At 70.7% G+C, this 57,671-nt stretch carries 43 protein-coding genes and 2 pseudogenes (1 of these 45 only partly in view); 11 read left to right on the top strand and 34 right to left on the bottom strand.

The features are described 5' to 3' along the window. Window positions 1–94: 94 nt before the first annotated feature. Window positions 95–1,765, top strand: a complete 1,671-nt coding sequence (locus tag ACLZN2_RS10915; protein WP_416978170.1) for an ATP-binding protein — start codon at window positions 95–97, stop codon at window positions 1,763–1,765. Continuing rightward, window positions 1,762–2,442, top strand: coding sequence for a response regulator (locus tag ACLZN2_RS10910; RefSeq protein WP_416978169.1), 681 nt, complete (start codon window positions 1,762–1,764; stop codon window positions 2,440–2,442). The genes ACLZN2_RS10915 and ACLZN2_RS10910 overlap by 4 nt, the downstream gene beginning before the upstream one ends. Window positions 2,443–2,462: 20 nt before the next feature. On the opposite strand, the pseudogene ACLZN2_RS10905 reads toward ACLZN2_RS10910, so the two are convergent. Beyond that, window positions 2,463–3,070: pseudogene (locus ACLZN2_RS10905) on the bottom strand (ABC transporter substrate-binding protein). Here ACLZN2_RS10905 and ACLZN2_RS10900 point away from each other — a divergent pair. Beyond that, window positions 3,054–3,266: pseudogene (locus tag ACLZN2_RS10900) on the top strand (helix-turn-helix domain-containing protein); the annotation flags it as partial. The pseudogenes ACLZN2_RS10905 and ACLZN2_RS10900 sit on opposite strands and share 17 nt — an antisense overlap. A gap of 124 nt (window positions 3,267–3,390) precedes the next feature. Here ACLZN2_RS10900 and ACLZN2_RS10895 read toward each other — a convergent pair. From ACLZN2_RS10895 to ACLZN2_RS10870, 6 genes are all read right to left on the bottom strand, one after another. Beyond that, a complete protein-coding gene (locus tag ACLZN2_RS10895; protein WP_416978168.1) occupies window positions 3,391–4,983 on the bottom strand; it encodes a cation acetate symporter in 1,593 nt (530 codons plus the stop codon). Continuing rightward, window positions 4,980–5,549, bottom strand: a complete 570-nt coding sequence (locus tag ACLZN2_RS10890; RefSeq protein WP_416978167.1) for a DUF485 domain-containing protein — start codon at window positions 5,547–5,549, stop codon at window positions 4,980–4,982. Before ACLZN2_RS10890 ends, ACLZN2_RS10895 begins: the two co-directional genes overlap by 4 nt. A gap of 80 nt (window positions 5,550–5,629) precedes the next feature. After that, window positions 5,630–6,313, bottom strand: a complete 684-nt coding sequence (locus ACLZN2_RS10885; protein ID WP_416978166.1) for a response regulator transcription factor — start codon at window positions 6,311–6,313, stop codon at window positions 5,630–5,632. Next, window positions 6,310–7,461 (bottom strand): histidine kinase, encoded by a 1,152-nt coding sequence (locus tag ACLZN2_RS10880; RefSeq protein ID WP_416978165.1) that lies wholly within the window; start codon window positions 7,459–7,461, stop codon window positions 6,310–6,312. Before ACLZN2_RS10880 ends, ACLZN2_RS10885 begins: the two co-directional genes overlap by 4 nt. After that, the gene (locus ACLZN2_RS10875) at window positions 7,458–7,982 is read right to left on the bottom strand and encodes a DUF1453 domain-containing protein (protein ID WP_416978164.1); all 525 of its coding nucleotides are present in this window, start codon (window positions 7,980–7,982) and stop codon (window positions 7,458–7,460) included. The genes ACLZN2_RS10880 and ACLZN2_RS10875 overlap by 4 nt, the downstream gene beginning before the upstream one ends. Before the next feature lie 227 nt (window positions 7,983–8,209). Further along, window positions 8,210–10,333 (bottom strand): DNA gyrase/topoisomerase IV subunit B, encoded by a 2,124-nt coding sequence (locus ACLZN2_RS10870; RefSeq protein ID WP_416978163.1) that lies wholly within the window; start codon window positions 10,331–10,333, stop codon window positions 8,210–8,212. A 445-nt stretch (window positions 10,334–10,778) separates the two neighbouring features. On the opposite strand from ACLZN2_RS10870, the gene ACLZN2_RS10865 reads away from it, so the two are divergent. Next, window positions 10,779–11,009 (top strand): DUF7455 domain-containing protein, encoded by a 231-nt coding sequence (locus ACLZN2_RS10865; RefSeq protein WP_067247462.1) that lies wholly within the window; start codon window positions 10,779–10,781, stop codon window positions 11,007–11,009. A 172-nt stretch (window positions 11,010–11,181) separates the two neighbouring features. Here the strand turns inward: ACLZN2_RS10865 and ACLZN2_RS10860 are convergent, their stop codons facing one another. The 7 genes from ACLZN2_RS10860 to ACLZN2_RS10830 form a co-directional block, all read right to left on the bottom strand. After that, window positions 11,182–12,036: a S1 family peptidase gene (locus ACLZN2_RS10860; protein ID WP_416978162.1), complete on the bottom strand. Its 855-nt coding sequence runs from the start codon at window positions 12,034–12,036 to the stop codon at window positions 11,182–11,184. 157 nt (window positions 12,037–12,193) lie between these two features. Further along, the gene (locus ACLZN2_RS10855; protein WP_416978161.1) at window positions 12,194–13,744 is read right to left on the bottom strand and encodes an RNA polymerase sigma factor; all 1,551 of its coding nucleotides are present in this window, start codon (window positions 13,742–13,744) and stop codon (window positions 12,194–12,196) included. 374 nt (window positions 13,745–14,118) lie between these two features. Beyond that, window positions 14,119–15,006 carry a FadR/GntR family transcriptional regulator gene (locus tag ACLZN2_RS10850; RefSeq protein ID WP_416978160.1) on the bottom strand — a complete coding sequence of 296 codons (888 nt, stop codon included), beginning with the start codon at window positions 15,004–15,006 and terminating at the stop codon, window positions 14,119–14,121. 163 nt (window positions 15,007–15,169) lie between these two features. Beyond that, window positions 15,170–17,239, bottom strand: coding sequence for an ATP-binding cassette domain-containing protein (locus ACLZN2_RS10845; protein ID WP_416978159.1), 2,070 nt, complete (start codon window positions 17,237–17,239; stop codon window positions 15,170–15,172). Between the two features lie 144 nt (window positions 17,240–17,383). Further along, window positions 17,384–18,142: an NUDIX hydrolase gene (locus ACLZN2_RS10840; protein WP_416978158.1), complete on the bottom strand. Its 759-nt coding sequence runs from the start codon at window positions 18,140–18,142 to the stop codon at window positions 17,384–17,386. A gap of 130 nt (window positions 18,143–18,272) precedes the next feature. After that, a complete protein-coding gene (locus ACLZN2_RS10835) occupies window positions 18,273–20,198 on the bottom strand; it encodes a glycogen debranching N-terminal domain-containing protein (RefSeq protein ID WP_416978259.1) in 1,926 nt (641 codons plus the stop codon). Window positions 20,199–20,700: 502 nt separating this feature from the next. After that, on the bottom strand, window positions 20,701–22,329 hold the full coding sequence (locus tag ACLZN2_RS10830; protein WP_416978157.1) for a DUF4192 domain-containing protein: 1,629 nt from the start codon (window positions 22,327–22,329) through the stop codon (window positions 20,701–20,703). Between the two features lie 131 nt (window positions 22,330–22,460). On the opposite strand from ACLZN2_RS10830, the gene ACLZN2_RS10825 reads away from it, so the two are divergent. Continuing rightward, window positions 22,461–24,626, top strand: coding sequence for a RecQ family ATP-dependent DNA helicase (locus ACLZN2_RS10825; protein WP_416978156.1), 2,166 nt, complete (start codon window positions 22,461–22,463; stop codon window positions 24,624–24,626). Between the two features lie 256 nt (window positions 24,627–24,882). Beyond that, window positions 24,883–25,503, top strand: coding sequence for a hypothetical protein (locus ACLZN2_RS10820; RefSeq protein WP_416978155.1), 621 nt, complete (start codon window positions 24,883–24,885; stop codon window positions 25,501–25,503). A 451-nt stretch (window positions 25,504–25,954) separates the two neighbouring features. Here the strand turns inward: ACLZN2_RS10820 and ACLZN2_RS10815 are convergent, their stop codons facing one another. The 3 genes from ACLZN2_RS10815 to ACLZN2_RS10805 form a co-directional block, all read right to left on the bottom strand. Beyond that, window positions 25,955–26,584, bottom strand: coding sequence for a hypothetical protein (locus tag ACLZN2_RS10815; RefSeq protein WP_416978154.1), 630 nt, complete (start codon window positions 26,582–26,584; stop codon window positions 25,955–25,957). A gap of 68 nt (window positions 26,585–26,652) precedes the next feature. Beyond that, window positions 26,653–27,354 (bottom strand): ribonuclease HII, encoded by a 702-nt coding sequence (locus ACLZN2_RS10810; RefSeq protein ID WP_416978153.1) that lies wholly within the window; start codon window positions 27,352–27,354, stop codon window positions 26,653–26,655. Window positions 27,355–27,447: 93 nt separating this feature from the next. Then, window positions 27,448–28,071, bottom strand: a complete 624-nt coding sequence (locus ACLZN2_RS10805; protein WP_416978152.1) for a TetR/AcrR family transcriptional regulator — start codon at window positions 28,069–28,071, stop codon at window positions 27,448–27,450. A gap of 188 nt (window positions 28,072–28,259) precedes the next feature. On the opposite strand from ACLZN2_RS10805, the gene ACLZN2_RS10800 reads away from it, so the two are divergent. Then, window positions 28,260–29,807: an MFS transporter gene (locus ACLZN2_RS10800; protein ID WP_416978151.1), complete on the top strand. Its 1,548-nt coding sequence runs from the start codon at window positions 28,260–28,262 to the stop codon at window positions 29,805–29,807. 246 nt (window positions 29,808–30,053) lie between these two features. On the opposite strand, the gene ACLZN2_RS10795 is transcribed toward ACLZN2_RS10800, so the two are convergent. The 3 genes from ACLZN2_RS10795 to ACLZN2_RS10785 form a co-directional block, all read right to left on the bottom strand. Continuing rightward, on the bottom strand, window positions 30,054–30,959 hold the full coding sequence (locus ACLZN2_RS10795) for an ADP-ribosylglycohydrolase family protein (RefSeq protein ID WP_416978150.1): 906 nt from the start codon (window positions 30,957–30,959) through the stop codon (window positions 30,054–30,056). Between the two features lie 12 nt (window positions 30,960–30,971). Continuing rightward, on the bottom strand, window positions 30,972–31,631 hold the full coding sequence (locus ACLZN2_RS10790; RefSeq protein ID WP_416978149.1) for a histidine phosphatase family protein: 660 nt from the start codon (window positions 31,629–31,631) through the stop codon (window positions 30,972–30,974). Window positions 31,632–31,760: 129 nt separating this feature from the next. Then, window positions 31,761–32,366 (bottom strand): YdbC family protein, encoded by a 606-nt coding sequence (locus ACLZN2_RS10785; protein ID WP_416978148.1) that lies wholly within the window; start codon window positions 32,364–32,366, stop codon window positions 31,761–31,763. Window positions 32,367–32,519: 153 nt separating this feature from the next. Here ACLZN2_RS10785 and ACLZN2_RS10780 point away from each other — a divergent pair, with 153 nt between their 5' ends. Beyond that, window positions 32,520–33,050, top strand: a complete 531-nt coding sequence (locus tag ACLZN2_RS10780; RefSeq protein ID WP_416978147.1) for a TerD family protein — start codon at window positions 32,520–32,522, stop codon at window positions 33,048–33,050. Window positions 33,051–33,145: 95 nt separating this feature from the next. Here the strand turns inward: ACLZN2_RS10780 and ACLZN2_RS10775 are convergent, their stop codons facing one another. Both ACLZN2_RS10775 and nrdR read right to left on the bottom strand, forming a co-directional pair. Beyond that, entirely contained in the window at window positions 33,146–36,049 is a 2,904-nt protein-coding gene (locus tag ACLZN2_RS10775) for a vitamin B12-dependent ribonucleotide reductase (RefSeq protein WP_416978146.1), read from the bottom strand. Window positions 36,050–36,213: 164 nt separating this feature from the next. Continuing rightward, a complete protein-coding gene (gene nrdR / locus ACLZN2_RS10770) occupies window positions 36,214–36,783 on the bottom strand; it encodes a transcriptional regulator NrdR (protein ID WP_416978145.1) in 570 nt (189 codons plus the stop codon). A 583-nt stretch (window positions 36,784–37,366) separates the two neighbouring features. On the opposite strand from nrdR, the gene lexA reads away from it, so the two are divergent. Continuing rightward, window positions 37,367–38,146, top strand: a complete 780-nt coding sequence (gene lexA / locus ACLZN2_RS10765) for a transcriptional repressor LexA (protein ID WP_055635752.1) — start codon at window positions 37,367–37,369, stop codon at window positions 38,144–38,146. Between the two features lie 83 nt (window positions 38,147–38,229). Here the strand turns inward: lexA and ACLZN2_RS10760 are convergent, their stop codons facing one another. From ACLZN2_RS10760 to ACLZN2_RS10745, 4 genes are all read right to left on the bottom strand, one after another. After that, entirely contained in the window at window positions 38,230–40,212 is a 1,983-nt protein-coding gene (locus tag ACLZN2_RS10760; RefSeq protein WP_416978144.1) for an ATP-dependent DNA helicase, read from the bottom strand. Window positions 40,213–40,573: 361 nt separating this feature from the next. Further along, on the bottom strand, window positions 40,574–41,188 hold the full coding sequence (locus tag ACLZN2_RS10755; protein ID WP_416978143.1) for a GNAT family N-acetyltransferase: 615 nt from the start codon (window positions 41,186–41,188) through the stop codon (window positions 40,574–40,576). 79 nt (window positions 41,189–41,267) lie between these two features. Further along, the gene (locus tag ACLZN2_RS10750) at window positions 41,268–43,163 is read right to left on the bottom strand and encodes an IucA/IucC family protein (protein ID WP_416978258.1); all 1,896 of its coding nucleotides are present in this window, start codon (window positions 43,161–43,163) and stop codon (window positions 41,268–41,270) included. Between the two features lie 290 nt (window positions 43,164–43,453). Next, on the bottom strand, window positions 43,454–45,121 hold the full coding sequence (locus tag ACLZN2_RS10745; RefSeq protein ID WP_416978257.1) for a diaminobutyrate--2-oxoglutarate transaminase family protein: 1,668 nt from the start codon (window positions 45,119–45,121) through the stop codon (window positions 43,454–43,456). Between the two features lie 408 nt (window positions 45,122–45,529). Here ACLZN2_RS10745 and ACLZN2_RS10740 point away from each other — a divergent pair, with 408 nt between their 5' ends. Further along, complete coding sequence (locus ACLZN2_RS10740; protein WP_416978142.1) at window positions 45,530–46,753, top strand: trypsin-like serine peptidase; 1,224 nt, start codon at window positions 45,530–45,532, stop codon at window positions 46,751–46,753. 65 nt (window positions 46,754–46,818) lie between these two features. On the opposite strand, the gene hflX is transcribed toward ACLZN2_RS10740, so the two are convergent. The 6 genes from hflX to miaA form a co-directional block, all read right to left on the bottom strand. Then, a complete protein-coding gene (gene hflX, locus ACLZN2_RS10735) occupies window positions 46,819–48,312 on the bottom strand; it encodes a GTPase HflX (RefSeq protein WP_416978141.1) in 1,494 nt (497 codons plus the stop codon). Between the two features lie 163 nt (window positions 48,313–48,475). Next, window positions 48,476–50,023, bottom strand: a complete 1,548-nt coding sequence (locus ACLZN2_RS10730; RefSeq protein WP_416978140.1) for a M1 family metallopeptidase — start codon at window positions 50,021–50,023, stop codon at window positions 48,476–48,478. A 111-nt stretch (window positions 50,024–50,134) separates the two neighbouring features. Further along, a complete protein-coding gene (locus ACLZN2_RS10725) occupies window positions 50,135–52,315 on the bottom strand; it encodes a RelA/SpoT family protein (RefSeq protein ID WP_416978139.1) in 2,181 nt (726 codons plus the stop codon). Window positions 52,316–52,613: 298 nt separating this feature from the next. Further along, entirely contained in the window at window positions 52,614–53,483 is an 870-nt protein-coding gene (gene dapF, locus ACLZN2_RS10720; RefSeq protein WP_416978138.1) for a diaminopimelate epimerase, read from the bottom strand. 87 nt (window positions 53,484–53,570) lie between these two features. Then, window positions 53,571–54,092: a hypothetical protein gene (locus ACLZN2_RS10715; RefSeq protein WP_416978256.1), complete on the bottom strand. Its 522-nt coding sequence runs from the start codon at window positions 54,090–54,092 to the stop codon at window positions 53,571–53,573. A 108-nt stretch (window positions 54,093–54,200) separates the two neighbouring features. Beyond that, window positions 54,201–55,139 (bottom strand): tRNA (adenosine(37)-N6)-dimethylallyltransferase MiaA, encoded by a 939-nt coding sequence (gene miaA, locus ACLZN2_RS10710; protein ID WP_416978137.1) that lies wholly within the window; start codon window positions 55,137–55,139, stop codon window positions 54,201–54,203. 147 nt (window positions 55,140–55,286) lie between these two features. On the opposite strand from miaA, the gene ACLZN2_RS10705 reads away from it, so the two are divergent. Next, complete coding sequence (locus ACLZN2_RS10705) at window positions 55,287–55,559, top strand: antitoxin (protein WP_416978136.1); 273 nt, start codon at window positions 55,287–55,289, stop codon at window positions 55,557–55,559. 39 nt (window positions 55,560–55,598) lie between these two features. Here the strand turns inward: ACLZN2_RS10705 and ACLZN2_RS10700 are convergent, their stop codons facing one another. Then, the gene (locus ACLZN2_RS10700) at window positions 55,599–56,315 is read right to left on the bottom strand and encodes a class III extradiol dioxygenase subunit B-like domain-containing protein (RefSeq protein ID WP_416978135.1); all 717 of its coding nucleotides are present in this window, start codon (window positions 56,313–56,315) and stop codon (window positions 55,599–55,601) included. Window positions 56,316–56,372: 57 nt separating this feature from the next. Continuing rightward, window positions 56,373–57,671, bottom strand: partial view of a tRNA (N6-isopentenyl adenosine(37)-C2)-methylthiotransferase MiaB gene (gene miaB / locus ACLZN2_RS10695; RefSeq protein WP_416978134.1) — the 3' portion only. The gene runs 231 nt beyond the window's last position; 1,299 of the gene's 1,530 nt are visible here — the last part of the coding sequence; the start codon falls outside the window, past its right edge — the gene reads right to left on this strand; its stop codon occupies window positions 56,373–56,375.

Below are 57,671 nucleotides of genomic sequence, written 5' to 3'. Positions count from 1 at the left end.
GGGCCCGGCCGAACCGTTTCCTCTTGAGCCGATCAAGAGATCCACGCCACACACCCCTACGGCAGCACCGGCCCGCCCACGTACCTTCTTGGGTATGAGCCCCTCTCCCCCCGCCCGACGCCTGCGCCTCGGCATGCCGCGGCGTGTGTTCTCGCAGGTGCTGCTGATGCAGCTGGCGATCGCCGCGGGAGTCGTGGTGCTCGCGACCGGGCTGTTCCTCGCCCCGCTGAGCAACCAGCTGGACGACCAGGCCATGCGCCGCGCCCTCGCCATCGCGCAGACCACGGCGGCGGTACCCCAGATCGCCGAGGACCTGCAGAGCACACGGCCCACGGTCGACGGCCCGGTGCAGCGCGAGGCGGAACGGATCCGCAAGGCCAGCGGCGCCGAGTACGTCGTCGTCATGGACCTGAACGGCACCCGCTGGTCGCACACCGACCCCGACGAGGTCGGCGGCCATGTCTCCACCGACCCGAGCCAGGCCCTGGCCGGGAAGGACGTCATGGAGATCGACAGCGGCACCCTGGGCCGCTCGGCCCGCGGCAAGGTGCCCCTGCGCGACAGCGACGGCGAGATCATCGGGGCGGTCTCGGTCGGCATCGAGTACGACAGCGTGCGCGCCCGTCTGATCCATGCGATCCCGGGACTGTTCGCGTACGCGGGCGGCGCGCTCGCCGTGGGCGCGCTGGCCGCCTGGCTGATCTCCCGGCGCGTCCTTCGGCAGACCCGTGACCTGGCCTTCTCCGACATCTCAGCCCTTCTCGCGGAGCGCGAGGCGATGCTGCACGGCATCCGGGAGGGCGTCGTCGCGCTGAACCGGGCCGGCCGCGTCCGGCTGCTCAACGACGAGGCACAGCGGCTCCTGGGCATCGGCGACGAGGCGGTGGGCCGCTCGCCGGACGAGGCGCTCGGCGAGGGGCGTACGGCCGACGTGCTGGCCGGCCGGGTGACCGGCACGGATCTGATCGCCGTACGCGGACAGCGCGTCCTGGTCGTCAACCGGATGCCCACCGACGACGGCGGCGCCGTGGCCACCCTGCGCGACCGCACCGAACTGGAGCAGCTCGGCCGCGAGCTCGACTCCACGCGCGGGCTGATCGACGCGCTGCGCGCCCAGGACCACGAGCACGCCAACCGCATGCACACACTGCTCGGCCTGCTCGAACTCGAGATGTACGACGACGCCGTGGAGTTCGTCGGGGAGGTGGTCGGTGACCACCGCGCCACCTCGGAGCAGGTGACCGAGAAGATCGAGGATCCGCTGCTCGCAGCCCTGCTGGTCGGCAAGGCGACCGTCGCGGCCGAGCGCGGCGTCGCCCTGTGGGTGTCCGACGGCACCCGGCTCCCGGACCGGCTGGTCGACCCGCGCGGGCTGGTCACGGTCGTCGGCAACCTCGTGGACAACGCGCTCGACGCCGTCGCCGGCACACCGCACGCACGCGTGGAGGTCGAACTGCGCGCTGAGGGCCGTACCGCCGTCCTGCGGATACGGGACACCGGCCCCGGAATCCCGGCCGAGCAGCGCGAGCTGGTCTTCACCGAGGGCTGGTCCACGAAGAAGCCGCCCGCGCACGGAAAGCGCGGCATCGGACTCTCGCTGGTCCGCAGGCTCGCCGAACGGCAGGGCGGCAGCGCCACCGTGGGCGAGGCCACCGGGGGCGGCGCCGAGTTCGTCGTGGTCCTGCCCGAGGCGCTGTCCGGCCCGGACCTGGAACCCGCACTGACCGCACCGGCGCACAGCGCTGTCGAGGAGGAGTCGCGATGATCGAGGTCCTGGTCGTGGACGACGACACCAGGGTCGCCCGGGTCAACGCCGCCTACGTCGGGAAGGTGCCCGGCTTCCACGTCGCCGGCGAGGCCCACAGCGCCGCCGAGGCGCTGCGCCAGCTGGAGGTGCAGCCGCGCCTCGACCTGGTCCTGCTGGACCACTACCTGCCCGACGAGACGGGCCTGGAGGTCGTCCAGGAGATGCGGCGGCGCGGCCACCAGATCGACGTGATCATGGTGACTGCGGCGCGCGACGTCTCGACCGTGCAGGCGGCTATGCGCCAGGGCGCCCTGCAGTACCTGGTGAAGCCGTTCAACTTCGCGGGTCTGCGCGCCAAGCTGGAGGCGTATGCCGATCTGCGCCGCACGCTCGACGGCGGCGGCGAGGCCGAGCAGGCCGACGTCGACCGCATCTTCGGCGCGCTGTCCGCCCCCTCGGAGCCCGGGCTGCCCAAGGGGCACTCCCCCACCACCGCCGAACTGGTCCGCCGGTGCCTGATGAACGCCGAGGGGCCCCTGTCGGCCCAGGAGATCGCCGACCGGACCGGGGTGAGCCGCCAGACGGCCCAGCGCTATCTGAAGCTCCTGGAGCGCACGGGACGGGCCCGGCTGACCCTGAAATACGGCGACGCGGGCCGCCCGGAACACCGCTACGTGTGGGCGACCCGCACCTGAGTCCGCGGCGGAGCGGGCCATCAGCCGGCCGCCTTCTCGACGAACTCCGTGGTGCAGGTCCTGCTCAGGTCGACGTCGGCCTTCTGGACGTTGGGGTTGAACGCCTTGAGGAACTTCTCCACGATCTCGGGACCGCCCTCGGGCATCACGCCGTCCTTGGTGAACATCGGCAACGTGCCCTTCACGCCGTTCTTGACGGCGAGGTACTTGGTGAGGAAGTCGGTCGAGGAGCCGAGGCCGGTCATACCGAGCTTCTTGCCCTTGAAGCCCTTGGGGCGAGGTGATCTTGCCCTCCGCCTGGAGGTCGAGTGTGTGGTCGTAGAAGCCGACGGAACCCTGGACCTGGCCGGAGACGAGCGCGGTCTCGGCCTGCACACCCGCCGGCTCGCTCAGCAGCTCGACGTCGAGGCCCTCGGCGTCGAAGTAGCCGAGGCGCCGGGTGAGCATCGCGGGGAGGTAGATGACCTTGTCCAGGCCACCGACCATGATCTTGACCTTTGTCCCCTTGCCGTCCCCGCCCGGCGCTGGTGGACGCGGTGCTCGCCGCGTCGTTGGCACATGCGGTGAGGGAGGAGAGGGCGAGGAGGCAGGCGGCGGCCAGGACGGTGTGCCACTCGGAACCGACCACGGACCTGATCCGCGCCGTCCTGCACCGCGCCGACCACCCGCTCTCGGCCCACGAGGTGGCCGCCGAGACCGGCCTGAGCCGCTCCACCGCCCAGCGCTGTCTCCGTCATCTGGAACAGGTCGGCCGCCTGCGCCTCTCCCTCAAATACGGCGACACCGGCCGCCCGGAGCACCGCTACACCTGGGTGGCACCGTAGCGATCCGGAGCCCGCGTCTCTCCTACGACGCCGGATGCGCCCAGGGGTCGCCCAGGGGGACCGCCCAGGGCTGCCGCACATCGTGAGGCCGCCGCACGTCCTACGGCACCGACCGCGCCCCGGGTCAGACGGCCCCCGCCCCCGTCAGCGAGCGCACCTCGGTCTCCGCGTGCTTGGCCTCGTCCGGGATCTCGGCCGAGGTGACCGTGCCGAGCCAGCCCGCGAGGAATCCCAGCGGGATCGAGACCAGCCCGGGGTTCTGCAGCGGGAAGTACTGGAAGTCCACGCCCGGGAAGAGCGATTCGGGACTGCCCGACACGACGGGCGACAGCACCACCAGCACGAGCGCCGGCACCAGCCCGCCGTACACCGCCCACACCGCGCCCCGTGTGGTGAAGCCCCGCCAGAACAGGGAGTACAGCAGCACCGGAAGATTCGCTGAGGCCGCGACTGCGAACGCCAGCCCCACCAGGAACGCGACGTTGAGACCACGGGCCAGCAGCCCCAGGGCGATCGCGATCACACCGATGCCCACGGCGGCGATCCGTGCCACCGCCACCTCACTGCGGGCCTTCGCCGAGCCACGGCGCAACGAGGTGTACAGGTCGTGCGCCACCGACGCCGAGGAGGCGAGGGTGATCCCGGCGACCACGGCGAGGATCGTCGCGAACGCGATGGCCGCCACGAACGCGAACAGAACCGTGCCGCCCGTCGAGTCGGCCCCACCGCCCAGATCGAGCGCCAGGAGCGGAACCGCGGTGTTCCCGGCCGCGTTCGAACCACGCACCGTCTCCGGGCCGACGATCGCCGCCGCGCCGAACCCGAGAACGATCGTCATCAGGTAGAAGCCGCCGATGAGCCCGATCGCCCAGACCGTGGACCGCCGTGCGGCCCGCGCGGTCGGCACCGTGTAGAAGCGCGACAGGATGTGCGGCAGCCCGGCCGTGCCCAGGACCAGCGCCAGCCCGAGGCTGATGAAGTCGAGGCGGGCGGTCCAGTCCCCACCGTACTTCAGCCCGGGCGCGAGAAACGCGACACCGTGTCCGCTGCGCTCGGCCGCTGTCATGAGCAGCCGGTCGACGTCCCCGTGGAACCGCACCAGCACCAGCACCGTGAGCGCGATCGTGCCGCAGAGCAGGAGCACCGCTTTCACGATCTGAATCCATGTGGTGGCCCGCATCCCTCCCAACGACACATAGATCACCATGAGCGCCCCGACCCCGATCACAGCCCATGCCCCGGCCGCCTCACCGGTGTTCCCGAGCAGCAGCGCGACCAGGCTGCCCGCCCCCACCATTTGCGCCACCAGGTAGAGAACGGACACGGTGACCGAGGAGGTTCCCGCCGCGATCCGCACCGGCCGCTCGCTCATTCGTGCCGCGACGACATCGGCGAGCGTGAACCGCCCGCAGTTGCGTACCAGTTCGGCGACGAGGAACAGCACCACCAGCCAGGCCACGAGAAAGCCGACCACGTACAGCAGCCCGTCGTAGCCGAAGAGCGCGATGAGCCCCGTGACACCGAGGAAGGAGGCGGCCGACATGTAGTCCCCCGCGATGGCAAAACCATTCTCCATCGGGGAGAACAGTCGCCCTCCCGCATAGAACTCCTCCTCCGACCCCTGCCGGTTGCGGCTCACCCAGGTCGTGATCCCCAAGGTGACCGCGACGAAGGCGCTGAACAGCGCCAACGCCAGCGCCTGATGGTGTCCGGTCACGACACACCGCCCCTCGCCCCGCGCGTCAGCTCCTGGGTGTCCCACCGCAGTTCGAGGGCCGCACGGTCGCGGCGCAACCGCGCGTGCCGGACATAGGCCCAGGTGAGCAGGAACGTGGTGAGGAACTGCCCGAGCCCCGCGAGCAGTGCCACGTTCACCGCGCCCACCACCGGCCGTGCCATGAACCCCGGTGCGGCCGTCGCGGTCACGACATAGCCCACGTACCAGAGGAGGAACCCCAGGAACGCCGGCCCCACGAACCTCCGGTAGCGGCTGCGCACTTCCTGGAAAGCGGCGCTGCGCTGCACCTCGAGATAGACCTGGGCCGCCGCCAGGGCCCCGTCCTCCCGCTCCCGGCGAGCCGTCGGCATCTCGGCCCCATAGGTGCCCACCGAGGCCGTCGCACCCTGCTCGCCCCAGCCCGACGCGAGCGCGTCGTACCACGGGTCCTCGTAGCGCACCTCACCCGGCGCCTCGACGCACTCCGGGCTCCGGCTCTGATGGTGCTCGCCGGATCTCTCAGGACCGTCCGCGCCGCCGCGGGCACGGCCGTTGCTTGACTGCATGCCCAAGGATGGACAGAACGGGAGGACCCCCACCCCTCCTTTCCTGTCTGCTTCACCCCATCAGGTGACGAAAAGACCATTCATCCCGTCGGCGGCCGAACCAGCCCCTTTCCGTACGCGTAACGCACCGCCTGCGCACGGTCCTTGAGCCCTGTCTTGGTGAACATGTTGTTGATGTGGGTCTTCACCGTCGCCGTGGACACCTGGAGCCTGCGGGCGATCTCCTGGTTGCTGAGGCCCTCGGCGATCAGCTTCAGCACCTCCGTCTCCCGTGTGGTGAGCCCGTCCGGTGGAACGGCGGGCTCGGCCACTTCCGGCTCGGGTGCCGACAGGCGCTCCAGCAGGCGCCGCTGGACACTCGGCGACAGCCCGGCATCCCCGGACAGCACGCTGTGCACGGCCCGCACGATCTCGTCCCCGCCTGCGTCCTTGGTCAGATAGCCCCGCGCCCCCGCCCGCAGCGCCGGAAACAGGGACTCGTCGTCCGCGTACGTGGTGAGCACCACGACCTGCGTCCCTGGATGCTCGGCCCGGATCCGCCGGGTCGCCTCCACGCCGTCGCAGCGGGGCATCCGCAGATCCATCAGCACCACGTCCGGGGCGAGTTCGGCGACGAGCCGCACGGCCTCGTCACCATCCCCGGCCGCCCCCACGACCTCGACTCCGGGCAGCAGCCCGAGCAGCATCACGATGCCCTCCCGGACGACGGTCTGGTCGTCCGCGACCACGACCCTGGCCGACTCCGGCTCCGCCGCCTCCGTCATACCGGCACCCTCAGCGTCACCACGAACCCTTCCTCGTCCGGCCCGGCGTGCAGCGACCCGCCCAGCAGCTCGGCGCGCTCGCGCATCCCCAGCAGACCGTACCCGCCGCCGGCCCCGGCGAGTTCACCCGGCGAACCTCCCGAGTCCCGCACGTCCAGGGTCACTTCATGGGGGTCGTACTCCAGCCGCACCCGGACCTTCGCGCCCGGAGCGTGCTTCCGGGCATTCGTCAGGGCCTCCTGGGCGACCCTGCGCACGGCCTGCGACGCCTCGGCCGGCAGAGCTCTGCGATCACCCACAACAGTGACCTCGGCGCCGTCGGCCGCGCGGACGAGGTCGCTCAGGAAGTCCTCGAGCGGCGTCAGATCGCCGCGCAGCGCGGACAGCGCCTGCCGGGTCTCGTCGAGGCCGTCACGGGCCATGCCCCGGGCCGCCACCACCCGTTCGAGGATCTGCTCCCGGTCCGCGTCTCTCTCGATCAGCAGCCGGGCGGCTTCCAGATGCACCAGCTGCGCCGAGAGGCTGTGGGCCAGCACGTCGTGGATCTCCCGGGCGATACGGGCCCGCTCGGCGAGTGCGGCCGACTCCGTCTCTGCGGCCCGCGCCGCGCGCTCCTGGGTGAGCAGTCTCTGCGCGTTGCCGCGAGCCTCGGCGTCCAGGCGCAGCGCGTAGCCGGCGAGTGCCATTCCCCCGATGGTGGCGGTCGTGGTGAGCCACGCGTCGCCGTTGACAGCCGCGAAGGCGCCGAGCCCTACCGCTGCGACCGGCAGTGCGGCCCCCAGGGGCAGTCGCTCCAGCGCCGTGATGGCGCATCCGCACCACAGGACGACAGCCAGGACATCGAAGCCCGCGGCCTGAGCTCCGGCGGCGAGCCCCAGCAGCGGGACGATCAGCGAGAGGGAGGGCCACAGCCGATGCGCGAGGGTCGTCCGGAGGAAGCCCCAGGCAAACGCCCCTGCCACCAGAGTCCCGGCGATCCCGGCAACCGCCACCCATCCGTGGATGCGGCCGCCCTGGAAGGCGCTCCACAACAACGCGCCGAACACCAGGGCGCGGATGCCCCAGGCCAACAGGCGCCGGGGCAGCGAGGTTTCCTTGCGGTCCAGCGCCTCCCGAGGGGGCCAGCGTGTCCAGGCGTTCTCCGTCACACGCGCTCCTTCCACGTGGTCCGGGCCGTCCGCTCACCGTACGCCGTGCTCTTCACGGGAGTGCGGTCCAGCCGCTGCACGCGCCACATCAGGATCCCGGAGCGGACCAGCAGGGTGCTCGCCAGCGCCAGTATCAGGGCCGAGCTGTCCTGGTGGACGCCGAGCAGCGAGCCGAGGGCGAACAGGCCCACGCGCAGGCCTATGCCGACGATCCAGACGCCCACGCCGGCCTTGGTGCCCTTGCTCCAGACCTGGCCGTCGGCTTCCGTCCAGACGCGGGTGGTCCAGGCCCAGCCGGCTCCCGTGGCCAGGCCGACCAGCAGTTCCGCGCCGAGTATCAGGGCCGATGCGGTGTGGTGGTGGGTGTCGAGCACGTGGGGCTCGCGCAGGGCCATGACGGCCAGGATCCCCGGCAGGACCCACCACCGCCGGCCCGCGTCGACCCGGCTCGCGCGGAACTGGCGCACGATCACCAGTGCGGCCACGGCCACGATCACCAGTGCGTCGATCAGCCCGGACATCACAGCCTCCGTGAGCGAGAAGGAAATGCCGACAGCGAGTGCTGCCGACGCCTTCGACGCTACGGATTCGCGCAGCTCAGCGGATCGGAGCCAGGGTGGATCATGGGTGGATCCCCACAGCCGCGGAACTCCACCTCCGGGTGGAGAGCCCCGCACAGAGCGCGGCCGGTCGCAAGCCGACGGGGGTTCGGATCCACCCGGAACCGAACCCCCGTCGTACCGATCTGCTACGCGTCGATGCGTGAGCGGTCGAGCGTCGCCGCCGAGCTGGAGATGAACTCCTTGCGCGGCGCCACGTCGTTGCCCATGAGCAGGTCGAACACCTGCTCAGCCGCCTCCAGGTCGGAGAGGTTGATGCGGCGCAGGGTGCGGTGACGCGGGTCCATCGTCGTCTCGGCCAGCTGGTCGGCGTCCATCTCGCCGAGACCCTTGTAGCGCTGGATCGAGTCCTTGTACCGGACGTTCTTGCTCTGGAACTCCATGAGCTTGTCGCGCAACTCACGATCCGAATAGGTGTACACGTACTTGTCCTGGCCCCGCTTGGGCTGGACGAGCTCGATGCGGTGCAGCGGCGGCACCGCGGCGAACACCCGGCCGGCCTCCACCATGGGCCTCATGTAGCGGTGGAACAGCGTCAGCAGCAGGGTCCGGATGTGGGAGCCGTCCACATCCGCGTCGGTCATCATGATGATCTTGCCGTAGCGGGCGGCGTCGATGTCGAAGGTGCGCCCGGAGCCGGCTCCTATGACCTGGATGATCGCGCCGCACTCGGCGTTCTTGAGCATGTCGGTCACGGACGACTTCTGGACGTTGAGGATCTTGCCCCGGATCGGCAGCAGCGCCTGGAACTCGGAGTTCCGGGCCAGCTTGGCGGTACCGAGCGCGGAGTCGCCCTCGACGATGAACAGCTCGCTGCGGTCGACGTCGTCGCTGCGGCAGTCGGCGAGCTTGGCGGGCAGCGAGGAGGATTCCAGGGCCGTCTTCCGGCGCTGCGCGTCCTTGTGCTGGCGGGCCGCGATGCGTGTACGGGCGGCGGCGACCGCCTTCTCCATGACGACTCGGGCCTGGGCCGCGGCGTCGCGCTTGGTGGAGGTCAGGAACGCCTTGAGCTCCTTGGAGATCACGGTGTTCACGATGCGCCGGGCCGCCGAGGTGCCGAGGACCTCCTTGGTCTGGCCCTCGAACTGGGGCTCGGCGAGGCGGACGGTGACGACCGCGGTCAGGCCCTCCAGGGCGTCGTCCTTGACGATGTCGTCCTCGGCGACGCGCAGCAGCTTCTTGGCACGCAGGACCTCGTTCATGGTGCTGGTGACGGCCGTCTCGAAGCCCGCGACGTGCGTACCGCCCTTGGGGGTGGCGATGATGTTCACGAAGGACTTCAGGGTCGTGTCGTACCCCGTGCCCCACCGCATCGCGACATCCACTTCGAGCTCGCGGGTGACCTGGGTGGGGGTCATCTGCCCGTGCTCGTCCAGGACCGGGACGGTCTCCCTGAACGTGCCCTGCCCGGTGAAGCGGAGGACATCGCAGACGGCCTTGTCGGTGGCCAGGTACTCGCAGAACTCGCTGATGCCGCCGTCGAAGCGGAAGGACTCCTCGCCCTTGCTGCCGCCCTCGCCGAGGCCGTACTCGTCGCGGACGACGATGGTCAGACCGGGCACCAGGAACGCGGTCTGGCGGGCGCGCTGGTGGAGGTTCTCGAGGGAGAGCTTGGCGTCCTTGAGGAAGATCTGGCGGTCGGCCCAGTACCGCACGCGCGTGCCGGTACGGGTCCTGGCGATCTTCTTGGCCTTGCGCAGGCCGCCCTGGGCCTCGAACTTGGCGTCGGGGCCGACCGCGGCGAAGGCGCCCGGCACACCGCGCCGGAAGCTGATCGCGTGCGTGTGGCCGCCGCGGTCCACCTCCACGTCGAGGCGGGCCGAGAGGGCGTTGACGACGGAGGCGCCGACGCCGTGCAGACCGCCGGAGGCGGCGTAGGAGCCGCCGCCGAACTTGCCGCCGGCGTGCAGCTTGGTCATGACGACCTCGACGCCTGAGAGGCCGGTCTTGGGCTCGACGTCGACGGGGATGCCCCGGCCGTTGTCGCGCACCTCGACCGAGGCGTCGTCGTGGAGGATCACCTCGATGTGGTCGCAGTAGCCCCCGAGGGCCTCGTCGACGGAGTTGTCGATGATCTCCCAAAGGCAGTGCATCAGACCACGGCTGTCGGTCGATCCGATGTACATGCCCGGGCGCTTCCGCACGGCCTCGAGGCCCTCGAGGACGAGCAGGTGCCGCGCGGTGTAGTTGGAACCGTCCCGGTCTGCTCCTGCCAGCAGCGCTGTGGACGGCACGGACGTATCGGCGGTCACGCGGTTCGCTCCTCGCTGAATTTCAGGTGGGGCCCTTCTGGGTAAGGGCGCGGCTTCGTTCGCCGCCAAGAGGGTACCGAGGCCTGGTAGAGCCGTTGTAACGCCACCCTCGTCTGAACTCAGACTAGTCCAGCGTCGCATGCGTGTTCGATCCCTCGTTGGAGTGAAGTACATATCACGTTCCCTTCGAGGCATGAACCATTTAGGCTCCGGGCACGTCCTCATGAACAAACCGGCAATCCAGCCGGGGAGGATCGAGACCATGACCGACAGCGCGAAACCGTAAGCACCACCGAGACGCAATACGGCACATTCGCCGCCAAACCGGCAGCAGACGGCCACCTCGAAGATTTTTTTTCGAGGAAAAGCCACGAGCGGGAACGTTTTGGGGCTGGTTGGATGTTGACCCTGGTACGACAGCTCGTCGAGCTAGAGAAGAGGCGACGTGACTACTGTTCTGACCCCCGCGAGCCCGCTGACGGCCGCTGACCGCTGCGACCGCTGCGGCGCCCAGGCGTACGTACGCGTGGTCCTGCTCAGCGGCGGAGAACTGCTCTTCTGCGCCCACCACGGCCGCAAGTTCGAGCCGGAACTCAAGAAGATCGCCGCTGAGATACAGGACGAGACGGAGCGGCTGACGACCGTTCCCGCATCCGCCTCCGACGAAGAGCGTTGATCCGACGCGTCCACGACGAGCCACAGCCGGCACAGGCCGGTGCGCGGGCGGCGGTCCCTGGAAACAGGGGCCGCCGCCCGTTCTCGTGACTTCGTGATCCGCTGACGCGCCGGGCACGGTCCGGTGCCACGGGAGACCCTCACCGGGCGGGGAGGACCCGGCACAGGCGTCGTCAGGAGGCCTGCCCGGTCCCTTGTGGGGTCTTGTCCCGGCTCAGCGCCCGGACGATCTCGGACACACGTGTGTAGACCCCCGGGTTTCCCGGTCGCCCGCAGCCGCTGCCCCACGACACGAGTCCGATCAGGCGGCCCTGTGCGACCAGCGGCCCTCCGCTGTCCCCCTGGCAGGCGTCACGCCCGCCGCGCTCCTCTCCGGCGCACACCATGCTCGCGGAGAGATACTTGCCGTCCGCGGAGCCCGGATATGCCCTCTCGCAAAGCGCGTCCGCCAGTACATGGACGTGGGCGGCCCGCAGCCGACGGGGATAGGCACCGAACCCCGTGGTGTCGCCCCAGCCGGTGATCACGGCCTCCGTCCCGGGCCGGTACGCCACATCGCCCGGTCCGGCCATGCCGATGGCCGAGGCCTCGGGAAGGGGCTCGGCGAGCGTGAGCACGGCGAAGTCGCCGGCGTTGGTGCCGCTGTCGTAGGCCGGATTCACCCAGATCTCCCGGACGGCGATCTCCCGGCCCTGGTCCGAGTAGAGGTCCGTACGGCCCGTGATGACCTTCAGGTCGCGGGCCCTGTTCGGTGGTGCCCCCAGGACGTCCTCGGCCGTGCAGTGGGCCGCGGTGACCACGGTCGTGGGGCTCACCACGACGCCGCCGCAGAACTGTCCCGACCGCATACGCCCGAACCGGTCACGGCTGGACAGCGCGACCGTCCACGGACTCTGGGCGGCTTCGACGGGGAATCCGCCCAGGACGACGTCGGAGGCCGCGGGGGCGGCGGACAGCAACGGTATGGCCACCGCTGTGGCCGCCAGCGCCAATGGCCGGGCCAGAGCCCGGACGAAGTGACGACGCATGCACACTCCTCACTCCGAAGTGATCGATGAACACCCAGAGTGATTCAGCGCGCGACGCCCCGCACCCGCGCGCCCACGCCGGAGGCCCGGCTCCCCGAGGGGAAACCGGGCCTCCGGCGTCGTACGGCCACGACCTGGGTCGTGCGACCGGTCTGGTCTAGTCGAGGTAGTCGCGCAGCACCTGCGAACGCGAGGGGTGGCGCAGCTTCGACATGGTCTTGGACTCGATTTGGCGGATGCGCTCGCGCGTGACGCCGTACACCTTGCCGATCTCGTCGAGGGTCTTCGGCTGACCGTCGGTGAGACCGAAGCGCATCGAGACAACGCCCGCCTCGCGCTCGGACAGGGTGTCGAGGACAGAGTGCAGCTGCTCCTGCAGGAGCGTGAAGCTGACGGCGTCGGCCGGGACGACGGCCTCGGAGTCCTCGATGAGGTCACCGAACTCGCTGTCACCGTCCTCGCCAAGCGGGGTGTGCAGGGAGATGGGCTCACGACCGTACTTCTGGACCTCGATGACCTTCTCGGGGGTCATGTCGAGTTCCTTGGCCAGCTCCTCCGGGGTGGGCTCGCGGCCCAGGTCCTGGAGCATCTGGCGCTGTACGCGCGCGAGCTTGTTGATGACCTCGACCATGTGCACCGGGATACGGATGGTGCGGGCCTGGTCGGCCATGGCGCGGGTGATCGCCTGGCGGATCCACCAGGTGGCGTACGTGGAGAACTTGTAGCCCTTGGTGTAGTCGAACTTCTCGACCGCGCGGATCAGACCGAGGTTGCCCTCCTGGATGAGGTCCAGGAAGAGCATGCCGCGGCCGGTGTAGCGCTTGGCCAGGGAAACCACCAGACGGAGGTTGGCCTCCAGGAGGTGGTTCTTGGCGCGGCGGCCGTCCTCGGCGATGATCTCCAGCTCGCGCTTGAGCTTCGGCGCGAGCTTGTCGGCGTTGGCCAGCTTGTCCTCGGCGAACAGACCGGCCTCGATGCGCTTGGCGAGCTCGACCTCCTGCTCGGCGTTGAGCAGGGGGACCTTGCCGATCTGCTTGAGGTAGTCCTTGACGGGGTCGGCGGTGGCACCGGCGGCCGCGACCTGCTGGGCGGGCGCGTCGTCCTCGTCCTCGTCGGAGAGCACGAAGCCGGCGCTCTCGGCACCCTCGGGCTCGTCGCCGCCCTTGGGGGCGTCCTCGAGGACCTCGTCCTCGAGCAGCTCGGCGTCGTCCTTCTTGGCGGTGGTCTTCTTGGCGGCAGCCGCCGTCTTCTTGGTGGCCACGGCCTTCTTCGCGACCGCCTTCTTGGCGGTCGTGGTCTTCTTGGCAGCCGCCTTCTTCGCGGGGGCGGCTTCCTCTGCGGGGTCGTCCACAGCGGGTGCGGCCGGGGCAGCCGTGGTGGTGGCGGTGGCCTTCCTCGTGGTCACCGTCTTCGCCGCGACTGTCTTGGTGGCGGTGCGCTTGGCCGGACTCTTCGCTGCGACGCTCTTTCGGGTGCGCTTGGGCTCCGCGGCACTGACCATCAGCGTCACACCCTCTTCCTCGAGGATCTGGTTGAGGCTGCGCAGTACGTTCTTCCACTGAGTGGCCGGAATCTGGTCAGCTTCGAAGGCCCGACGCACATCGTCGCCGGCGATCTGCCCCTCAGCCTTTCCCCGCTCAATGAGCGCCATGACAGAGACGGACTCGGCGATCTCCGGCGGGAGCGTACGGGATGTGCTGGCCGACACGAACAACCTCTCGGAACGTTGGAAAACGGCTTCCGGCCCCGTCCACGGCGGACAGGAGCCGACCACCGGCCTGGGGGTGGACCGACGGTACGGGCGGGGGGCCGGGAAGATGCACAGCGCCTTGAACGGCGTCCGTATTCCCTCCTCGGCTGTCACCTCTTAGGTCATCGCGTTGTTTCCACAAGCGTTACGCCCAATCTTCGTGGCCCGAGTCACACCGCGTAAGCGCTCAAAAGCGGCCAGACACGGGCAGAGGTGGTCACCCGTAGTACGTACCCAGGCTGCCCCGATCCACCCCCGATCCATGTCGCGGCGTCGGCCGAGGTGACATGGAAGGGGGAGGACGTTCCCGGTCGTACCGCCCGCGGGGGCCGTCAGTGCTCGCGCGGCGCCGGCACGACGCGCTCCACCTCGGGGTGCACGGTGAGCAGCTGCCGCATGGCCGCCTCGGCCGCACCGCCGTCGCCCGCGGCCAGGGCGTCGACGATCCTGGCGTGGTGCGCCAGGGACGCCTCGGTTGGCCGGTCGCAACCCGTGACCGGACCTCCGGACACCTGCAGGGCGGCCGAGACGATCCCGGAAAGATGCTCCAGCATGCGGTTGCCGGCAACCTGGATGAGCAACGTGTGGAACTCGGTGTCGGCCCGGGAGTACGTGAGCGCGTCCCCCTGCCCCATGGCATGTCCCATGATCTCGACCATGTCGCCCAGACGCTGCTGGACGTCGGCCCGCCCGTGCCCCGCGGCGAGGCGGGCGGCGAGCGGCTCGATCGTCCAGCGCAGCTCGCTCAGCTCGCGCCGCTGGTCGTCGCGCTGCGGTCCGAAGGCCCGCCACTCGATGATGTCCGGGTCGAGCAGGTTCCAGTCGCTGACGGGACGCACGCGCGTGCCGACGTTCGGCCGGGCACTGACCAGGCCCTTGGCCTCCAGCACGCGCAGCGACTCACGGACGACGGTACGGGAGACCTCGAAGCGCTGGCCGATCTCCTCGGGCACCAGCGGACGGTCGGCGCCGAGGTCACCCGAGACGATCATCTGGCCCAGTTGCTGGACGAGTTGGCCGTGCAGCCCGCGTCCGCGGTTGCCCGCGGCGCGCCGGCCCACGCGGCCCAGCTCGGGTTCCGCGCCCTCCCAGACGGGGGCTCCCACCCGGTCGGCCACGGGGGCCTCGGCGTAGGGGTAGCGGTCGAGTTCGCCCGGGCCGGCCAGACCGGAGTCGGCGGAGCGGGCGGCGGTCATCATGGTGTGCGCAAGGGTACTCACGGATCCTTTGTCGGCGTCGCCTCCAACTCCCTTGAGGTCTTTGGTGAAAAGCACACGAAAGGGTGATCGCTCACCCCGTCGCAATTGACGCCTTATCGGAAAGAAACGGCCTTTCTTCGGGTAGTTGTGCACACGCCAGGACAGGATGGGCGCGGAACGGTCGTCATCGGACCCTGCTGCGCAGGTTCATCAGCACATACGCACCCAGCAGTGCGGCCAGCGACAACGCCAGTGCCCCACCGACGGGTTGGGCGATCACGCGCAGCGCGGCGAACAGATAGCGCTCTCCCCCGAAGGGCCACTGGACGAGCAATACCTCACGCAATCGCAGCGAGAACCCGGCCGCGGTCCGCACGGACGCGTTCTCCGCGGCTCTTTGTGCGACAGGTACCACGGCCACCGGTACGGCGAGCACGGCCGCGAGTCCGGCCGTGGTCGACCTGAAGACGCCTGCCGCGAGGACACCGGCCCAGGCGCAGCCCACCACGAGGGCGAGCCAACTCGCGCTCAGCGGAACCCACTCCGCGGGAACCTGCACGAGCTCCCGCCCGTAGAGGAGATAGAGCACTTCGGCGTCGCAGCCCACGGTGAGGAAGGCCAGCATCAGCGCGGTGAGCCCGGCGACGAGGAGCTTGGCCGTGAGCAGCCCGAGCCTGCGGGGCACCGTGCCACGGTCCGCGGCCAGGGCGGGGTGGCGGAACTCGTCTCCGAAGGCCAGCGCACCGAGCAGTCCCGCACCGAGCGCCGCCGGCGGCAGCGGCAGCTCCACGGGCCATGCGGCCAGCAGCCGCGTCTGTGAGGTGTGTCCCGCGCGAGCCAGGAGTACGGCGATGAGGGCGGAGGAGAGGAGTACGACGACGCCGGTCAGAAAGCTGGTGCCGATCCCGGCGGCACGGCGGAGTTCGTAGCGGAGGGGGCGCAGCGGGCTGGGGGCTGAGCGGACGGAGATGGGGGGTGGCAGGGTCGACACGGAGTCGAGGTTCCTCGGCATGGTGGGGAAGCGTGATGCCCGGGAGGCGGAGAGGGCCAGGCGTCTGCCTCGCAGGGTGCGGCCGGACTTCTTGGGCGGGCGAAGTCCGTCAGCGTCGGGGTCGGCGACGGGCTCGGGGAAGGTCAGTTGCTCGGCGACCGCCCGTGACAGGGGGACGAGCCGGGGCTCGAAAGCGGGCTCGGGGTCCGTGGCACTATCCAGGGCTGGGGCCGGATCAGCGGCGGGCGCCGTGACGGGCTCGGGCCGGGAGTAGCACGTGCTCGGCTCCGGAGCGACGACCGGGCCGCGCTCACCGGCATCGATCGACGGAAGCGACTCCGACTCCCCCTCCGGCCGCACGGGCTCCGAGGTCCCGGTTCCCGCGACCGGGCCCATGTCTCCCGTCTCGTCGGCGAGTTGGTGCACGAGGATGCCGTGCCGGAACGCCGTCTCGCCGACCTCCGCGCATGTACTGCCGTACACACAGAGCCGGTTGCCGTCCTCCTGGACGACCTCGACGGAGCGTTGCCCGGTGCGCGCTTCCTTGGTGAGCAGGGCGGCCAGGCGGGCGACGTGCGGGCTGCGGACGGCCACGCGGGGGCGCAGCCGGGTACGGGCGAAATCGGTGACCTCCTGGTCGGCGACGAGTCTGCCCTGTTCGAGTGTGACGACCCGGTCCGCGATGCGGGCGGCCTCCTTGGGGTCGGCCGTGGTCATCAGAACCGTGCCGCCGTGGGCCGCGTGTGCGCGCAGCATGCCGTGCAGCCAACGGTCTTCCCTGCCGGAGAGACCGTCGGCCGGTTCGTCGAGCATGAGGGTGTGCGGGTCCGCGAGAAGGGCGCAGGCGAGGCCCAGCCGTCGGTCCATGCCCCGGGAGAGGGTGCCGAGACGTTCGTCCCGCAGGCTGATCAGGCCGACCACCTCCAGGACTTCTTCGGCGCGCCGGACGGGGACCCCGGCGGCCGCGCACAGCATGCGCAGATGGCCCCGGACGGTGCGGGCCGGATGCCCCGGCACATCTCCGAGCAGGACGCCGACCTCGCGTGAGGGGTGGGCGATGCGGTGCAGGGGGCGGCCTCTGAAGTAGGTGAGACCACGGCCCTGTTGGAGTTCGAGCATGAGTCTGAGCGCCGTGCTTTTTCCCGCGCCGGGCGCTCCGAGCAGCACGGTGACGCGCCCCGCACGCGCCTCGAAGGAGACGTCGTCGACGGCGGGTGGATGCTCCTTGCGGGAGTCGCTGGTCAATCCGAAGGCCTGGATCACCTTTAGCAAGATAGCGCGCCATATCCGCTTTTTCCGGACACAGCACGGCCGACGAGGCGGGCCGACCGGACGTGCCGGTATCCGCCTCACCTCAGGGGTGGGGTCGACTCCCCTGGGCGGGTGAGCAGTTGCGGTGGACCGGCATCACACTTCGGGGCGCAGCATCGGCGGGTTGAGCAGCGTCGCGCCCCCGGCGCGGAAGAGCTGGGCGGGTCGGCCGCCCTGGCGTGTGGTGGTGCCGCCGGTGGGGACCAGGAAGCCGGGGGTGCCCGTGACCTTGCGGTGGAAGTTGCGTGGATCGAGGGCCACGCCCCAGACGGCCTCGTAGACCCGGCGCAGTTCGCCGACCGTGAACTCGGTGGGGCAGAACGCGGTCGCCAGCGACGAGTACTCGATCTTGGATCGGGCGCGCTCCACCCCGTCCGCGAGGATCTGGGCGTGATCGAAGGCGAGGGGCGCGACGGGTTCGCCGTCCCGGCCGTAGCCGCCCTGCTGCAGCAGTTCGTCGACCGGCGCCCAGCGCGCGTTGCTGGCGTCGCCGCCGGCCCGCGGGGCGGGCAGATCGGGGGCGAGCGCGAGGTGGGCGACGCTGACGACGCGCATTCTGGGGTCCCGCTTGGGGTCGCCGTACGTGGCGAGCTGTTCCAGGTGGGCGCCGTTGTCCTGGGCCGGGGCATCGGGGTCGTGGGCCCGCAGTCCGGTCTCCTCCGCCAGCTCCCGCGCCGCCGCCTGGGAGAGGTCCTCGTCGTCCCGCACGAAGCCGCCCGGGAGCGCCCACCGGCCCTGGAACGGCGGCTCTCCCCGGCGCACCGCCAATGCGCACAGGGCATGGCGGCGCACGGTCAGCACGACCAGGTCCACTGTGACGGCAAAGGGCGGAAAGGCTGACGGGTCGTAGGGCATGCGGCGATCATAGTCGTCTTCCTGACGATAAACACACCCTTCGCCGGACGCTTCGACGGTTGATCCACTGCGGTACGGCACCACGGTCATCGATCGGCCCCGGATCCCGCGCGGTTTCTCTCATCCGAGGTCACACTCCCAATTGCAGTCCTGTGGCCGCTTCCTCGACCATGACGAGCCCGAGCCGACTGACCCGTACGGAGAAGGGGGCGCCCGCGATCCGTAGTCCGGTCAGGCCGAGCTCGCCCAGGGGCGTGCTGCGCAGGGGGCGCAGGGTGATCGTCCTCGCGGGTGCGTCGGGCCGGATGCCGACCGGAGTGGTCAGCAACAGGATTCCGGCGGCGGCCGAGGTGGCAGCGGGGCGGCAGGCGGCCGGGTGGGGCAGAGGGGTGCTCCCTTCGGTGCGCTGCTCCCCCGCGTACATCTCCGGGAGGCGATGCCCGAAGGCCTCTGCCGCCGCCAGTACCCCGCCCAGCAGCGCCCCGGCCTCCTGCTCGTAGCCCGCGGCGGCCAGACCGGCGACGGCGATCGCCGTCTCGTGGACCCGTACGGCACCGCTGCGATGACCGAACGGATTGTGGCCCGCCTCTTTCGCGCCCATGCCCCGCAGCCCCCAGCCGGAGTCCATTGCGGGGCTGCCGAGCAGCCGGGCCAGGCTTTCGGTCTGCACCTTGTCCAGCAGGCCTGGGGCCTGGACACCGCCGCCGAGCAGGCCGGTGTCGAGGAGGTGGACCGCGGTGGCGCCGAGGTGGGGCACCGGTCGCCCTTCCGGGGTGAGTGCGGCCGCAGGCCTGCCGGCGCCTCGGTGGTCGAGCCAGAAGTCCCGTCGGAAGACGGCCCGCAGTCTCCGCGCCCATTCCCGCAGCCAGTCGGCGTCGGCGCTCGCTCTGCCGTAGGTGTCGAGCAGGTCGGCACCCAGCAGCGCCGCCCGATGGGCGTGGGCCTGGGTCTCGCAGCGGACGGGCCCACCGGGCTGGGGGTCGCGCAGATAGGTCCCCTCCCCCGCGGCCGTACGCAGCCAGGCCAGGCAGCGCTCTGCGGTCGGCAGCAGTTCCTCCGTGTCCTGCTCGGGCAGCCCCCAGCGGCGGGCTTCGGCGAGGAGCACCGGGAAGAGGAGCGTGGCCTCCGTACCGGTGCAGCCCGGCGGCAGGTGGGGGCCCGCGTCCCGGCGCGGACCGGGGATCATGCCGTGGCGCGGACCCTGCTGTGCGATCTGGGTGCGGGCGAGGGTGCGCAGCGTGCCCACGGCGAGCCGGGTGCCGAGGGGCAGGGTCATACGAGCCGCGGCGAGCGCCTCGGCCGGCGCCAGACCGCAGCGCCAGGGTGCCCCCGCCGCGAGATGGGTGTCCGTGGGGTGGGCGGGGTCGCGCACCAGGAGTGCTTGGAGATCCTCGACGCTGGTGGCCATGAGCGCCGCCGCGCGCGCGTCGTCCCCCGCGGCAAGGGCGGGCGCCAAGGTACTCGTGGCCGCGCGCAGGAAGGCGCGGACCGGGCCCGCGCCCTCCGGACGAACCTTCAGTTCCACGCGGACGCTGCCGCCGGGAGGCAGGTCGAAGTCCCAGCGCAGCAGTCCCGCGGAGGCGATCGCGTCGGCCGGCGGCGGGTCGGCGGTGACGCATGAGGTGCCTGCGGGGGATGACCAGCACAAGCCGGAATCGCGGACGTGGGCGGGCAGTGCGGGGCCCACGGCGCCGGCCGCGATCATCCCGATGTCGGCCAGGTCGGTGCCCAGTGCCACCTCGACCGGGAGGCGCAGATGCCGCGTGGCGGCGCTGCGCAGCGTGATGCGCTCGGTGCCGTCCGCACAGCGGCTCCGCTCGACCACGACGTCCGGGTCCGGTCCTCCGTGCGGCGTGACACGCAGGGTGGCTGTGAAGAGCGCCCGGTCGGCCGAGGTCATCCGCGCGTGCACGCCGAGCGGTTCACGACCGGCCACCCGCACCTGGCAGCGCGACAGGATGCGCCGACCCGCCCGGTAGAAGCCCTCCAGTCCGCGCCCCGTCAGCTGGCCCTGTTCGGTGGAGATGACGAGTCCCGGCAGGGCGACGCAGATCATCGCGGTGTGGGTGGGCGGGAGGGTGGACGTGCCGGCGGACCCGCCGGGGGTGCCCTGGCGCCGGCCCTGATCGACGACGGTGCCCGCTGCGCCCTCCGCCCCACGGACGGGCGGGGCATTCCGGGTGCCCCCGAGGAACGCAGTTCCCCGCGGCCCCGGCCACTCGGAAGGCGACTGGTCGGGAGCCGTTCCACGGGGTGGCTCCGAAGTGCCGGGGGCGGTGCGTTCGTCGGCGGCGAAGGGCGGGGTCGGCTGGTGCATGCGGTGACTTCTTCTGTTCTCTGTGCGCCTCGGACAGGGACGAGGCCGGTGGCTGGCTCCGGCGATGCGGGTGCGTGGTGGCGGTGTTCCCTGTGGGGGTCTACCGCCACTCAGGGGAACGGGGCCGGACTCCCCCAGGTCACGGCCTCGGCGTATGGGCCCCACCGATGGGCGGCGGGGTCGGGTCCGCGGGCGGGCAGTACGGCGGGAAGCACGCCCCCGTCGCCCCGTCCAGGCCCGTTCACCCTTTCTCCTTGGCGTCGTCTCCCTCGGAGCGCACCCCCTCGGGGCGGGCGCCTCGACGCCGGGCGGAAGACGTCCCCGCGGCACGCGGGCGTGATCCGCCCCGGCTCGCGGCGGCAGGACGCGTCAAGGGCGTACGGGCACGGCCGGGGTTCGCTCCTGGCACACACTGGCTCCGCGTGGTCTCCGACGCGCCGCCCTCGTCCCCGGAATCCGCGAGGTCGTCGTCCTCCCGCCGCCGCGGTTCGTGTGCCTGTCGCCCCTCGCGCTCGGAGCGCAGACAACGCCGTACCGATTCCGGGTCGAGCCCTTCGTTGCAGGCCTGGTGCAACAGGCGGGCGAAGAGATAGCCGGGGTCCGCGCCCAAGGCCATGGCGAGGGCCTCCCGGGCTTCGAGGTCGTCGCCACTGGACCAGGCGACCCAGCCGGCGAGGGTGAGAAGGGCTGCCGCGTGTTCGCCGTAGGGACCGACGCAGCGGCGGGCCAGTGCCCGCCAGAGGCGCAGGGCGGGCGCCGCCTCGTCGCCTTCCATCCATTCCGCGGCGCGATCGCGCGTCACCCGGTCCTGGAGGCCGAGAATCAGAGCGGCGGCTTCGTCGCAGCCGAGCAGTTCGTCGTCCCGGCGGTCCGCTTCGGCGTTGCCCAGCACGACCGGTGCTTCGGCGAGGCGCCGCATGAGTTGTCCGGCCAGCGCGATCGTCTCCTCGGCGACCGCCGCACGGCTCACGTCGTCGAGCATCCTGGAGATCAGCGCCATGTTCGCCGTGTCCAGGGCCACTTCCTGCTCCAGGGCGACACCCGTCTCCAGTGGCAGCAGTCGTGCCCGCAGCTCACGCAGGGTGCCCCGGACCTGGATTCCGGCGTAGGTCGCGGCGGCGGCCAGCACGGAGGTGCCGGGCAGTCCCATCGCGGTCCCCTCGACGGGGCAGCAGCCTTCACGCGCACAGCAGTACGACCAGAAATGGCCGTCGGAGATGCACAACGCCTCGATGACCGGGGCGTCGAGCCTCCCGCACATGACCCGCAGGGCCTGAGCCAAGGGCTCCAGCCGCTTCATGACCTCGCGGCCCGTCTCCCCCTTCGCCGGATCCTGGCAGAGGTAGACGACCATCTGCGCCGGTCGGGCGCCTCGCCGCTCGCTCCCCTTGACCAGTCCTTCCGCCAGCTGCCGGGCGACGGCGGGCCAGTCGCCGGGGTGCGCGGGGATGCCCAGCCTGGTCCTGCCCCCGAAGGCGCCCCGCCCACCCCGGTCACTGAGGGCAACCAGCACGATGCTGTCCTCCGGGCGGTATCCGAGCAGGTAGGGCAGGGCGTCGGCGAGTTCGCCCGGGGTGCGCAGGGTGACGTGGTGTGCGGCGGAGTCACCGTCGTACGGCAGGGTCGCGTCGTAGGGCGTGTGGCTGATGTACGCCGTGGGGCCGTCGTACGGCTCGCCGTCGTACGGGTGCTCACCGCCGTACGAGGACCCGTCACCGTACGCAGACGTATCGCCGCAGGTGGAGGAGTCGTAGTGGGACGTGTCGCCGTAGGCGGGCCCGTCCTCGTGGGACGCGGGCCCGTCGAGGCCGTCCCGCCCGGGAATGTCACCGTTTTCGAAGGAGCCGGTCGTTTCGCTGTGGTTCGTCATGCGTCGACGATCTCGCGGATTGCCGGGTTCCGCTTTTCCCTGTGGATAAGTCCGACCAGGGACACGTCAATCGGGCGTACCGGACGCCTTCCGGACCCGGTCTGTCAGAGCCTTCCTGTTGTATGGGAGGCATGGAGCACACGAGCAACGCGGATCTCCGGGCGGACGCCGACACCGTTCTCGCCCGCCTCGTCGGCGACGCCACGGGCGCGGCCAGACTGCGCGAGGACCAGTGGCGGGCCATCGAGGCACTGGTCGCCGACCGGCGGCGGGCCCTGGTCGTGCAGCGGACGGGGTGGGGCAAGTCCGCGGTCTACTTTGTGGCGACCTCCCTGCTGCGGGCCCGTGGCTCCGGCCCCACCGTGATCGTCTCGCCGCTGCTCGCCCTGATGCGCAACCAGGTCGAGGCCGCAGCGCGGGCCGGTATCCACGCACGGACCATCAACTCCTCGAACACGGAGGAATGGGAGACCGTCCAGGCCGAGATCGCCGCGGGCGAGGTCGATGTCCTGCTGGTCAGTCCGGAGCGGCTCAACAACCCCGACTTCCGCGACCAGGTACTGCCCGAACTGGCCGCCGCGACCGGACTGCTCGTGGTCGACGAGGCGCACTGCATCTCCGACTGGGGTCACGACTTCAGGCCGGACTACCGTCGGCTGCGGACCATGCTCACCGATCTCCCGCCCGGGGTTCCGGTGCTCGCGACGACCGCGACGGCCAACGCGCGCGTGACGGCCGATGTCGCCGAACAGCTGGGCACGGGCGGCTCGTCGGACGCCCTGGTGCTGCGCGGCCCACTGGACCGGGAGAGCCTCAGCCTGAGCGTGCTGCGGCTGCCCGACGCCGCCCACCGGATGGCCTGGCTCGCCGATCACCTGGACGAACTGCCCGGCTCGGGAATCGTCTACACGCTCACCGTGGCCGCCGCCGAGGAGGTCACCGCCTTCCTGCGGCAGCGCGGGCACATCGTCGCCTCGTACACGGGCCGGACGGAGAACGCGGAGCGGCAGCAGGCCGAGGAGGACCTGCTGGCCAACAAGGTCAAGGCCCTGGTGGCCACATCCGCGCTCGGGATGGGCTTCGACAAACCCGACCTGGGGTTCGTCGTGCACCTCGGCTCGCCCTCCTCCCCCATCGCCTACTACCAGCAGGTGGGCCGCGCCGGCCGCGGCGTCGAGCACGCGGAGGTGCTCCTGCTGCCGGGGAGGGAGGACGAGGCGATCTGGGAGTACTTCGCATCGCTGGCCTTCCCGTCCGAGGACCTGGTGCGCCGTACTCTGGACGTCCTCGCGCGCGCGGAACGGCCCCTGTCGCTGCCCGCGCTGGAGCCGCTGGTCGAGCTGCGCCGCTCCCGGCTGGAGATCATGCTCAAAGTGCTGGACGTGGACGGCGCGGTGAAGCGGGTCAAGGGCGGCTGGACCGCGACCGGCCGACCGTGGACGTACGAGACCGAGCGCTACGAGTGGGTCGCGCGACAGCGCAAGGCCGAGCAGGAGGCGATGCGCGGGTACGCGTCGACGACGGACTGCCGGATGGAGTTCCTGCAGCGCCAGCTCGACGACGAAGACGCCAAGGCGTGCGGACGGTGCGACAACTGCGCGGGTGCGCGCTACGCCGCCGACACGTCCACGGCCGCGCTGGACGCCGCGCGCGTGGATCTGGGCCGAGCCGGGGTCGAGGTCGAGCCGCGCCGGATGTGGCCGACCGGCCTTCCCTCGATCGGCATGGATCTCAAGGGGCGCATTCCGGCCGGAGAACAGGCGCAGACGGGACGGGCCTTGGGACGCCTCTCGGACATCGGCTGGGGCAATCGGCTGCGCCCCATGCTCACCGCGCAGGCGCCCGACGGCCCCGTACCCGACGACGTGGCAAGGGCGGTCGTGGACGTACTGGCCGACTGGGCGAAAGGGCCCGGCGGTTGGGCTTCCGGAGCCGCCGACGCCGTTCCGCGACCGGTCGGCGTGGTCACCGTCGCCTCCCGCACACGGCCGCGGTTGATCCACTCACTGGGTGCGCGGATCGCCGAGGTCGGGCGGCTGCCCATGCTGGGAACGGTGGAGTACGCCGCCGACACCGCACCGGTCTCCCGGAGCAACAGCGCCCAACGCCTGAAGGCTCTCCACGGCCTGCTGGAGGTGCCGCCCGCGCTCGCCTCGGCGCTGACCGAGGCCCGGGGACCGGTTCTGCTCGTGGACGACTTCACCGAGACGGGCTGGACCCTGGCGGTCGCGGCGCGCATGCTCCGACGCTCGGGGGCGCAAGGGGTATTGCCTCTGGTGCTGGCTGTACAAGGTTGATCACGCACAGGGTGTGGAAGGGGCGTGTGCAGCCGTCCCACGCGTCCGCCCACGAATCACTGGGTAGGGATATAAGACACACACTGCCCTATAACGGTCTGTGGCCCCAATTGCTCGTTGCCGCATCCAAGTTCGACAGGAAGAATTGAGGTCCGCTCCCCGCACGGCTCGCCCGTAGTCCGGTTGGGCTCTGCTGCGGCGTGCGCTCCCCCCATCCGACCCGCCCGCAGTGCGGGCCGTAGCCGAAGGGAGGATCGTGACCCTCGGATTCGCTCCGTCTTCGGCAGCATCGTTGTCCTCGTCCACGTCCGCCGCTTCCGCCAATCGTCTGCTCGAACCCGCGGAGTGGTCCGCGGCCGGCATCCCTTTGCTGCGCAACCCGCGCGAAGTGGTCAGCGGGCTGCACTCGCGGCATCGGCCCGGGCCGGCCACCGCGATCGTGGCCGTGCTCGATCCGGACGAACGGGTGCGGGCCAGCGCGTCGTTCACCCGGCGCCAGGCACCTGCCGACGGCTGGCTGTTCCGCAACGCGCTCCTGGCCCAGCTGCGCCGGGTCATTCCGCACGACCTGCGACGGCGTACGCCGGTGCGGACCGCCGTGCTGCTCTACTGCCGTGAGGGCGACGCGCGCTGGACGGAAGAGGACGGGGCGTGGATGTGGGGCCTGCGTGACGCCTGCACGCTGCACGGGCTGCGCTGCGGGGCGTACATCACGCTGACCCGGGACGGCTGGCAGGTGCTCGGCGAGGGCCGCGGGGGCCGCCGCCCCAACACGGATTCCGCTCCGGAGCCCTTCGGGCTGTCCGAGGCACCGCCCCCGCTCCCACGGACGGGCGGCGCCGTCTCGGAGGTCCTGCGCCGCGCGGCCGCCCGCTGAGCGACATCGGGCGGGCAGGACCGCCCCAACGGCCCGCGGACTCGGTTTCACGGTGGGACGGGCTGCCGGAGAGCAGCCTGATCCCGGACAGACCCGGGCGCTGAACAGCGGGATGCAGGAAGCCCTCTGGGGGACGCGCGTCGTCGCGTGGCGTAGGGCACCGACCCGCGTCGATGCGGACACCGGGGCGTGGGCCGGGTACGGCGGCGGTCGCCATGGCGTGTCGTGCCGCTGCCCTCATGTGACCGACCGGGCCTCGGCGACGCAGGACCCTTCCGGGCGGGACGTCCACGAGGCCCGCCGGACGGCGTTCGCCCGGAACCGGACTCCGGGCATGCCGAGGTGCGCGCGCCGAGACTCACGTCGTCCGCGCACGCGAAGGCACACCGTGGAGGTGCCGCGGCAGCGAGGCCTGCCCGGCCCCGGCGCCTCCTGGCCTACCGGGTTCGGCTCAGACGCCCGCGCCGAGGACCGCGTTGATCTGCTGCGGGTCTCCGCAGACGATCAGCAGGCTGCCGGCCCGCGCATGGGCCAGCGGCAGAGCGGTGACGGCAACGGACTCCGGACCGCCGTTGACGGCGACCACGACGACGGGCCGCACGGCCGCACGGTCCGCGGCGGAGGCGTCGGCGTAGAAGACGTCGTCTCCGGCGTCGTGCTGCGCCCAGTAGGACGCCTCGCCGAAGGACAGCTCATGGGTGGCCCAGGGGTGCCGTTCACCGGTGGTGATCACCAGAACGTCACCCGGGGCGCGCCCGGAATCCAGGAGCAGGTCCACGGCCTCCTCGGCGGCGTCCAGCGCCCCCTGGGCCGAGGCCGGGATCAGCTGGACCTGAGGGGTCACCGAAGCGGGCGCGGGAGCGGCCGGGGCCGAGGGCCCGGGCTTGGGGGCGACGTCACGCGGGGTGCGCTGCACCGGCGGCACGGGCCGGACGGGTCCGGGACGACCGGGACGCGACGGAGCCGCGGGACGGGGACCAGGTACGGGTCGAGGGGTCGGCGCTGTGCGGCCGCTGGCCGGAGTGGCGCGGGGACCCTGGGCACTCTCGTGAATCTGAGGCTCCTCGGGAATGAGAGGCATGGGTTGTTATTTATCAAACGTTGGTGCGGCTCGCGCCAGCGGGTGGCACATCAGTGCGAGCGGAATCGTCAGAAGTCGAAGCCGAGCTGACCCTCGATCTCCGGAACGCTTCCGTCCGCCCAACTGCGGGCCTTCTTGAGGTGCCGCCACTGGGGCAGCGCATCAAGATACGCCCACGACAACCGGTGGTACGGGGTGGGGCCCCGCTCCTCCAGTGCGGCCTTGTGCACGGGCGACGGATACCCTGCATTGTCCGCAAAACCGAAGTCTGCATGGTCGACACCCAGTTCGGCCATCATTTTGTCGCGCTGAACCTTGGCGATCACCGAGGCCGCCGCGACCGCCACGCACGAACGGTCGCCCTTGATGACCGTGCGGACCCTCCACGGAGCGCCGAGATAGTCGTGCTTCCCGTCGAGGATCACCGCATCGGGGCGGACCGGCAGCGCCTCGAGCGCCCGTCCGGCCGCGAGCCGCAGCGCGGCCGTCATGCCCAGGTCGTCGATCTCGTCCGGGGAGGCGTGCCCCAGGGCGTACGCCGTCACCCACGTCCGGAGCACCTCGGCCAGCTCGGTGCGCCGTTTGAGAGTGAGCAGCTTGGAGTCGGTGAGTCCCGCGGGCGGACGACGCAGTCCGGTGACCGCCGCGCAGACGGTGACGGGACCGGCCCACGCACCGCGGCCCACCTCGTCGACACCGGCAATGACCTTCGCTCCGGTCGTGGCGCGAAGGGAGCGCTCGACGGTGTGGGTGGGTGGTTCGTACGGCATGGCGCCCTTAGCCTACGCCGCCGAGATCCCCTCGCGACACCCAGGTTCGCCACGGCCGTCCACCCGTCACCGACAGCCCCCTTCCCACCGCCGTCAGGAGACGTCCGGACGCAGCAGCGGAAGCATGAGCTGGTCGATCATCTCTTCGAGATCCCGATCACTCCATTCGCTTCCGCACATCTTGGATCGGTACATCATCATGGCCGGGATGGCGTCGAAGACATAGCCGTTCGCAGCCCCGGACCTCACCTCCCCCCTCTCGATTCCGCGCCTGATCACCTCGTGCACCATCCTGACAGCCGGCTCCACAACCCCCTGAACGATCAGCGACTGAAAGCGTTCCGACTGAGATGGATCGCATTCGTGAATGATCGCCCGGAGCGCGAAGCCGGGTCGCGAGAACATCACGTCGCGCGCCCTGCGACACAGAGCCACCAGGTCCGCACGCACACTGCCGAGGTCGGGCGCCACATCCAACCGGGGCAGCTCGGCACTCAGAGCGTCCGCGACGAGATCCTCCTTGGACGGCCAGCGGCGATAGACGGCCGCTTTTCCGGTCTGGGCCCCGGCGGCGACACCCTCCATGGTGAGGCCGTTCCAGCCGACGGTGCCCAACTGTTCCAGCGCGGCATCGAGAATCGCGCGTTCGAGCACGGCGCCGCGCCGGCGAGGGGAGGCCGTCCGGGCGGGGGCGGCCGTCCAGCGCGAAGTAACCATCCGAGTGTCTCCAGGCGAGCAGAGGGGGCGGGGAGTTCGAAGCGGAGCGGGGCGCGGGCGCGGCAACAGCGGGGGACATGCCGACGGACGCCCCGAAAGTGAACGCTTGCGTTCACTACTGGGGACTCACTACCTTTGACGCGAGAGTGAACGCGAGCGTTCACTAACGCTGTTGTGGGGGACCCATAGTGACAACCTCTCAGTTGATTCAGGACCAGAAACAGGGTGCGGCCCGCCGGGAGGGGCATCCCGGCATCGCGCTCACCGTCATCGCGGCCTGCCAACTCATGGTGGTACTCGACGCGACGATTGTGAACATCGCGCTCCCGCACATTCAAGACGCGCTGAAGTTCAGCACCACCGACCTCACCTGGGTCGTCAGCGCCTACACACTCACCTTCGGGGGCCTGCTGCTGCTCGGTGCACGAGCCGGTGACATCCTCGGCCGGCGCCGGGTGTTCATGACCGGAATCCTGCTCTTCACCTTCGCCTCGCTGCTGGGCGGACTGGCTCAGGAGCCCTGGCAGTTGCTGGCCGCGCGGGCCCTGCAGGGCATGGGAGGCGCCATCGCCTCGCCCACCGCGCTGGCACTCATCACCACCACGTTTCCCGAAGGCCCGGAACGCAACCGGGCCTTCGGTGTCTTCGCCGCCGTCTCCGCGGGCGGCGGTGCCATAGGCCTGCTCGCGGGCGGCATGCTCACCGAATGGCTCGACTGGCGCTGGGTGCTGTTCGTCAACGTGCCGATCGGTGTGCTCATCGCCGCCCTCGCGCCGCTCTACATCGCCGAGTCGGAGCGGCACCCGGGGCGCTTCGACATCACGGGCGCCGTGACGTCGACGGCCGGTATGGGCTCCCTGGTCTACGCATTCATCCGGGCCGCCGAGGAAGGCTGGCGGGACGGTCTGACCCTCGGGGCGTTCGCCGCCGCCCTGGTCCTGCTGCTGGCCTTCGTGTTCACGGAGATGCGGGCCAAGGAGCCGATCACTCCGCTCAAGATGTTCGCCGACCGCAATCGCTCCGGCACGTACATGATCATGCTGAGCCTGGCCGCGGCGATGTTCGGCATGTTCTTCTACATCGTCCTCTTCGTACAGAACGTGCTCGGCTACAGCCCGATCAAGGCCGGGCTCGCCTTCCTTCCCGTCACCGCCGCGATCGCGGTCGGCGCGGGGCTGTCGCAACGCTTCCTTCCCGCGCTGGGCCCCAAGCCGTTCATGCTCGCGGGGGCAACTCTGGTAGTGATCGGCCTCTCCTGGCAGACGTTCATCAGCCCCGAGAGCTCCTATCTGGGCGGAGTGCTCGGCCCGATGCTCGTCTTCGGCTTCGGCATGGGTCTGAACTTCGTGACGGCCACGGTCACCGCCGTCTCCGGTGTCGCCCCGCACGAGGCCGGCGCCGCGTCCGGGCTGCTCAACGCCACACAGCAGGTGGGAGGTTCGCTCGGGCTCTCCATCCTGACCAGCGTCTTCGGCTCGGCCAGCAGGGACGAGGCTGAGAAGCAGCTGCCGTCGTTCCTCGCCGACGGAACGGCCGAGCAGAAGGCCGAGTTCGCCAAGACGCACCAACTGCCCGCCCCTTGGGGGCACGAGGTCCTCGCCCACGGCATCTCCACCGCTCTCGTTCCGGCCGCCGCGATAGCGGCCATGGCTCTGATCACGGCCTGGTTCGTGATCCGGGTCCGCAAGAGCGATCTGGACGCCCTGTCCGGGACGGCCGGGCCCATGGCCGGTTGAGACGCGCTGATGGCCGGGAGTCGCCGCCGAGCGCAGCCTGCCAGGGGCGACGCCCCTGCTCGCTCCGAGCACAGTCGGCGAGGGTGACGCCACGGCCATCCGCACTCCGCACAGATCGCACTGCGGATACCTGGACAACGCACGAGCATCACGCAGAGTTCCCGATGGACACGGAGAGTTCCCGCCAAGACTCGGCGGCCTCCGTGAAGGTGCCGAAAGGGCAGCCAAGTGGGCGCCTGCGCTCGGTCAGACGCGCACGTCCACCCACGTCGGTAGCGCCTCCACCTGCTCCGCCCAGGCGGCGGGAGGCATGCCGCTCTTCCCGGCAGCCAGCACGCCGCCCACGATGGCGCAGGTGGTGTCGACGTCCCCGCCGACCTGTGCGGTCGTCCAGAACGCCGTCTCGTAGTCACTGAGGGCGCGCGCCGCCGACCAGAGCGCGAAGGGAACGGTGTCATGGGCGGACGTACGCCGTCCGCAGCCCAGCACGGCCGCGACGGTGGCCGCGTCGCCGTAGTCGAGCATGTCCCTGGCGCGCCGCAGACCGGCGCCGACGGCGCTCTTCGGCACGAGGGCGATGACACCGTCCAGCAGCGCCTCGGGACCGGGCGGGCCGTCCGGCGCACCGACCATCGCGGCGGCCGCGGCGACGGCCATGGCGCCGACCACGGCCTCCCGGTGCTGATGTGTGGGGTAGGCGGAGATCTCCGCCTGATGGGTGGCCTGCTCGGGGTCGTCCGCGTACCAGGCGCCCAGGGGGGCGATGCGCATCGCGGCACCGTTGCCCCAGGACCCCTGGCCCTTGAACAGCGCTGCCGACAGTTCACGCCAGTCGGCGCCTTCCCTGACCAGCCTCAGCAGTCGGTTGACCGCGGGGCCGTAGCCGCGGTCGAAATCGTGGTGCTCCGCGAAGGAATGGGCCAGGGCGTCCTGGTCGATACGGTGGTGGGTGGCCAGGACTGCCACCACCGAGCAGGCCATCTCGGTATCGTCGGTCCATTGCCAGGGGCCGGGTGGCAGTGCGCGGTGCTTCAGCAGCGGGTAGTTCGCGGGAACGAAGAACTGTGACCCCAGCGCGTCGCCCACCGCGAGTCCACGCAGACTGGCGAGGGCGCGCTCCAGGCGCCCGTCGTGAGAGGAGTCAGCGGTCATCGCTCAGCCACTCTATCCGGTGATCCCGTAGGGCTCCGGATCTCGCCACCGGTCGAAGGGCCGGTCGAGGGTGTACTTGCCGTCGTCTCCGAGAACGAGCATGCGCATCTCGGCGTTCCCCGGGTTCGACAGGGACTCGAATTCGGCGACCGTCCAGTGGAACCAGCGCATGCAGAACAGGCGCATGGCGAGGCCGTGGGTCACGATGAGCACGTTCGGCGGATGGTCGGGGGCCTCGAAGCTGCGGAACAGGCTCTCCAGGAACCCGCCGACCCGGTCGTACACGTCGGCTCCGCTCTCGCCCTGGGCGAAACGGTAGAAGAAGTGCCCGTAGGCGTCCCGGTAAGCCTTCTGCAGCCGTACGTCGTCACGGTCCTGCCAATTCCCCCAGTCCTGCTCACGCAGTCGGGGCTCCTCCCGCACCCGGATGAGGTCGGGATCGAGGTGGAAGGCCCGGAGGGTCTCGTGGGTGCGGCGGTAGGGGGAGACGTACACGCTGACCCGCTCGCCGCCGAACACCTCCCGGATCCTTCTGCCGGTCTCCTCGGCCTGCCGCCGGCCCCGGTCGGTGAGGGCCAGCGCGTGGTCGGGTTCACGCTCGTAGACGGTGTCATCAACATTGCCCGTTGATTCCCCGTGCCGGACAAGGACGATGCGCCGTGGTCGTGCCATGCCAAAACCCTAGATCGGGAGACGGCAGATCGAATACTCGTACGGCGCCCATACGGCGTAGGTCACACGGATCGATCGCCATCGGTCCTCGGCTGCACACGTACACCACCCAGGGGGCAGAACCAGGGCTCATACGGTCCAGGTCGTCTCCAGTTCGACGATGTCACCGGTGAGGGCGGCGATGTCCGCCTCCGTCTGGGCGCGCAGGGCGAGCCGCTCCACGCGCTCGGTGCGGTACTTTCCGTGCTCGGCCTCGGAACGCCACATCGACAGGACCAGGAACTCGTGGCCGGGCGCCTCGGCGAACAGCCCGCGGATCATGCCGGGCGAGCCGGCCATGGCGGGGTTCCACACCTTCTCCTGCATGAGGGTGAAGTGTTCGGCGCGCTCCTCGTGGACCCTGCACAGAGCCACCCGCACCAGGTCGGAGTCCGTGAAACGGGGCTCGAAGCCGGTCTTCACGTCGAAGCGGTAGTCGAACAGCCGCACCTGGGCGTCCTTGAACGTGCCTGCCTGGGCCGCCGCCAGCCGGTCGTGGGAACGCGCCATGAAGGAGTCGTAGAAGGCACGGCTCTCCCAGAAGGCGAAGACATGCGCGACGGAGGGCCGACTTCTGCTCCAGCCCCCGCCCTGTCCCCGAAATCCCGGCTCCCCCAGAAGCCCCGCCCACTTCCGCTGCCCCCGTTCGAAACCGCGGCGGTCCACCACGGTGCAGCGAATCCACTTGACCAGCACCGCGCCATGGTAAGGCCACAGGGCGTGGCGTCGGTCACTCTCTGGCGCAGAGCAGCCATGCCGCGTGTCAGCGGTGCGTGGCAGGATGGACAACCGGCCCTGATGATCGGGCAGTTCGGGGCAAGGTCAGACGGTGAACGGGGAGGGAAATCCGTGAGCGGCATCAACAAAAGGATCCGCAAGATCGAGATGGCGCTGAAGTGGGACCCGAGTCCGGCGGGGCAGGCGCCCACCGATCTGGACATCGTCGCCGCGACGTATCTCGCGAGCGATCCGGGCGGGGCTCCCGCCTATGTGGTGCACTTCGACAGCCGCTCGCCCGACGGCACCATCTATCTCAACCGGGACAGCAAGGACGGCAAGGGTTTCGGCTGGGACGAGGTCATGACGCTGGAGCTCGAGCGGCTGGACGCGCGATACGCGCGCGTGGTGGTCGGTGTCGTCATCCAGCAGCATCCGGCGCACCGCACCTTCGTCAGCGTCCTCAACCCCGCCTTCCGGATACGGGAGGGCTACACGGTTCTGGAAGAGGACGATTTCGGCGGTGTGCTCGGGTCGACGGCGGCGACGGTCGCGGAGTTCATGCGGGAGGCCGACGGCTGGACGTTCCACCCGGGTGTCCAGGGGTTCGAGGACGACCCGGTGACGTTCACCAGGGTCATGGGACAGGTACGCCGGTCCTGACCCAGTGAGGGCATGAAACACCGAGGGCGGTGGAGCCGAGGACCGGCTCCACCGCCCCTTGCCGGATCACGTGGATCCGGCCGGAACGGCGGGGATCAGCTGCAGCCGCTGGTCGAGCCGCAGCCCTCGCAGATGTAGCAGGAACCGGCCCGCTGCATTTTCGTACCGCAGGAGAAGCAGAGCGGGGCGTCGGCCTGGATGCCCAGCTGCATCTCCACCAGTTCGGCGCTGGTGTGGGCCTGCTTCGGGGCGGGCTTGGCCACTTCGGCGCCGGTCTTCGGGGTGGCGACAGCCACCAGGTCCGTCTGACGCGGGGCCGACTGGGCCAGACCCTCGACGTCGACCTCCTCCTCGGCCGGCTCGTAGGAACCGGTCTCCAGGTGACGCTGACGCTCCTCGGCGGAGTGGATGCCGAGCGCGGAGCGCGTCTCGAAGGGCAGGAAGTCGAGCGCGAGGCGACGGAAGATGTAGTCGACGATCGACTGCGCCATCCGCACGTCCGGGTCGTCCGTCATGCCGGCCGGCTCGAAGCGCATGTTGGTGAACTTCGAGACGTACGTCTCGAGCGGCACGCCGTACTGCAGGCCCACCGAGACGGCGATGGAGAAGGCGTCCATCATGCCGGCGAGGGTCGAACCCTGCTTGGACATCTTCAGGAAGACCTCACCAAGGCCGTCGTCCGGGTAGGAATTGGCCGTCATGTAGCCCTCGGCGCCACCGACCGTGAAGGAGGTCGTGATGCCGGGACGCCCCTTGGGGAGACGCTTGCGGACCGGGCGGTACTCGACGACCTTCTCGACCGCCGTGCGGATCGTGTCCTCGGCCTTCTCGGTGATCTCGGCCTTCTCCTGATCCTTGGTGTCCTTCGTCTTCGCGGAGAGGGGCTGGCCGACCTTGCAGTTGTCGCGGTAGATCGCGAGCGCCTTGACGCCGAGCTTCCAGGCCTCGAAGTAGATCTCCTCGACCTCCTCGACGGTCGCCGTCTCCGGCATGTTGACCGTCTTGGAGATGGCGCCGGAGATCCAGGGCTGGATCGCGGCCATCATGCGGACGTGGCCCATCGGGGAGATGGCGCGCTCGCCCATGGCGCAGTCGAACACCTCGTAGTGCTCCTGCTTGAGACCGGGGGCGTCGATCACATTGCCGTTCTCGGCGATGTGGGCGACGATCGCCTCGATCTGCTCCTCCTGGTAACCCAGGCGGCGCAGGGCCTGCGGGACGGTGCCGTTGACGATCTGCATCGAGCCGCCGCCGACCAGCTTCTTGAACTTGACCAGGGCGAGGTCGGGCTCGACACCGGTGGTGTCGCAGGACATCGCGAGGCCGATGGTGCCGGTCGGGGCGAGCACGGACGCCTGGGAGTTACGGAAACCGTTCTTCTCGCCGAGACGCAGCACGTCCTGCCATGCCTCCGTGGCGGCGGCCCAGACGGGGGTGTCGAGGTCGTCCATGCGGACGGCAGTGCCGTTGGCGTCGGCGTGCTGCTTCATGACGCGGTTGTGGGCGTCGGCGTTGCGGGCGTAGCCGTCGTACGGGCCGACGACCGAGGCCAGTTCGGCGGAGCGGCGGTAGGCCGTGCCGGTCATCAGGGAGGTGATGGAACCGGCCAGGGCGCGGCCGCCGTCGGAGTCGTAGGCGTGGCCGGTCGCCATCAGCAGGGCGCCGAGGTTGGCGTAGCCGATGCCGAGCTGACGGAACGCGCGCGTGTTCTCACCGATCTTCTGGGTCGGGAAGTCGGCGAAGCAGATGGAGATGTCCATCGCGGTGATGACGAGCTCGACGACCTTCTGGAAGCGGTCGGCCTCGAAGGACTGGGTGCCCTTGCCGTCGTCCTTGAGGAACTTCATCAGGTTCAGCGAGGCGAGGTTGCAGGACGTGTTGTCCAGGTGCATGTACTCGCTGCACGGGTTCGACGCGGTGATCCGGCCGGACTCGGGGCAGGTGTGCCAGTTGTTGATGACGCCGTCGTACTGGATGCCCGGGTCGGCGCAGGCCCACGCGGCCTCGGCAAGCTTGCGGAACAGCGCCTTGGCGTCGACCTTCTCGATGATCTCGCCGGTCATCCGGGCGCGGAGGCCGAACTCGGTGCCGTTCTCGACGGCTGTCATGAACTCGTCGTTCACACGGACGCTGTTGTTGGCATTCTGGTACTGGACGGACGTGATGTCGTCGCCACCCAGGTCCATGTCGAAGCCCGCGTCGCGCAGCGCGCGGATCTTCTCCTCTTCCTTCACCTTGGTGGCGATGAAGTCCTCGACATCCGGGTGGTCCACGTCGAGGACGACCATCTTGGCGGCGCGGCGGGTGGCGCCACCGGACTTGATGGTGCCGGCGGAGGCGTCGGCGCCGCGCATGAAGGAGACCGGGCCGGAGGCGTTGCCGCCGGAGGACAGCAGCTCCTTGGAGGAGCGGATGCGGGAGAGGTTCAGGCCGGCGCCGGAGCCGCCCTTGAAGATCATGCCCTCTTCCTTGTACCAGTCGAGGATCGACTCCATGGAGTCGTCGACGGCCAGGATGAAGCAGGCGGAGACCTGCTGGGGCTGCGGGGTGCCGACGTTGAACCAGACGGGGCTGTTGAAGCTGAAGATCTGGTGGAGGAGGGCGTACGCCAGTTCGTGCTCGAAGATCTCCGCGTCGGCGGGCGTGGCGAAGTACTTGTAGTCCTCACCGGCCTTCGTGTACGTCTTCACGATGCGGTCGATCAGCTGCTTGAGGCTGACCTCGCGCTGGGGGGTGCCGACGGCACCGCGGAAGTACTTGCTGGTGACGATGTTGACCGCGTTCACCGACCAGAAGTCGGGGAACTCGACGCCACGCTGCTCGAAGTTGACCGAGCCGTCGCGCCAGTTGGTCATGACGACGTCACGGCGCTCCCAGACCACCTCGTCGTACGGGTGCACGCCGGGGGTGGTGTGGATGCGCTCGATACGCAGGCCCTTGGTGGTCTTGGCGCCCTTCGCGCGGGACCCTCGTGCCGGACCGCTCGCCGTCTCTGTCATGCCGCCTCCCTGTACAGGCAAAAACGCCCTGAAATGCCACGATGTTCCCGTGGCACGGTGTCGTGTCTGGTGCCGCGGACGCCAATGCGCCTGGTCCGCAGCAAGTCTTGGTCCGCCGCCGCCCGACCGGATCCGGGGTCTCCGCCCGGTTCCGGTCCTCCGGGTCAGTCGGCGGCGTGGACGGGCTCGGGGACCCGCGTGGTCCCTCCGCGCCCGCCGTCGTCCTCCCGGCCCCCCATGACAGCGTCCGGGTCGTCTTCGCGGTCGTCGTCGTCCGCGGCGGGGTGTCCCCTCTGGTCCCTGAGTTCCGCGATCGCGGCCTCGAAGTCCTCGAGCGAGTCGAACGCCCGGTAGACGGAGGCGAACCGCAGGTAGGCGACGAGGTCGAGTTCCTGCAACGGGCCGAGTATGGCCAGCCCCACGTCGTGGGTGGTCAGCTCAGCGCTTCCGGTGGCGCGCACCGCCTCCTCGACCCGCTGGCCGAGCTGGGCGAGTGCGTCCTCGGTGACGGGCCGTCCCTGGCATGCCTTGCGCACGCCGTTGATGACCTTGGTGCGACTGAACGGCTCGGTGACTCCGGACCGCTTCACCACCATGAGCGAGCACGTCTCCACGGTCGTGAAACGACGGGAGCAGTCAGGGCACTGGCGGCGCCTGCGGATGGACGTGCCGTCGTCCGTCGTACGGCTGTCGACAACACGGCTGTCGGGGTGCCTGCAGAAGGGGCAGTGCATGAAGTCCCAACCCTCCTCACAGCAGACTCAATAGCCTCGCCGGGCCTCATGGGCCCCTCGAAGCAGCCCCAAGCATAGGCGATCCAAGAGGATGCGAAGACCAGGGGCACCACAACTTGTGGGCCAGTGATGACATCCAAGCACTAGATATGGGGCTTGGCCCATACATCCAGGCTGCATCGCGTGTCGCGGACGGAGGCCTCACAGCGTGCGTTCCCGCCGTCACGGCGAGCACGCGAAACCGGCCCCCACGCGCGCGTGCACAACCGTGTCCCCGCGGCACATACGGCGATATCGTGGGCGCCGCAGGGAGGACCCGTGGGACTCTCGCACAGAGCGGGCCCGCCGCCCGGCCTGCCGGAATCCGGATGGCAGACTGGGGCGACCCCCCACAAGGGGGGTGACCCCGGCGGTGAAGAGTACAACAACGGGCCCTTTCGTCCGCCGGTCACAGCATTGGCCATACACCCAGACACATGATCAAGTCAGGCTATCCACGCTTTTTCACTCGAACGTGTGTTTGGCGCAACCTTTCGAAAGCAACTACCGTTGTGCAGCAGGGAGACAATCGAGAGGGGCCGACGTGACCACCACCGCAGACAGTGCCACCATCACCGCCCAGGACCGCTCCCAGGGCCGACTCGAGCCGGTGCATGCGATGAACGAAGCCGTGAACCCGGAGGGGCACAAGCGCTCCCTGCCGGGCCGACCTCCAGGCATCCGGGCGGACAGCTCGGGCCTGACCGACCGGCAGCGCCGGGTGATCGAGGTCATCCGGGACTCCGTGCAGCGGCGCGGCTACCCGCCGTCCATGCGGGAGATCGGCCAGGCCGTCGGCCTGTCCAGCACGTCCTCGGTGGCGCACCAGCTGATGGCACTGGAGCGCAAGGGCTTCCTGCGCCGCGACCCGCACCGTCCGCGGGCGTACGAGGTCCGCGGCTCCGACCAGGCCGTCTCCGTGCAGCCCACGGACACCGCCGGCAAGCCCGCCGCGTCGTACGTCCCCTTGGTGGGCCGTATCGCCGCAGGTGGCCCGATCCTCGCCGAGGAGTCCGTCGAGGACGTCTTCCCGCTCCCGAGGCAGCTCGTGGGCGACGGTGAGCTGTTCGTGCTGAAGGTCGTCGGCGACTCCATGATCGAGGCCGCGATCTGCGACGGCGACTGGGTCACCGTCCGCCGCCAGCCGGTCGCCGAGAACGGCGACATCGTGGCGGCCATGCTCGACGGCGAGGCCACCGTGAAGCGGTTCAAGCGCGAGGACGGCCATGTGTGGTTGCTCCCGCACAATGCGGCGTACGAGCCGATCCCCGGCGACGACGCGACCATCCTCGGCAAGGTGGTGGCGGTCCTCCGCCGCGTCTGAGCACGGCGGGCGGCGTCACCTCCTCCGCCCCCTTGACTGGGCCCCGGAATCCCTGCGCCGGTTCCGGGGCCCTGTGCTGTTCCCTACTTCTTGTCGGTCTCGGTCTGTCGTGCCGCCGCGTCGATCGCCGCGAGCGACCTGCGTACCTGGTTGCGGTCCGTGGTGTGCCAGAAGTCCGGCAGGGAGGCCTTGAGGTAACTCCCGTAACGGGCCGTCGCCAGCCGCTGGTCCAGTACGGCGACCACGCCCCGGTCCCCCGACGCGCGGACCAGACGGCCGGCACCCTGCGCCATGAGCAGCGCCGCGTGCGTGGCGGCCACCGCCATGAAGCCGTTGCCTCCGGCGTCCTCCACGGCCTTCTGACGGGCGCTCATCAGTGGGTCGTCCGGACGCGGGAACGGGATCTTGTCCATGACCACCAGCTGACAGCTGGGACCGGGCACGTCGACGCCCTGCCAGAGCGACAGCGTCCCGAAGAGACACGTCTTCGGATCCGCCGAGAAGTTCTTGATCAGCTCGCCCAGGGTCTCCTCACCCTGGAGGAGGATCGGGAACTCGGGGATACGGCCGCGCAGTTCCTCGGCTGCCAGCTGTGCGGCGCGCATGGAAGAGAAGAGACCGAGGGTGCGGCCGCCGGCCGCCTGGATCAGTTCGGTCAGCTCGTCCAGCATGTCGGCGCGGTCGCCGTCGCGCGCGGGGCGCGACAGATGCTTGGCGACGTACAGGATGCCCTGCTTGCGATAGTCGAAGGGCGAGCCCACGTCGATGCCCTTCCACTGGGGAAGGTCGTCTCCCTCGGTGCCCTCCGGGGCGAGCCCCAGAGAGGCGCCCACGCCGTTGAAGTCCCCGCCGAGCTTCAGGGTCGCCGAGGCCAGGGTCACGGAGCGGTCGGCGAAGAGTTTCTCCCGCAGCAGGCCCGAGACGGACATGGGGGCGACACGCAGGGAGGCGCCGAAGCGGTCGTGCCGTTCGTACCACACGACGTCGTACTCGGAACCGCCCACGATCCGTTCCGCCACGTCGTGCACGGTTTCCACGGAGGCGAGCGCCTGCTTGCGAACCGCGTCCTCGTCCTGGACGGACTTGTCGCGGGTGGCACCGATGCCGGAGATGACGGTGCGCGCGGCGTCGCGCAGTGCCATGAGGGCGTAGTTGAGGTCCTCCGGGATCTCCTCCAGACGGCCCGGCAGCGCCAGCTCCATCAGCCGCTCGAAGCCCTCGGCGGCGGTCTGGAGCTGGTCGGCCGCCTTCTCGTTGACCAGCTTCGCTGCCCGCCGCACCGCCCGGTTGACCTGGCCCGGGGTGAGCTCGCCGGTGGCGACGCCGGTGACCCTCGACACCAGTTCGTGCGCCTCGTCGACGATCAGCACCTCGTGCTGCGGAAGGACCGGCGCCCCCTCGATGGCGTCGATGGCCAGCAGGGCATGGTTGGTGACGACGACCTCGGCCAGCTTGGCGCGCTCGCGGGCCATCTCCGCGAAGCACTCGGCGCCGTACGCGCACTTGGACGCGCCGAGGCATTCCCGCGAGGACACCGACACCTGAGCCCAGGCCCGGTCCGAGACACCCGGCGTCAGGTCGTCCCGGTCGCCGGACTCGGTCTCGTCGGCCCAGTCCCGCAGCCGCAGCAGATCCTGGCCCAGCTTGCTGCTGGGCGCAGCCGCCTCGAACTGGTCGAAGAGCCCCTCCTCCTCGTCCTGCGGGACGCCCTCGTACAGACGGTGCAGGCACAGGTAGTTCGAGCGGCCCTTCAGCATCGCGAACTCCGGGCGCCTGCGCAGCAGCGGATGCAGCGCCTCGACCGTGCGCGGCAGGTCCCGCTCGACGAGCTGGCGCTGCAGGGCGAGGGTGGCGGTCGCGACCACGACCCGCTCCCCGTGCGCGAGCGCGGGCACAAGGTAGCCCAGTGACTTACCGGTGCCGGTGCCGGCCTGCACCAGGAGGTGGGAGCCGTCGTCGATCGCCTCCGCGACGGCTTCGGCCATGGCCACCTGGCCGGGACGCTCCGTACCGCCGACAGCGGCGACGGCGGCGTGGAGGAGTTCGGGGAGTGAGGGCTTCGTCATAGCGCGACCACCCTACGGCTCGGCACTGACAAACGGGTCATCGAGCAGGTGGGATGCAGGAACAGCAAGGAGGGAAGTGGTGAGGGAATCAAGGTGCGGGGCTTCTCGGATTCGGGGCCGGTGAAGGGCGTGGGAAACATCGGTGGGGTTGCCAGAGGTCGAGTGACGGGGCTCGGGCGATGGGCTGGCGGGCATGAGGGTGCGCGACGGGGGAAAGGGGGCGCTGCGGTTGCTGCGGGCGGTGCGGCTGCTGCGGGCGGTGCGGTGGGACCGCCGGAAAAATTCCCGGGGATTCTCGGGACGAGCGGGAACCACCCGGAATCCCGAGGCGTTCCACCTGTGACGATGCAATTACACGCAGTCACATCAGATGGCGAAGGCTTCTGTCTCTGACCATGAGACCGGCCCGCTTGGCGGGCAGGTCGACCTCGGCGCAGAAGCGGAAACCGGCACGGAGGAAGGCGGCGATGGAAGGGGTGTTGCGAAGGTCCGGTTCAGCGACGACACGTGAGCATGCGGGTCTCCTGTCGAGTACGAGGTCGGCGACGGCTCTCAGCAGGAGGCCGCCAAGGCCTCGCCCGCGGGCGGCCGGGCCTCCGATGAGGAGATGGATGCCGGTGTCGTGAGGACGGGCGAGGTAGTGGCGGGCCAGAGGGTCGAGGTCCGCCCGGTAGATCTCCCAGTAGCTCATCGGTCTGCCCTCCAGCAGGCCCAGACACGGGATGCTGTGGGTGCCGTCGGCGAGTTGGCGGCGCAGGTGCCGCTCGGTCAGGGTCCGGGGTCCCGCCAGTTCCCAGAAGGCGGCGACCGCCGGCTCATTCATCCACCGCCCGATGTGGGGCAGGTCTTGGTCGACCTGGACGGGGACGAGGTGGAACGCGCCCGCGGGTGTGGGGGTGGGCCCCCAGTCGGCCAAGCGGTCGAGCGGGCCTGTGGAGGCGGTGCCGGCGACGGCGCGGATGTCGATGGAGGGCACGGTGGGGGTTCCTCTCAGCAGGTGGGTCGGGACATGTTCCTCAGGGACGAGGGGAGTTGGAGCCGCGTATGGGGACGGTTCAGGAGTGCAAGGGGTTGGCGATGGTGACGTACACGGACTGGGTGTCCACCGGGCCGACGAGTTCGTCCATGCCGTGCAGCCGGGTCAGCAGGTTGGCCTTGCAACGCAGCACGGGTGAGTCGAGGAGACGAGCGGGCAGCGTGCTGCGCAACCGGTCGGGGCCACGGGCCACGGTGGTGAGGAAACGGCGGCAGGCGGCGAGCAGCAGATGTTCACCGGCGAGACGCTGTGAGCCGAAGGCGCCGATGAGTCCCAGGACGTTGTTGATACCCAGGTAGTAGGCGAAGCGCTCGTCGGTGACCTCGTCGGATACGAACGTGTCGCTGTGCTCGCCGATGCCGGGCAGCCGGGCTTCGAGTTCCGCGCGGCGGGAGGCGCGGAAGTAGTAGCCCTGGTTGTCGCGGTAGCGGCCGCCCGTGGGCCAGCCGTCGGGGTCCAGCACGAGGAGCGTGTTCTGCTGGTGGGCCTCCAGGGCGATGCCGGCTTCCCCGTCGAGCCAGAGCACCGGGCGCACGACGTGCTCCAGGTAGCGCAGGAACCACTCGGCGGCGACCGCGGCGAGCGGGCGCCCTGTCCGTCCGGCGAGCCGTGTGACGACCTCGGCCAGCCGGGAGCTCTGCATCGCGTTCGGGTCCGGGCCAGGCGAGAGAGTCTCGGCGGGCCGGGCGGCGAGGGCTGAGCATGCGCGGGCGGTCGCCGCGGCTCGGGGATACGGGCGGAGTGAGACAAGGCCTGCGACGCAGGAGACGTCGTCCGTGGGTGCGAAGGGGTTGTGGCGGATCACGACGTCGAGTCCGCGCACCGGGAGGCCGTCGGTCCCGTCCACGGCGAGCCAGGCCGGGTCGCGCACGATGTCGAAACCGGGGTGGGCCGCCCGCCACTGCTGGGACAGGCCGGTTCGCAGCAGACGGTGGACCTCGACGCCGCGGTGGAGCTCCTTGCGCAGGTTCTCCCGACAGGAGTTGGTGATGCGCAGACCGAGCGACAGTTTGAGCATCGCCGGGGCACCGGACCGGTGAACGGTGCGAACGGAGGAGGTTGGGTGCCACGGGGCGCCGTGCGCGCCGAGGTCCCGGAGCAGCCCGGCCTCGAACAGGGCGGCGATCTCGGGGCGGTGCCGGGTCTCGCGCAGTTGCCAGGGGTGCATCGGAAGGAGGGCGTAGCCGTCGGGCGACGCGTAGCGATCGTGCAAGGGCGCTCCGCCGCCGGGGAGTCGGGCCGTCAGACGGTGGGCGGGGACAGTGCGGCCGCTTTCCGTCCAGGCGGAGTCGGTGGCCAGCGCGGAAGGGGCGACAGCCAGCCAGTGCAGGGGGAAGGAGCCACGCGACTCGGGTGAGTACAGGTGTGCTTCGGCGTCGGAGATACCTTCGCGGCTCTTCGGGGTGGGGTGCAGGGGGTGTCCGAGAATCAGTGCCTGTTCGGCGGAGAGGAACAGGTCGGAGCCGTCGGTGGGGTGCTTCCGGCGCTCGCTGATGAAGTCTGCCGTGCGACGGACGGAGTCGGCGACGCGGGACACGAGATCGACCGGGTCGACGCCGCGGCCGACTGGACGGGGCGGGGTGGGTGTCCGGGCTGGTCCGCGCGGCTCGGGCGTCTCGCGGGACAGCAGGGCGGCGATCATGACCGCGTCTGCGGGCGGGGACTGCTCGGGCGTGTCGGCGAGGCGCGGGAGACCGAAGCGGTGCCAGCCGGTCGGGGACCAGTAGTGGACGGGGGCAAGCAGGGCGGTGCCGCTGGCGGGGAGCGGCACTCGGAGGGTGCCGTCGGGCGGGGCGGGCAGGCCTGCCTCGCGCACCCAACAGCGCAGCAGGTTCTCCACGGCCGCCGCCTGGGCAGCGGTGTGGGGGTCGGGGTGGTCCAGGAGGTGGGCCGCGACGCCGTGCGCCGGTTCGATGGGGGTGGTGTGGCCCTGCTGGGACGGGACGGAGGTGTTCGGTGTGGTGTGGATCGACGGAACGGAGGAGGTAGAGGCTGGGGTGGTGGTGGAAACGGCGGAGGCAGGACCGGGAGAGCCGGTGGGCTCAGGGGCGTTGTTCAAGGTCGTTCCTCATCGGGTGGGGCCGGCACGGTCGGCGGCGTGACGGGCCGGAACGGCGGGGGGTGCGCGACGGTGCGGAGGGGCCGGTCGGTGTCCGCCTCGTACGCGGGGGGACGGTGAGTGAGGGGACGGGTTCGCCGTCTGTGTCACCCCGCCCGTTCGACACGGCCTCGTCGCTTCGGAGCCTGCCTGGGCTGCTGGTTCGGCTGGTCCTTGTCGCCCCGGCCCGTGCGATGGGCGTGGCCACGGGCCGCCGCCTCGATCGCGTCGGCCAGTCGGTCGAGTACGGCGGCCGCCTGCTCGTCGGTGATCGTCAGGGGCGGAAGCAGGCGTACGACGCCGGCGTGGCGGCCTCCCAGTTCGACGATCAAGCCGCGGCGCAGGCACTCCTGCTGTACGGCGACGGCCAGTTCGGGGGCGGCGGGACGAGGCCCCCGAGCCGGGGCGGACACCTCGGGCGGGCTGGACATGGCGTGGGCATCGGCGGGGACCCCGTGGCGGCTGCCCGGGGCACCGCGCCTACCGTCGCCCGGCACAGCACGCCCCTCGCTCGCCCCAACGCGGGCCTCACCCAGCGCAACGGGGCCCTGGCCGGCAGCACCCCGGCCCCCGTAACGAGCATCAAACCCCCCGTCCAGGGCATCACAGTCCGCCTCCAGGGCGCCGCGGCCCTCGTCCATCGCGTCTCCCCTCCCCCGTCCCGGCACCTCCCCGTGCTCGGCCTCGGGGTCGACCAGTTCGACGCCGATCATCAGGCCGCGCCCGCGCACGTCTCCCATGCACGGGAAGTCCTCGGCGAGGTGCCGGAGTTGGTTCAGCAGGTGGGCTCCCAGGGTGGCCGCGCGTTCGGCGAGGCGGTTCTCGCGGACGTGGGCGAGGGTGGCCGTGCCGGCGGCCATGGCGAGCTGGTTGCCGCGGAAGGTGCCCGCGTGGGCGCCCGGTTCCCAGACGTCGAGGTCGTCGTGGTAGACGACGACGGCCAGGGGCAGACTGCCGCCGATGGCCTTGGAGAGGACCATCACATCGGGGGTGATCCCGCTGTGCTCCACCGCCCAGAAGGTGCCGGTGCGGCCGACGCCCGTCTGGACCTCGTCGGCGATGAGGGGAATGGAGCGGTCGGCGGTGATCTGCCGCATACGGCGCATCCAGGCGTCCGGGGCGGGGATCACCCCGCCCTCGCCCTGGACGGGTTCGAGGATCATCCCGGCGGGGCGTCTCACGCCGGACTTGGGGTCGTCGAGGACGGACTCGGTCCAGCGGGCGGCGAGTTCGGCGCCGCGTTCGCCGCCGACACCGAACGGGCAGCGGTAGTCCTGCGGATAGGGCAGGCGCGCCACCCGGACGTCGAAGGCGCCGCCGGAGGCTTCGAGGGAACCGGTCGTCATGCCGTGGTAGGCGCCGGTGAAGGCCAGCATGCCCGTGCGGCCGGTGGCGGCGCGGACGAGTTTGAGCGCGGCCTCCACGGCGTCCGTGCCGGCGGGCCCGCAGAACTGCACGCGGGCGCGGTTGGCGAGACCGGGGGGCAGGGTGTGGAAGAGCTCGGTGATGAAGGCGTCCTTGACCGGAGTGGCGAGGTCGAGGACGTGCAGGGGCGCGCCCGAGTCGAGAACCTTGCGGATGGCCTCCAGGACGACGGGATGGTTGTGGCCGAGCGCGAGGGTGCCGGCGCCGGAGAGGCAGTCGAGGTAGCGGCGGCCGTCGGCGCCCTCGATGGTCAGTCCCCGGGCCCGTACCGGCACGATGGGCAGGGCGCGCGCATAGGTGCGGGCCGCCGACTCGCGCGCCGACTGGCGCCGCAGGATCCCCTCGTGCACGGGCCGCCCGCCGGTCTGCCTCCGCGCGGTCGCAGCCCCGACCGTCGCTGTCCCGGGGATCCCGGTGGGCGATGTTCCGGTGGATCGCCCCGGAGCGATCTCCTCGGGCACTGGCTCGGCCACGGCCACGCTCCCTGTCCTGCCGCAGTTCAGGGGGCCGAGGGCGGGCAGCGGTCCCCCACCGCTACCAACCCTGGACGGCTGTCCTGGTTACGGGTTGCCTCAAGATCCTTGCGGTGACGGAACCGTTGCCCTGCTGTCGGAAGTCCCCCACAGCGAACGCTTATCGTGTGGGGGCATTGCACAGGGCCGCGAGACCCGGCTGAACTCGGCGTGAGATCGCGGTGAGTTCGGCTCCATGGGAGCGGCAACAGCTTCAAGTTCGTTGACAGCAGGGGGAGTCAGACCATGCGATCGATACGGCCGTCGTTCACCGCTCGCCGGGAGAGGAACGCACGCAGCAGAACCTCCCCCGTGCTCGGTGCCGTCGCCCTCGCCTCGGTGCTCGCGCTCACCGCGACCGCCTGCGACTCGGGCGACACCACCGCGGACGGCCGGGCCAGTGCTTCGGCCACGGCGGGCGGTGACGGAAAGATCACGATCCCGGACGACATCAAGGACCGGCTCAAGGAGCACGGGATCGATCTGGACAAGTGGAAGAACGGCGCGTGGAAGAACTGGGACAAGGACGACTGGCTGCGTGAGGCCCAGGACTACGTCAACCCGATCATCAAGGGCCTGTGGGACCCGGACCGGATGCGGGAGGCGGAGGACCCGGACCGCAGTGTCGACGACAACGACCTCTCCGGCGACCAGGGGGTGACCGACCCGACGCCCGAGCCCGTGGACGCGAAGGCCGTGCCGACGACGTACCACGCCAACGCCCCCGAGGCGGGCAAGGTGTTCTTCGACTCCCCCGAGGGCACGATGGTCTGCTCGGCGACGGTCGTGGAGGACCCGGCGCACCCGGGGAAGTCCAACCTGGTGTGGACGGCGGGCCACTGTGTGCACGCGGGCAAGAAGGGCGGCTGGTACCGCAACATCGCGTTCGTGCCGTCGTACAACGACAAGGGGCTGTCCGCCGAGCGGTTGCAGACGGCCACCAAGGAGGAGGCCGCTCCCTACGGTGTGTGGTGGGGCGACTGGGTGAAGACCTCGGACCAGTGGATCGCGCAGGGCGGGGAGACGGGCGGTGACGGCGCACCGTACGACTTCGCCGTCATCCATGTGACGCCGGAGGCGGGCGGTTCCGGCAAGTCGCTGGAGGAGACGGTCGGTTCGGCGCTGCCGGTGGACTTCAACGCTCCTGCCGTGCCGAAGGTGGACAGCATCACCGCGACGGGCTATCCGGCCGCGGCGCCCTTCGACGGGCAGAGGCTCTACCAGTGCCAGGACAAGCCTGGGCGGCTGTCGTTCAGTGAGTCGGACCCGACGATGTACCGGATCGGCTGCACGATGACCGGTGGTTCGTCCGGCGGCGGCTGGGTGGCGACGGGATCGAACGGGAAGCTGGCGCTGGTCTCCAACACCTCGGTCGGCCCGGCGCGTTCGGGGTGGCTCGCGGGTCCGCGACTGGGTGAGGTGGCCAAAGGGGTGTACGACTCGGTGAGCGAGAAGTTCGCCGGTCGGTAGGCACCGTGAACATGGCGAAGGCCCGCCCCCTCCGTGAGTGGAGGGGGCGGGCCTTCGTCCGTCGGTCAGGCGAGGCGTGCCGGGACGTACGGTGCGAGGTCCGCGGCCAGTTCCTCGTGCACACGCACCTTGAGGAGCGTGCCCTCCGCCGTGTGCTCCTCGGAGATCACCTCACCCTCGGTGTGGGCGCGGGCGACCAGCTTGCCGTGGGTGTACGGCACGAGCGCCTCGATCTCGACCGAGGGCCGCGGCAGCTCGCTGTCGATGAGCGCCAGCAGTTCCTGGATCCCCTGGCCCGTACGGGCCGAGACGGCGATGGAGCGCTTCTCGATCCGCATCAGCCGCTGGAGGGTCAGCGGATCGGCCGCGTCCGCCTTGTTGATCACGACGATCTCGGGCACCCCGGTGGCGCCGACATCCCGGACCACCTCGCGCACGGCGGCCAGCTGCTCCTCCGGGTTGGGGTGCGAGCCGTCCACCACGTGCAGGATCAGGTCGGACTCGCCGACCTCCTCCATGGTGGAGCGGAACGCCTCGACCAGGTGGTGCGGCAGGTGTCGTACAAAGCCGACCGTGTCCGCCAGCGTGTACAGGCGGCCGCTCGGGGTCTCGGCCCGGCGCACGGTCGGGTCGAGGGTCGCGAACAGCGCGTTCTCGACGAGGACGCCCGCGCCGGTGAGACGGTTGAGCAGGGAGGACTTGCCGGCGTTGGTGTAGCCCGCGATGGCGACGGACGGCACCTTGTGGCGCTTGCGCTCCTGGCGCTTGATCTCGCGGCCGGTCTTCATCTCCGCGATCTCCCGGCGCATCTTCGCCATCTTCTCGCGGATCCGTCGCCGGTCCGTCTCGATCTTGGTCTCACCGGGACCACGGGTGGCGAGGCCGCCGCCCTTGCCGCCGCCCATCTGACGGGACAGCGACTGACCCCAGCCGCGCAGTCGCGGCAGCATGTACTGCATCTGCGCAAGCGCGACCTGCGCCTTGCCCTCTCGGGACTTGGCGTGCTGGGCGAAGATGTCGAGGATCAGGGCCGTGCGGTCGATGACCTTGACCTTGACGACGTCTTCCAGGGCGATGAGCTGGCCCGGGCTGAGCTCACCGTCACAGATAACGGTGTCGGCACCGGACTCGACGACGATGTCGCGCAGCTCCATGGCCTTGCCGGAACCGATGAAGGTGGCCGCGTCGGGCTTGTCGCGGCGCTGGATCACGCCGTCGAGCACGAGCGCGCCGGCGGTCTCCGCGAGGGCGGCGAGCTCGGCGAGGGAGTTCTCCGCGTCCTGCACGGTCCCCGAGGTCCAGACGCCGACGAGGACGACCCGCTCCAGGCGGAGCTGGCGGTACTCGACCTCGGTGACGTCCTCGAGTTCGGTGGAGAGGCCGGCGACGCGGCGCAGGGCCGCGCGCTCGGAGCGGTCGAACTGGTCGCCGTCCCGCTCTCCGTCGATCCCGTGGCTCCAGGCGACGTCCTCTTCCATCAGGGCATCGGCCCGAAGACCCTCGGGGTAGGAGTGCGCGAAGCGCTTGGTGTCCTGGGAAGAGGAAGAAGAGGAGGTCATTGGGTCCTTACGTCGTGGGGATACCGATTTCGGCGGAGTTCACCGTCCATAGTGCACAACGCACGAGCACCCCGGGAGATTCCCGCGCCTCGTGCCCCGTGCCTCGCCGACCTGACGATGGTCGCACGGGACGCCTCGTGTCGTCACGGCCTTATTCCGTGGCCTACGAGGTCTTCGGGGTCTTCGGGGCCCGTGAGGCCTTCGTCCCCTTCTCCGTCGCCGCCGCGGGCTTCCAGTCCGGGTGGCCGGGCATCGGCGGGGTCTTCTCCCCGTACAGCCAGGCCTGGAAGAAGTCACCGAGACCGCGTCCGGAGACCTCCTCGGCGAGCTTCCGGAAGTCCGCCGTGGTGGCGGTGGAGTCCTTGTGGTCGCGCACCCAGTCCCGCTCGACCTGCTCGAACGCCTTCTCGCCGATCTCCTGGCGCAGGGCGTACAGGGCGAGGGCGGCGCCGTCGTACACGTTCGGGCGGAAGATGCTGATCTTCTCGCCGGGGTCGGGCGCCTTGGGGAGCGCGGGCGGTCCGCCGGCGGCGCGCCACCGGTCGGACGCGCCGTACGCCGTCTTCATGCGCTTCTCCAGAGTGGGGCCGCCCTTGTCCTGGGCGTAGAGGGCCTCGTACCAGGTGGCGTGTCCCTCGTTGAGCCAGAGGTCGGACCAGGTGCGTGGGCTGACGCTGTCGCCGAACCACTGGTGGGACAGCTCGTGCACCATGATCGACTCGAGGTACCACTTGGGGTAGCCGGGCTTGGTGAAGAGGTCCTTCTCGAAGAGGGACAGGGTCTGTGTCTCGAGTTCGAAGCCGGTGTCGGCCTCGGCCACGAGTACGCCGTAGGTCTCGAAGGGGTAGGGACCGACCTTGTTCTCCATCCAGGCGATCTGGTCGGGGGTCGCCTTCAGCCATGGTTCGAGGGCCGCGCGGTCCTTCGTGGGCACCACGTCCCGCACGGGCAGTCCGTGCGGTCCGTCGCGGTGCAGGACGGTGGAGCGGCCGATGGACACCTGGGCGAGCTCGGTGGCCATGGGGTGCTGGGTGCGGTACGTCCAGGTGGTCGTCCCGCCGGCCCGGTCGGCTCCGGCCGGCAGCCCGTTGGCGACGGCCGTGTAGTCGTCGGGGGCGGTGATCCGGATGGTGAACATCGCCTTGTCGGACGGGTGGTCGTTGCACGGGAACACCAGGTGGGCGACGTCGGCCTGGTTGGCCATGGCGAGGCCGTCGGCGGTGCGTACCCAGCCGCCGTCACGGTCGCCGGCGCTCGCCGGATCGCTGGTGTGGCGCACGGTGACGCGCGTCCGGCTGCCCGGCGCCAGCGGGGCCGTGGGGGTGACCACCAGATCGTCGCCGGCGCTCTCGAACGTGGCGGGCCTGCCGTCGACCTCGACCGAGTCGACCTTGCCGTGCGCGAAGTCGAGGTTGATCCTCTCCAGGGCCGTCGTGGTCCAGGCGTCGATGGTGGTGACCGCCTGGAGCGGCTTGCTGTTGGAGCCGGAGTACGTGAAGGAGAGGTCGTACGCCGCCACGTCGTAGCCGGGGTTGCCCAGGTACGGGAAGAGGCGGTCGCCGACGCCGAGCGGTGCCGCCGGGGCGCTCGCGGCGACGAGACAGACGGATACGGCCGAGGCGAGCAGCGCGGACTTCAGCCGACGGGAGGCGGCGGTACGGCGGTGGGGGGCCCGGGGGCACAGGGTCGAGAAGCGGGGGGTGAGCAGCATGCACCACCGCTACCAGCGCTCACCTGCCGTACTGCGGCGACGCGCGCCCGGCCCACCCGAACGGGTTGCTCACGCGCGCGTGCGTGTGAGCCGTGCGGGCCCGGCCAAGGCTCAGTAGGCCGATGCGTGCTGGGCCCGGCTGACGTCGTAGACCCCGGGTACGTTCCGCATGGCGCGCATCAGGGTGGGCAGATGGGCCGCGTCGGGGAGTTGGAGCGTGTACGTGTGGCGTACGCGCTGCTGGCTCGGGGGTTCGACGGTCGCGGAGACGATCTCGGCGCCCTCCAGTGCCATCGCCTCGGTGAGGTCGGCGAGCAGATGGGGACGGCCGAACGATTCGGCGACCAGGGTGACCCGGCATTCGGTGGTGTCGCCCCAGCGCACGTCGACGGCCGCACGCCCCGCGTCCTCCATGCGCGCCACCGCGGCGCACTCCACCCGGTGCACGGTCACGACTCCCCCGCGCACGGCGAAACCGGTGACCTCGTCGGCCGGTACGGGGGTACAGCACCCGGCGAGGCGTACGCCGGCGTCGGGCCGGCCGACGACCGTGATCGCGGTGTCGGGCCGGGACAGGGGGGTGTCGGCGGCCGGGATGTCCGCCACCGTCCTCGCCGGGTCGGCGGCCTCCTCGGGCTCGGCCGGGGCCGGATGCGTCGCCAGCCAGCGCTGGATGGCGATCCGTGCGGCGGGGGTGTGGGCGTGCTCCAGCCATTCCCTGGAGGGCTCGGAGGCCGGGTCCTGGCCCATGAGGAGCTGGACGGTGTCGCCGTCCCGAAGAACGGTGCTCAGGGTCGCCAGCCGGCCGTTCACGCGGGCGCCGATACAGGCGTGAGCGTCCTCGCCGTACTGCGCGTAGGCGGCGTCGACGCACGTGGCGCCCTCGGGGAGGCCGAGGGTGCCGCCGTCGGGGCGGAAGACGGTGATCTCGCGGTCCTGGGCGAGGTCCTCGCGCAGGGTGGACCAGAAGGTGTCGGTGTCGGGCGCGGCCTCCTGCCAGGCGAGGAGGCGGGAGAGCCAGCCGGGCCGGGTCGGGTCGACCCGCTCCCCATCGCCCCGCTCCCCGTCGGTGCGCTCCCCGTCTGGCCCGTCCCCGTCGGCCGACGTGCCCTCGCGGGTCTGCTCCTCCTGCGGACCGACGTAGGGGTTGCCGAGGGCGACGACTCCGGCCTCGGCGACCTTGTGCATCTGGTGGGTGCGGATGAGGACTTCGGCGACCTGGCCGTCCTCGCGGGCGACGGCGGTGTGCAGCGACTGGTACAGGTTGAACTTGGGAACGGCGATGAAGTCCTTGAACTCCGAGACGACCGGCGTCATGCAGGTGTGGAGTTCACCGAGGACGGCGTAACAGTCCGCGTCCTCGCTGACGAGCACCAGCAGCCGGCCGAAGTCGCAGCCACGCAGCTCGCCGCGTTTGCGCGAGACACGGTGAACGGAGACGAAATGCCGGGGCCGGATGAGGACTTCGGCCTGGAGGCCGGCCTCGCGCAGGACCGCGCGCATCGCGTCGGCGAACTCCGCGAGGGGGTCGTCCGCGCGGGAGGCGTTGTCGACGATCAGCTCGCGGGTGTGCTCGTACTCCTCGGGGTGCAGGATCGCGAAGACGAGGTCTTCCAGCTCGGTCTTGAGGGCCTGTACGCCGAGGCGTTCGGCGAGCGGGATGAGGAAGTCCCGGGTGATCTTGGCGATGCGCTCCTGTTTCTCGGGGCGCATCACGCCGAGGGTGCGCATGTTGTGCAGCCGGTCGGCGAGTTTGATCGACATCACGCGGACGTCGTTGCCGGTGGCGACGAGCATCTTGCGGAAGGTCTCGGGTTCGGCGGCGGCGCCGTAGTCGACCTTCTCCAACTTGGTGACACCGTCGACGAGATAGCGCACCTCCTCGCCGAACTGCTCGCCCACCTGGTCGAGTGTCACATCGGTGTCCTCGACGGTGTCGTGGAGCAGAGAGGCCGTCAAGGTCGTGGTCTCGGCGCCGAGTTCGGCGAGGATCAGCGTCACGGCGAGCGGGTGCGTGATGTACGGCTCGCCGCTTTTGCGCATCTGGCCGCGGTGCGAGGACTCGGCGAGCACATAGGCGCGGCGGAGGGGTTCGAGGTCGGCGTCGGGGTGGTGGGCGCGGTGGGCCTCGACGACATGGCCGATCGCGTCGGGCAGCCGGCCTCGGGAGGGGCTGCCGAGCAGGGCCGCCCGGCCCAGGCGGCGCAGGTCGATCCGGGGCAGGCTGCGCCTGCGGGGCGTGGCCGGCGCGACCGGGCCCGGCGTCGCTGGGTTCGTGGCCTCCGCACTCATGGGCACCTCCGGCTGCGTGGACCGGCGGACGGGGTGTCCCAGGGCGGACACGGCTCAGGGGACTGGCAAAGGTCCCCCGTCCGGGCCGGTGCTTGATGCTACCGAGCCCATCACGTGCGACTGACCGCCTCTCGCCGAGCGTGAAACGGATCACCCATTCGAGCGACGATTTGGGGGTTTACGGTTTTGCGCCAACAGAACCGGGCCTGGCTGCCATTTCGAACCTCTGACCATGCCTCAGGTGTGCGGTCGCACGTTCCGCAACCGCGCAGACCTGCGATACGAAGCCGCCGTGGCGTCAGCGGGCGGCGCTTTCCAGCCACTCGGGTTCGATCTCGCCTGTGGCGACGATCACTGCGGGTCCGGTCATCTCGATCCCGCCGTCGGGCCGCTCGGTGATGACCAGACGCCCGCCGGGGACGTCCACGGTGTACGTGGCCGGGGCCCCGGTGACGGCCGGGTCGACGCCGTCCCTGCGGGCGGTGGCCACGGCGACGGCGCACGCGCCCGTGCCGCAGGAACGGGTCTCGCCGGAGCCGCGCTCGTGCACACGCAGGGCGACGTGGCCGGGGCCGCGGTCGACGACGAACTCGACGTTGACCCCGTCCGGGTAGGCGGAGGCGGGGCTGAAGGGCGGCGGGCTGTACAGGTCGCCGGCGTGCGCGAGGTCCTCGACGAAGGCGACGGCGTGCGGGTTGCCCATGTTCACGTTCCGCGCGGGCCAGCTGCGCTCGCCGACGCTCACGGTGACCTCGCCCTCGGGGAGGCGCGCGCTGCCCATGCCGATGGTGATGTCGCCGTCCTTGGCGATGTGCGCGCTCTTGACCCCCGCGCGCGTGGCGAAGGCGATGTCACCCTCGGCGACGAGTCCCGCGTGCTGGAGGTAGCGCGCGAACACACGCGCGCCGTTGCCGCACATCTCCGCGATCGAGCCGTCTCCGTTGCGGTAGTCCATGAACCACTCGGCCTCAGCCGCCATGTCCTGCGCCTCGGGGTGCGCGGCGGACCGCACGACGTGCAGCAGCCCGTCGCCGCCGATGCCCGCGCGCCGGTCGCACAGGGCGGCGACGGCGCTCGGGGGGAGGTCGATGACGTTCTCCGGGTCCGGGACGATCACGAAGTCGTTCTCGGTCCCGTGCCCCTTGAGGAAGGCGATCCGCGTGCTCATTCCTCGATCGTACGGCGTGGGTACGACACACCTCGCGCGCGTTCCCGAAGCTCAGCGCATCCCGCGTACGCGCGCGTACCCGAGGCGTCAGCGCAGTCGGGCCACGCGCCAGACGGCGAGGACCGCCACCACGGCGACCAGGACGACGTACGCCAGGACGACCCGCCAGTCGGGGCGGCGGCCGGAGCCGCGCGCGGGGAGGCCGGGCCACGTGTAACCAACGCGACGCGCGGCCATCATGCCCCAGCCGGCCGCGCAGGAGCAGATCAGCAGCCCCAGCATGGCGATCACGGCCCCGCTGTCGCCGAAGTCGAAGGCGAGGGGGAACGCGAACATCAGGGAGCCGGTGGCGGAGAGGGCGACGATGGGAGCGAGCTGCCAGATCCGCAGCCGGCGCTGCGGGCGCAGCTCGACCTCGACCTCGGGCCCGCTCGCGAACATCTCCTCGGGCTCGGGACCGTCGTCGGTCACCCCGCCGCCCTGGGTGTCGTCCACGACGTCCGGGTCCACCACGTCGGGCAGGGCGCGCCCCACCTCGGGCTCCGGTTCCCCACGCTCGGGGGTGAGGCCCTCGGTGCCTTGTGCGGTGTCACGAGGGCCGGCCTCCATCGCCACGCGCCCTCCCAACTCGGACTCCACTTGGTCGATCGAAGCTCGATGATGGCACGGCACCGGAGGCACGGAAGACGGCCTGGGCGTCCCGATGCCATGACGTGATCAGGCTGTAACCGGTCGTTCCACCAACGCCAGCGCGAGCTCCGGAAGTTCTGTGAGATCCGCCGCAGCCCCACTCAACCAGTGCACCCGCGGATCGCGCCTGAACCACGAATCCTGACGGCGCGCGAAGCGCTTGGTGGCACGCACGGTCTCGGCCCGCGCCTCCGCATCCGTGCACTCACCGGCCAGGGCGGCGAGGACCTGCTGGTAGCCGAGCGCGCGCGCCGCCGTACGCCCCTCGCGCAAGCCTTGCGCCTCCAGTGCGCGGACCTCCTCCACGAGCCCGGCGTCCCACATGCGGTCGACCCGGCGGGCGATGCGCTCGTCGAGCTCGGGGCGCGCCACGTCGACCCCGATCTGGACGGTGTCGTAGACCGAGTCGTGGCCCGGCAGGTTGGCCGTGAAGGGCCGGCCGGTGATCTCGATGACCTCCAGGGCGCGGACGATACGGCGGCCGTTGCTGGGCAGGATCGCGTGGGCCGCCTCGGGGTCGGCGGCGGCCAGCCGGGCGTGCAGCGCGCCGGAGCCGCGCAGGGTGAGCTCCTCCTCCAGACGGGCGCGGACCGCGGGGTCGGTGCCGGGGAACTCCAGGTTGTCGACGGCGCCGCGGACGTACAGCCCGGAGCCGCCGACGAGAATCGGCCAGCGCCCCTCGGCGAGCAGTGCGTCGATCCGGGCCCGCGCCAGCTTCTGGTACTCGGCCACGGAGGCGGTGACGGTGACGTCCCAGATGTCCAGGAGGTGGTGCGGGACCCCGGCGCGTTCCTCGGGTGTCAGCTTGGCGGTGCCGATGTCCATCCCTCGGTACAGCTGCATGGAGTCGGCGTTGACGACCTCGCCGCCGAGCCGTTGGGCCAGGAAGACGCCCAGATCGGACTTTCCGGCGGCGGTCGGTCCGACGACGGCGATGACGCGGGGAGTGGGGGCTGCGCTGCTCACCGCACCAGTCTCCCAAACCTCGGGGACCGCCCTCGAACGAGTTACGACGGGGCGGGATTTCCCCCGCACGAGTACCGTATGGAGATGATATGGGCGTTTTAGCCCAAGGGTGCCAGCACATGACGAACCGGCGAGGGAAGGTGGCCCATGGGTCTCCTGCACAATCTGAAGGCCAGGCTGGCCCCGGCCAAGGGCAAGGTCTCGCACCTCGCCCACGAGCACGGGCACAAGGTCACACACGGTCTCGACAAGGCGGCGAAGGTCGTCGACGAGAAGACCAAGGGCAAGTACTCCGACAGGATCCACACGGGCACCGACAAGGCCAAGGGAGCCATGGACCGGCTCGCGCACAAGGACGAGCCCCCGGCGGGCGGCGGCGACACGTTCACGCCACCGCGCACCCCGCCGCCGGCCTCCTGACCTGCCTCGCACCGGCGCGCGGCGTGAAACCTACGGCGGCTAGGACCAGGTCGCGACCATGTACCCCACACCGTACGGCGCGTCCTCGTACAGCAGCGCGCCGCTGAGCCCGGCGTCCTCGGCGGCACCCGCGAGCACCTGCCAGGAGGTTCGGCCCGCGGCCTTCAGCTCGCGCGCCAGCGCGGCGTCGAGTGCCTTGATCGCCTCCACGTCCGCCGCGCCCAGCGCCCGGGCGACCTCCGCGTCGAAGGGCGCGGCGCGCTCGTCGAGGTAGCCGGGCGCCTTCAGGGTCCGGCAGGCACTCGCGTCGCCCATGGCGAGCAGCGCGACGCGTCCCGCCCGCGCGCCGAGCTCCCTGCCGGCCTCGACGCACCGCTCGACCGGAAGCGCTTCCCCGACCCCGAGCCCCTCGACGGGTGCGGCCGACCAGCCTGTCCGTTCCAGCAGCCAGGCGGCGACGGCGAGCGAGGCCGGCAGCTCGCGCGCGGACGGGGCATCCACGCCGGCCCGGCCCAGCCGTACGGTCACGTCCACGCCGAAGCCGCGGAACGAGCCGCGCGCGCCCTCCGGGTGCGGCCCGCGCCCGGCCTTGTCGGCGGGCCCGACGACGAAGAGCCGGTCCGGCCGCGCGGCCGCCAGCACGGCCAGCGCGTCGGAACAGGCGGCACGCGCCTCGTCCAGTTCGGGCGCGGCACCCGCGGCGACCTCGGGCACGAGCAGAGGCGGACAGGGGCAGACGGCGGCGGCGACAAGCATGCTCGGCAGCGTAACCCCGGACGACACCGGAGCAACTCGGCATCCGGGCCGTCGAGGTCAGTCGCAGCCGCAGCCGCTCCCCGTCGCCACGGGCAGCGGGGCCGGGGCGCCGATCTTGGGGAGGCCCAGCATCACTCCGGCCGGCTCGGCGGTCTTCTCGGCGGTGCGCTTCTCCCAGGCGTCCCCCGCGCGCGTGCGGCGCACGTCGAGGACGGCGCCCTCGGCGAGGAGGTGGTGCGGGGCGGCGTAGGTGATCTCGACCGTGACGACGTCGCCGGGACGGACCTCCTGGTCGGGCTTGGTGAAGTGGACCAGGCGGTTGTCGGGGGCGCGGCCGGAGAGGCGGTGGGTGGCGCCGTCCTTGCGGCCCTCGCCCTCGGCGACCATCAGCTCCAGGGTGCGGCCGACCTGCTTCTTGTTCTCCTCCCAGGAGATCTCCTCCTGAAGGGCGACGAGACGCTCGTAGCGCGCCTGGACGACCTCCTTGGGGATCTGGTCCTCCATGGTCGCGGCCGGGGTGCCGGGGCGCTTGGAGTACTGGAAGGTGAATGCCTGCGCGAAGCGCGCCTCACGGACGACGTGCAGGGTCTGCTCGAAGTCCTCCTCGGTCTCGCCGGGGAAGCCCACGATGATGTCGGTGGTGATCGCCGCGTGCGGGATCGAGGCCCGTACCTTCTCGATGATCCCGAGGTAGCGCTCCTGCCGGTAGGAGCGGCGCATGGCCTTCAGGACCGTGTCCGAACCGGACTGGAGCGGCATGTGGAGCTGGGGCATGACGTTCGGGGTCTCCGCCATGGCCGCGATGACGTCGTCGGTGAAGTCGCGGGGGTGGGGGGACGTGAAGCGGACGCGCTCCAGCCCCTCGATCTGCCCGCACGCGCGCAGCAGCTTGCTGAACGCCTCGCGGTCGCCGATGTCGGAGCCGTACGCGTTGACGTTCTGGCCGAGCAGGGTGATCTCGGAGACGCCCTCGCCGACCAGGGCCTCGATCTCGGCGAGGATGTCGCCGGTGCGGCGGTCCTTCTCCTTGCCGCGCAGGGCCGGGACGATGCAGAAGGTGCAGGTGTTGTTGCAGCCGACGGAGATCGACACCCAGGCCGCGTAGGCGCTCTCGCGGCGCGTCGGCAGCGTGGAGGGGAAGGCCTCCAGAGACTCGGCGATCTCGACCTGGGCCTCTTCCTGCACGCGCGCGCGTTCCAGCAGGATCGGCAGCTTGCCGATGTTGTGCGTGCCGAAGACGACGTCCACCCAGGGCGCCTTCTTCACGATGGTGTCGCGGTCCTTCTGCGCGAGGCAGCCGCCGACCGCGATCTGCATGCCGGGGCGGGACGCCTTCCTCGGCGCGAGGCGGCCGAG

Source organism: Streptomyces sp. T028 (genome assembly GCF_048159505.1).
Lineage (GTDB): Bacteria > Actinomycetota > Actinomycetes > Streptomycetales > Streptomycetaceae > Streptomyces.
Note: the sequence above shows the minus strand (reverse complement) of the source record. Positions and strands in the feature narration are given on the sequence as shown.

Coding starts and splice junctions, on each gene's coding strand:
- ACLZN2_RS10740 (WP_416978142.1), top strand. CDS start 45,530: ATGCGATCGATACGGCCGTCGTTCACCGCTCGCCGGGAGAGGAACGCA.
- ACLZN2_RS10840 (WP_416978158.1), bottom strand. CDS start 18,142: ATGCCCTACGACCCGTCAGCCTTTCCGCCCTTTGCCGTCACAGTGGAC.
- ACLZN2_RS10700 (WP_416978135.1), bottom strand. CDS start 56,315: ATGCTTGTCGCCGCCGCCGTCTGCCCCTGTCCGCCTCTGCTCGTGCCC.
- hflX (WP_416978141.1), bottom strand. CDS start 48,312: ATGACCTCCTCTTCTTCCTCTTCCCAGGACACCAAGCGCTTCGCGCAC.
- ACLZN2_RS10760 (WP_416978144.1), bottom strand. CDS start 40,212: ATGACGAAGCCCTCACTCCCCGAACTCCTCCACGCCGCCGTCGCCGCT.
- ACLZN2_RS10775 (WP_416978146.1), bottom strand. CDS start 36,049: ATGACAGAGACGGCGAGCGGTCCGGCACGAGGGTCCCGCGCGAAGGGC.
- ACLZN2_RS10815 (WP_416978154.1), bottom strand. CDS start 26,584: ATGCCTCTCATTCCCGAGGAGCCTCAGATTCACGAGAGTGCCCAGGGT.
- ACLZN2_RS10890 (WP_416978167.1), bottom strand. CDS start 5,549: ATGCAGTCAAGCAACGGCCGTGCCCGCGGCGGCGCGGACGGTCCTGAG.
- ACLZN2_RS10730 (WP_416978140.1), bottom strand. CDS start 50,023: ATGCTGCTCACCCCCCGCTTCTCGACCCTGTGCCCCCGGGCCCCCCAC.
- ACLZN2_RS10825 (WP_416978156.1), top strand. CDS start 22,461: ATGGAGCACACGAGCAACGCGGATCTCCGGGCGGACGCCGACACCGTT.
- ACLZN2_RS10810 (WP_416978153.1), bottom strand. CDS start 27,354: ATGCCGTACGAACCACCCACCCACACCGTCGAGCGCTCCCTTCGCGCC.
- ACLZN2_RS10875 (WP_416978164.1), bottom strand. CDS start 7,982: ATGTCCGGGCTGATCGACGCACTGGTGATCGTGGCCGTGGCCGCACTG.
- ACLZN2_RS10915 (WP_416978170.1), top strand. CDS start 95: ATGAGCCCCTCTCCCCCCGCCCGACGCCTGCGCCTCGGCATGCCGCGG.
- ACLZN2_RS10910 (WP_416978169.1), top strand. CDS start 1,762: ATGATCGAGGTCCTGGTCGTGGACGACGACACCAGGGTCGCCCGGGTC.
- ACLZN2_RS10705 (WP_416978136.1), top strand. CDS start 55,287: ATGGGTCTCCTGCACAATCTGAAGGCCAGGCTGGCCCCGGCCAAGGGC.
- dapF (WP_416978138.1), bottom strand. CDS start 53,483: ATGAGCACGCGGATCGCCTTCCTCAAGGGGCACGGGACCGAGAACGAC.
- nrdR (WP_416978145.1), bottom strand. CDS start 36,783: ATGCACTGCCCCTTCTGCAGGCACCCCGACAGCCGTGTTGTCGACAGC.
- ACLZN2_RS10835 (WP_416978259.1), bottom strand. CDS start 20,198: ATGATCTGCGTCGCCCTGCCGGGACTCGTCATCTCCACCGAACAGGGC.
- ACLZN2_RS10790 (WP_416978149.1), bottom strand. CDS start 31,631: ATGGCACGACCACGGCGCATCGTCCTTGTCCGGCACGGGGAATCAACG.
- ACLZN2_RS10795 (WP_416978150.1), bottom strand. CDS start 30,959: ATGACCGCTGACTCCTCTCACGACGGGCGCCTGGAGCGCGCCCTCGCC.
- ACLZN2_RS10725 (WP_416978139.1), bottom strand. CDS start 52,315: ATGAGTGCGGAGGCCACGAACCCAGCGACGCCGGGCCCGGTCGCGCCG.
- ACLZN2_RS10715 (WP_416978256.1), bottom strand. CDS start 54,092: ATGGAGGCCGGCCCTCGTGACACCGCACAAGGCACCGAGGGCCTCACC.
- ACLZN2_RS10885 (WP_416978166.1), bottom strand. CDS start 6,313: ATGACGGAGGCGGCGGAGCCGGAGTCGGCCAGGGTCGTGGTCGCGGAC.
- ACLZN2_RS10830 (WP_416978157.1), bottom strand. CDS start 22,329: ATGACGAACCACAGCGAAACGACCGGCTCCTTCGAAAACGGTGACATT.
- ACLZN2_RS10805 (WP_416978152.1), bottom strand. CDS start 28,071: ATGGTTACTTCGCGCTGGACGGCCGCCCCCGCCCGGACGGCCTCCCCT.
- ACLZN2_RS10860 (WP_416978162.1), bottom strand. CDS start 12,036: ATGCGTCGTCACTTCGTCCGGGCTCTGGCCCGGCCATTGGCGCTGGCG.